A 57,671-nucleotide genomic window follows, 5' to 3' on the forward strand; every position below is an offset into this window, starting at 1 on the left:
AAAAAATTTGTTTACTTACAACAGGGGGAACGATTGCTTCAGCAGAGGGAGACGCGGGTCTCATTCCGCAAATGGATGGCGCTAGAATGCTTCGTTTAATACCAGCATTAACAGGCGTATGCCAGATTGATTGTCAGGAGTTAATGAATATTGACAGCAGTAATCTTCAGCCGGAGCATTGGGGGGTTATCGCCCAGAAAATTGTGAACAATTGCGACTTATATGATGGCTTTGTTATAAGTCATGGTACAGATACAATGGCTTATTCTGCAGCTGCACTTACTTACATGTTGAAAAATCTTGCAAAGCCGGTTGTTTTTACGGGTTCGCAGAGACCAATTGGTCAAGCCGATACGGATGGTAAAGCAAATCTTTTAGCGGCTTTTCGTGTAGCAGCAGAAGATCATTTTGGCGTGTATCTTGTTTTTGCTAATACCGTTATACATGGACTTCATGCAAAGAAACTGTATACGAAGCATCTGAATGCTTTTGGCAGCATCAATGCGCCAATCATGGCGCATGTTGCCGGAAGTCAGCTTATCTGGCAGGTACCTGTTTCGCAAAAACCAGCAGAGCTTTTAGCGCTGAGAGATAAAATGGACCAACGAGTTTTTGTCTTAACATTGACTCCAGGAATTCAACCACAATTAATTGATATGGCTGTTTTGGCTGGATATAGAGGTATCATTATAGAAGGCTTTGGTGCTGGTGGTGTGCCAAATCAAAACTGTGAACGCAATTTGCTGCCAGCCATAGAGCGAGCACTCAAGGCGGGAGTCGTTGTAGCCTGTGTAAGTCAGTGTATCTATGACGGTACGTATATGGATTGTTATGAAGTGGGAATAGTAGCAGAGCGTATGGGTGTCATATCTGCGGGCAATATGACGCTGGAGGCACTTTTAGCTAAATTTATGCTGGCCTTGGGTGAGTGTAGTGATCCCAGTGAAATTCGGAGGCTTCTCCGCGATAATACATATGGTGAAGTTATATAATACAAAAAAGACCTTCTCAATTTTTACTGCGGTGCAGTATTGAGAAGGTCTTTTTTTTGAGTTTTTTCGGTTAAATCGATGAATTTTCTTCGGCTTTTAAATAAGAAAAGTCATGAGCTTTTTTTACTGTATGATACTCTGTATGCAATAATGTATGAGATTTTTCACTGAGTGGTTCACCAAGAAAATCCTTGTAAATGTGAATAATATCTGGATTTTCGTGTGATTTACGCAGTGGATTTTTTTTATCAATGTCATATAATGCATCCATACGAAGATGTTTAACATCCGTTGTTGATTTTATTGGCTGACCACCTCCACCGATGCAGCCACCCGGGCAAGCCATGATTTCAATAAAAGTATAATCACAAGTTCCCGCTTTAATCTTTTCCATGATGATTTTTGCGCTGGCAATCGTATGAGCAATCGCAACTTTAATTTTTGTGTTGCCTAAATCGATGATCGCTTCGCGGATTCCTTCTATGCCACGAACTTCTTGAAATTCTACCGATGTTAGTTCTTTACCGGTATATTTTTCATATACGGTTCTAAGTGCTGCTTCCATGACACCGCCAGTATTTCCAAAAATAATAGCTGCTCCAGTACCAGAACCAAGTGGGCTGTCAAATTGACCTTCAGGAAGACTTTCAAAATTTAATCCGACATATTTAATGAGTTTAGTAAGTTCTCGTGTTGTAAGGACGATGTCTACATCTTGATGACCATCTCGTCCGTGTTCTGGGCGTGCTGCTTCGAATTTTTTTGCTGTACAAGGCATGATAGAGACGGTTACAATATCATTCACATCAATGCCAGATTGTTCTGGATAATATGTTTTGGAAACAGCACCAAAAATTTGTTGTGGTGATTTTGTTGAGGATAGATGTCCAAGATAGTCGCCATAGTTTTTTTCCATATAATTAACCCAGCCGGAACTGCATGACGTAATCATTGGCAACGTACCGTTGTTTTTAATGCGACTCAGCAGCTCACTGCCTTCTTCCATAATGGTGAGATCTGCTCCAAAACTTGTGTCAAAAACTCGATCAAAACCAAGCATTTTAAGAGCTGTTACCATTTGTCCAGTGACAATGGTACCTTTTGGCAGACCAAAAGCATCACCAAGCGCAACGCGGACCGATGGCGCAACTTGTACGATGACATGTTTCTTTGGATTTTGCAATACATCAAGGACTTTTTGTGTATCATCTTTTTCGACGATTGCACCAGTTGGACAGACAACACTGCATTGTCCGCATAAGATACAGTCTGTTTCTTCCATTGGTTTGTTATAGGCTGTTGTAACAGTAATTTTATCACTGCGTCCAGCATAGGTGAGTGCGCTGATTCCCTGAACTTCTTTACAAGCTTTGATGCAGCGACCGCATTTAACACATTTGGCTGGATCCCGGATAATACTTGGATTTGTATTATGGATCGGCAGATGTTCCGTTACATCCGGCAGATTTGAATTTAAAACATTGAACCGGCTGCAAAGTTTTTGCAGATCACAGTTCTGGTTTCTTGAGCAGGTTAGGCAATTTTGTTCGTGGGTAGCAAGAATTAGTTCAAGAATTCCCACTTGTGTATCACGTACGAGTTTCGTATCCGTGTGGATTTCCATACCTTCCCATACTTCGGTTGAACAGGCAGCTAAAAGTTTGCGGCTGCCAACAACTTCTACCGTGCAAATTCTGCAATGAGCTTTGATGCTCTGATCGGGATGGTAACAAAGGTGAGGAATATCAATATTAATTTTTTTGGCAGCTTCGAGAATTTTTGTTCCTTTTTCTACGTTTAAGGGAATATTATTAATTTTTACATTTACCATTTCCATTAGCCTTGCACCTCGCTAGATTTGACGTGAAACACATCTTCAAATTGATTCATTGCCGAAACAAGAGCACTTTGTGCTGTTTCCCCTAAACCACATAAGGAAGACATGGCCATAAGTTTGGCGATTTTTTTCATACTGGTGATGTCTTTTTCTGTATGGGTGCCATCTGCAAGTTTTTGCAGGAAAAGTTTCATATGACGGTTGCCTTCCCGACATGGTGTACATTGTCCACAACTTTCGTGAGAAAAAAATTCTTGCGTAGATTGTAAAAATTCAATAAGGCTGGTACGGTCGTCAATAACAAGTATGGCACCGGAACCCACGGTTACACCGGATCTTTTTAAATCTTCATATGTATAAGGCGTATCAAGAATTTTTGAAGACGCGATTTTTCCAGAAGCACCGCCAAATTGAAGCAACCGAATTGGACGGTCTCCATCAATTCCACCAGCGAGATCATAGACGATTTCACGTACTGTAGTGCCAAATGGAATTTCGAAAACACCAGGGTTTTTTACATTTCCGGCAACACTGATGAGTTTCGTTCCGATGGAGTCTCCCATACCATAGGTTTGGTATTCTTTGTCGTCATCAAGCAGAATATGAGAAAGCAGTGATAGGCTTTCAACATTGTTGACACATGTTGGGCGATTATATAAGCCGCATTGTTTGATAAATGGTGGTTTCATGCGAGGACGTCCAGCTTTGCCTTCAATAGATTCAATTAGAGCTGTACCTTCGCCGCAGACATAAGCACCTGCACCAGAATAAAGATGAATTTCAAAATTAAACCCTTTACCTAAAATATTAGTACCTAAAAACCCGTAAGTCTTCGCTTGCCGGATTGCGTTTAGAAGCAGTGGCCGCAGATGACAATATTCTTCACGTAAATATATATACCCATCTTCAGCGTCTACTGTATAGCCAGTGATAATCATGCTTTCAATTAGGTTAAATGGGTCATTTTCGAGTAACATGCGATCTTTAAATGTACAGGGTTCACCTTCATCCGCATTGCAGATAACAACTTTTTTTTCCGCAATAACGGATTTTGCCTGAGCGAGTTTTCGCCCCATATCATAAGCAGCGCCACCACGTCCTTTAATTTTTGCTGCGGCGACTATGGTGGCAATTTCTTCACCCGATAATGTGATTGCTTTTTTTAAGGCATCAAATCCTCCGCATTCCATATAAGAACCGATGGAGGATACATCATATTTTCCAAAGTTTTTTGTGATAAAACTTACTGTTTTGCTCATTGTATTCGTTGCCTCCCTGAAATTAGATCAATTCAGTTAATAGATTTTCGATTTTTGCCCTACTCGTTAGATACCCATAGACTTTACCGTTGATGCGGACAGCTGGAGCCATGTCACAAGCGCCAAAACAAGTGACACTTTCCAGTGTGAATCGTCCATCATAGGTCACTTCATTGAGGTCAATTCCCAGAAGCTCTTTCAATGTAGTGAAAATAGTATCATTTTGATTGACTTTGCAAACGATACTATTACAGATCTGAATGGGATATTTAGCCCGTGGTGTTGTCGATAGACTGCTATAAAAAGTAATACAGTCATAAATGTTGGTGATTTTGACATCCAATTTTTCAGCAAGATAATACGCGATTTCTTCTGGAATATAATGATTTGGTATAAGTTCTTGAATATCGAGCAATATACCAACCAGTTGAGAACCGTCATTTTCATGTGCAGCGAGGATGAGATCAATTTTTGTTGCTAGTTCTTTCGTTAAAACATAGTTTTTTATAAGAGATAGTGACATGTAACAATACCCTCCTTGAATAAAATATACACAGATTATTTCTGATAAATGAAAATTTATACGCACTATATTTTATTATATACAAAAAAAATCTATTTGCCTATAGATTTTTTAAAATGCAAAATATTCAAAATACACTATTTATTAAACCTGTAGTAAGAGAAAAAAATCACGTATAAATCAGGTAAATAAAGAGTTATTTCTATTATGACATGGTCTGTTTTTTTGATGAAATATTAAATTTTTCTCTTTATTTATATAAATAATTCAATATAGCAATAAATATCAGTATGAATAATTATTCTTATTATTGTATAAAAATACATAATGAAAAAGTTATAAATAATGAAGTAAAGCTGAATATTCAGCTTTTTTTATAAAATGAGAGCAATAAAAGTTATTTTTTTTTGTCTGTTCATACATTTTTTATAAACTATCCATTTGAAGCTGGTTATGCTATAACGAATTTGAGAACGTTACACTTTATAAAAAGGGCGAAAGTTGCTGATTTTTCAGGTGTTTTTCTAGATTAAAAAGCATGGAACATTTTGCGTGAAATTTTAATATACAAAGTTACATTAAAATGATATAATATAGGTGTCACCACACATGAAATGTAAATGGATCTCACACAATAGTGATGGGGGGATATTTATTATGGCAATAAGAAGCGTTGCAATGGACCGTAGGGATAGCGCAAACTATCGGAATCTTTTAAAACGAGGAGGATTCATTTCGGCAAGCTACTTATCAATAAGTGGTTTTGACGCCGGTAGGCTTAAAAAACTTGCTCAACAAGGAAAACTTGATGCAATTCGTTGTGCTATTGGTAAATCCGTTAGATGGTATTATTGTGAGAAACAGGCTGAAATGGCTCATTTACGTGGTGAAGTTTAGTTTACAGATAAAAATAAAATTTAAATTTAGAACATATAGAATCGATGTAAATCGATTCTCTTTTTTTGAAAAAATTTTTCTAACAATATAGACGTATTAAAGAAATTACAGCCTATCAGTCTGCCCTAAAGGGTATATGGCATCGCTTGCTTCATCCGTAATTACCCCTATACTTGACGATTGCCATATAAGAATATTTAATGCAACTATTATATATGTTATAATAAGAGACATATATAATAGTTAGAAAATTTGTTCTAGGGGTTGGATGTTTCTATGAAAGGACCCATTTTTATGTTTTTTGTGATTTTATTTCTCGTGTTAGTTGGTGTAGCAGCACTTTCTATTATTTTAATGAGACAGTTGTTTCCCCTATATAAGAAACCGCAAATTATGCGTGTATTTTATGTGCTGACTAGTGTGTCTATTTTTGCCTTGTTTTTTGGTAGAGGCTGGCTTGACCAATTGCCGTTTGCTGGTGATTTGATGCTTTTAATCGTCATCTGGTTTGTTTCATTGACTTTTTTAATCACGTTTAGTCCAGCTGTTTTTGTTGTTAAAAAAGTTATAGAAAAAATAGGTTTGGATGATGGTGTACGAGATTTATCCAGACGTCAATTTCTAAAAACAGCAGGTGTTGCAATGCCAATATTGGCAGCAACCTGCAGCTCGTATGGGACTTTTTATAGTAGTCGTACGATTGTGGATGTAAAACATGAAATTTTTTTAGCCGATTTAGATCAAACTTTTTCGGGATTTACGATTGCACAATTAAGTGATGTACATTTAGGTTGGTTCTTTTCTATTGATAAACTCAAACAGACCTTAGATCATATTGTTGCACAAAAGCCGGATGTTTTAGCTGTTACGGGAGATTTGTTTGATGATGTTGACACGATTGTTTTAGCAGCACAAACTTTAGAGTTGTATGTGGAGCAGTTTCCGCAAGGTATTTATTTTATTTGGGGCAATCATGAATATATGAGGGGAATTTCAAAAATAAAGGCGGCTCTAGCAAATACGCGTGTTAAAGTTCTTCGCAATGAAAATGATCTACTGGTTAAAGCGGCAAGTCCGCTCTATTTTATTGGTGTTGATTATCCTATGGAACGCGATACGGCTAAGCAAGCGGCTGAGTGTCAGGGGATGATGGAAACGGCTTTAAAAGGGGTACCAGCGAAATCAACAAAAATTTTACTCAGTCATCATTCGATTTTGATTGATAATGCATTTGATAATAAAATTGATTTGACGATGACAGGTCACACCCATGGCGGACAGATTGTCGTGTTAGGAATGCCAATTTTTCAAGGCTTTAAGTATATGCGTGGCATGTATAAAAAAGGAACTTTGTATGGCTATGTGAATTCAGGTGCGGGAAGCTGGTTCCCGTTTCGATTTGGCTGCCCACCAGAAATTACTTTTTTTACATTAAAAAAAGAAGTATAAATAGAAATTGCTATCTAGATCATATGAAAAATTCTAGATAGCAAGCTAATAAACAGAGCGGTATTTAATTTTCTATGTATTTACTGGACGTTTGTTCCTAATAAAATCAAACGAAGGCCAAGTGCAAAAAGAGCGCACGATAACAAAACCAAAATAATTTTTGGCTTGGTTTTTTTTGAAATTTGCGCGCCAATTTGTGCGCCGATTATGGCACCGGTGCCAATACTGATTGCTGGCATCCAGATGATATGCTGCAGTATAGCATGTGATATTACACCGCTAAAAGAAGATACGGCAAGGACAAAATGCGAGGTAGCTGTTGCGACATGGGTTGGAAAATGAAGCAGGTAGATCATTAGGGGAACATGAATTATACCGCCGCCTATACCAAAGATGCTGGATAGAAAACCAACGCCCATACTGCTAACCAGTCCGATCGTTTTATGATAGGTAAAGGTATGTGGATCAAAGTTGGGTTCTGTTCTTTTTTTGCGTGAAGAATTCCAATACATAATGCCAGACATTAATATAAGGAAAGAACCAAAAGATAAATTAAGTGTTTGCCCATTAAAAGAATCGGCAATGTAGGAGCCGAAAAAAGCTCCTGGTAAGGTTGCTAAGGCAAAGGGAATAGCGGCATTAAAAAAAACTCTTTTTTGTTTGATATAAGCCAGGGTGCCAGAGACGGCATTTAAAAAAACAACAAAAAGTGAAGTGCCGACAATTTGTGGGGCTGAAGCAAATGTTGAAGGTGTCATAAACATGATGAAAATCGGTAATAGGATGAGGCCACCCCCTATGCCAACCAGGGTACCGAAGATACCAACGCTAAGACCTAAAAGGCTTAGTAAAATGAATTCCATAAAAAAACCACCTTTGAAATTTAAATTGAAGGATACTTGTGTTTATTATAACGTAAACCTACGAAGAAAGAAAATCAAATAGGGTTCATAGATAAGTGGTTTGTTGTTAATCCTGAGTACGGTAAATTTAATGGTGATGTATATAGAACGCATTAAACATTCTATATGTCAATCGTCAAAAAGGGGTATAGAGTTGAGTGGCGTTACGGAGGAAGCAAACGATGTCCTATACCCCATTTTGGCAGACTAATAGATTGGATGTAATTTCCTTAATGCGTTCTATATAGTATAATATTTTAGGCTTTGTAAAATTCATGGAGGGCAGAAACAATGGAAAATGTATTACAGGCAATGCATAAATGGGTACAGGAATATATTCGAACTTTTTATAGTGAAGATATAGAGATTCAGCAAGCAATCGTTTTAAAGGAAGAACATACGCAGCAGGTTACTGTCATTAGTCGTGAGCTGGCTAAGCATTTAAAGCTCAGCGTACATGATCAGATTTTGGCTGAAATGATTGGACTTTTTCATGATATTGGCAGATTTAAACAGTTTACGCTATATCGAACATTTAATGATGCTTTATCAGAAAATCATGCACTTTTGGGATTAAAGGTCATAGCTGAACTTGACTTTTTTCAAGAATTAAGTGAGGCAGATCGAGAAATTTTGCATTTTGCAATTGCCAACCATAATGCCAAATTAATCACAGCTACAGATAACAGCAGACAGCTTTTATTTGCAAAAATCATTCGTGATGCTGATAAACTTGATATTTACCGTGTGCTAGAGCCTTTTTTACAGCCATCAGATGGAACTGGCTGCAATGAAATGTTTCTTCAATCTTTTATTCACGGGCGGCAGTGTGATTATGCACAAATTAAGACATATGATGATCGTAAATTAGTCAGGCTGATGTGGCTCTATAATATTTATTTTAGCTGGACCATGTTAAAAATTGTTGAACGAGGCTATGTTGATAAAATTATTGACTGTTTGCCAAAAACGCCGCTTATGGAGCAAGGCGTAAAGAATTTGAAGACATATATCAAGGCGAAACTTAAAGAATAATGCATCGCAGCAAGTAGGTTTCCGATAAATAAAGGAAAAAAGAATCTGGAAAAGCAGGAAATTTGACCTAAAGACCGAATATACAAGCATTAGGTTAAATGGAATAACGTTTCAATTAAAGGAGTATATTTATGGCAGAAAATATGATAATTGCTTCAAATTTCATTCAAAATGCAATTGATGAAGATTTGAAAAATGGGAAATACAGTGAAGGTATTCATACGCGGTTTCCGCCAGAACCGAATGGGTATTTACATATTGGTCATGCAAAGTCAATTTGCTTGAACTTTGGTTTGGCGAAAAAAAATAATGGTATGTGTAATTTGCGTTTTGATGATACAAATCCGACCAAAGAAGATGTCGAATATGTTGATTCAATTCAGGATGATGTTAAATGGCTCGGATTTACTTGGGATGATCGAATGTTTTATGCATCGAATTATTTTGACAAGCTTTTTGAATGTGCCATGGAACTTATAAAAGCCGGAAAAGCCTATGTTTGTGATTTAAATGCTGAGCAGATGCGCCAATATCGTGGTACGTTGACGGAACCGGGGCAAGATAGTCCTTATCGTAGCCGCAGCATTGAGGAAAATCTCGATTTATTTATGCGGATGCAAAAAGGTGAATTTGCCGATGGTGAAAGAGTTCTTCGGGCTAAAATAGATATGGCAGCACCTAACATTAATTTGCGGGATCCAATTCTGTATCGTATATCACATACAGCGCATCATCGGACAGGAACAACGTGGTGTATTTATCCGATGTATGATTTTGCTCATCCAATTTCAGATGTGGTTGAGGGAATTACACATTCGATTTGTACTTTGGAATTTGAAGATCACCGACCTCTGTATGACTGGCTCTTGGAATCACTCGGTTATGATGTCGCGAAACGACCGCGACAGATCGAATTTGCCCGCTTAAATATTACCGATACCGTAATGAGTAAACGAAAACTCAGACAATTGGTTGAAGGTGGGTATGTTACGGGCTGGGATGATCCTCGGATGCCAACGATTTCAGGTCTGCGAAGACGTGGCTATACACCAGAAGCAATTCGTGATTTTTGTGATCGAATTGGTGTGGCTAAGAGCAATAGTCTTGTCGATGTTGCTATGCTGGAACATTGTGTGCGTGAGGATCTCAATGAGCGTGCCGATCGTATTATGGCAGTTTTACAGCCGCTTAAAGTGGTCATCACCAATTATCCGGCTGATGAATGTGAATATATGATGGCTGAAAACCATCCACATAAAGGTGGACATCGTTTTGTTCCATTTACGCGGGAAATTTATATTGAACAGGAAGACTTTATGGAAGAAGCTCCTAAAAAATTTTTCCGCTTAAAACCAGGTGGAGAAGTTCGCTTGAAGCATGCTTTTATTATAAAATGTGAAGAAGTCATCAAAGATATGGCTGGACAGATTGTGGAACTTCATTGTACCTATGATGTGGACACGAAAAGCGGCAGTGCTAATAGTGGTCGTAAGGTTAAAGGAACATTACATTGGGTTTCAGCAAAATTTGCTGTGCCAGCAGAAATTCACCTTTATGATTATTTGTTGAAAACAGAAGAAAATAGTGTAGAAAGTACGAATTTTATTGATGAATTAAACCCTAACTCTTTGGAAATTATAAATACTTGTATGATTGAACCGAGTGTTGCCTGGACTGCTCCAGGGACTCGCTATCAGTTTTTACGACAAGGATATTTTTGCGTAGATAAGGATTCAACAAAAGAACATTTAGTCTTTAATCGTATTGTTGGATTGCGTGATTCTTGGGCAAAAGCAAAGAAGGTGTAATTATGGTGAAAATACCAAAAGACTTAGGCGATAAGGACATGTTTAAGGGGTATGCGGAAAAAGAAACATTTGAAACGATGTTTCTATCCGCAGAAGAAGAACCACGGACTGTCATTAAAAACAAAATAAAAGAAGATTTAAATACAGCTTACCTGACAAAAGATTTACAGGAAAAAATCGGGAAACTTTTACTGGATTTAAAAATGGATCTTTATAAAGATGGTATTATAGATTATGAAATAAAAGTTAAAAAAGTGGGTATGGATATTGTGCTTTCTGCTGCTGCAAATAAAAGCAAAGCGCGGACTTAATGGGGGATGGCTGACTGTAGATCTTTTATAGTCAGCCATGATTTTTGCAAATACGAGACGGATTATACTTGTAAAAGCCTATATTTTAGGAGGAAGTGACATCTTTGGGGAATAATGCATTATTGGCAGTGGCTGTTTTTATGGTTGCTTATGTGTTGATTGTATCTGAAAAAGTGCATCGCACGGTTGTTGGATTAGCTGGCGCAGTGATGATGATACTTCTGGGGGTTTTGAGTCAGGAAACAGCGATTCATCATATTGATTTCAATACCTTGGGTTTATTGATTGGCATGATGATTATTGTAAATATTACAAGTGAGACAGGTTTATTCAATTATTTAGCAATTTGGGCGGCTAAAAAAGTTAAGGCAGAACCAATTCAATTATTATTGGCATTGTCTACATTAACCGCAGTCTGCTCAGCATTTTTGGATAATGTAACAACTGTGCTTTTAACCGTACCTGTGACTTTTAGTATTACTTCGCAATTAAAAATATCGCCTCTGCCATTTTTAATTGCTCAGATTATGTCGGCAAACATTGGCGGAGCTGCGACTTTGATTGGTGATCCACCTAATATCATGATTGGAAGTGCTGTTAAAGAGCTTACTTTTATGGCATTTATTACAAATTTAACAGCGATCTGTGCTGTTGTTTTTCTCGTTACAATTGTCTTGCTTATTTTGGTTTATCGGAAAGACTTACATACTACAGCTGATTTGAAGGCAAAAGTTATGCGTTTGAATGAAAAAAGTCAAATCAGAAATATTGTCTTGCTGAGAAAATGTCTGGGTGCTTTAGCAGTTACGATTTTATTATTTGTTTTACATAGTACACTGCATATTGAAACCGCAACTGCAGCTTTAGCCGGGGCTTGTTTTTTAATGGTTCTTACGATTGGAACAGATGAAGTTTTATTGACGAAAGCTTTTAGCCGTATTGAATGGCTGGCTATTTTTTTCTTTGCTGGCTTGTTTGTTCTTGTTGGAGCCCTTGTAGAAACCGGTGTGATCAAAATGCTGGCCGCAGAAGCGGTGAAATTGACAAATGGAAATCTTACCGCTTCGGCAATGTTGATCTTGTGGATGAGCGCCATTGCTTCAGCTTTTATTGATAATATACCATTTGTGGCAACGATGATTCCGCTGATTAAGGATATGGGGACCATGGGGATAACAGATCTTACACCTTTATGGTGGGCGTTATCTTTGGGGGCTTGTTTGGGCGGAAATGGAACCCTTGTTGGTGCCAGTGCAAATGTTGTTGTTGCCAGCATGGCGGCACAGCGTGGCCATAAAATTTCTTTTCTGAAATTTATGGCAATTGCATTTCCGCTCATGCTTATATCCATTTTGATTTGTAGTGTATATATTTATTTTAAATATTTATAAGTTTCTATATAAGTTGCACGAAATATTCCATATGGCAATCGTCGGAAGAATGATAGGCTATCTGAAATTGTTTTATCAATATATATAGAAAAAAGTTGCATTTGGCCTTAGCCGAATGCAACTTTTTTAGTTTATGTGGATGTGTTCACGATAGACCCTGGTGTAATAGAATTTAGATTGAATTTCGTTACAGCAGGCAGTGCGGGAAATAAATTCAAAGAATTTGTTAAAGCATCATTGACTTTTATATAGGTTTTATTCGCCAAGCCGCTGATGAGTTTTTTCACCATTTCATTGTTCGCTGTTAGGGCTGTAACAAAAGGCTCTTTGTCAATTGAAAATAAGCCAGATTTTGTTATATGAATTCCAATAAAATAAAAAGCATTGTTTTGATATTTTTGTATGGAAAAAGAGATCAGTAAATTGGAAAGTGTTGGCGAGATTGTGCTTTTATCTTGTAAGAAAAGCAGCATATGGTTATATGTATTTAAAAAAGAAGCAACAGTCATTAATGTATCAAAAGAATCTTCTGTTTGGAAATCAGCATTTTTGACTTTTTTTGCGGAAAGTTTCAGTAGATTAGCCAACGTATAAAATTTTGTGTAAAAGTCATCTGAAGCAGAAAAATATTCTTTTATTTTTCGCAAAGCCTCATCTCGTTCTGCTTTTTTAGCGGGTGAGCTGTGGATTTCATATGTTTTAGAGGACACTATTTGCGACATTTTATTCAGTGGTGCTTTCATAAAAAATCCTCCTTAGACCAAACGAAAAGATGGTTCTTATTCTTTTATAAATAGTATAACATTTGTGCTTTTTATGTGCAAAGAATATAGGATAATTTTGTAAATTAATAAAATAGGGGCAGCATGCTTTTAGCAGCTACCCCTATTTTTAATTAAATCTTACTATGTTTTACAGTATCGTACATATCGGTAATTATTTTTGCTGGTTCGTTATCTAGTTTGCTTACAAGATAGATTGTGAGCAGCGACAAGAAAAAGCCAGGAACCATTTCATATAGACCAAGCCAAGCAAATTGTTTCCAGATTAAAACGGTTAGACCACCGACGAGAATACCCGCTAAAACACCATTTCGTGTTGTGCGGCGCCAAAAAAGTGATGTTAATAATGCTGGTCCAAAAGCAGCACCAAAGCCAGCCCAGGCATAAGCAACCATATCTAAAATCAAATTATCTGGATTAAGTCCTAGATAAATGGCAATGCCTGAAATAATGATAACGGATAATCTGCCGACCCAAATGAGTTCGGTTTCACTCGATTTTTTATGAAGCATAGCTTTATAAAAATCTTGCGCGAAAGCTGAGGCGGCAACCAGTAACTGAGAGGATGCAGTACTCATAATAGCGGCTAGGACCGCAGATAAAACAAGACCAGCAAAAAATGGCGAGAATAACATATCGGTCATTACGAGAAAAACTTTTTCTGAGTCACTACCGGTGAGTCCTGTGGTTAAAAATACTTTACCAACCATACCAACAAGAACCGCGGCTGCCAGAGAAAAAATCACCCAAGTCATAGCAATTCGTGTGGCTTGCTTAATTTCAGCCGAAGATTTAACGGCCATGAAGCGGACTAAGATATGCGGCTGCCCAAAATAACCCAGTCCCCAGCCAAGCAGTGAAATTAACTCAATAAAGGTAAATGGTGAACCGTCGGCATTATGAAATGGGTTAAAATATTCGGGGTTTATCATATAAAGAGCGGAAAAGGTTAAGGTAAATCCACCAACAGCATAGATTGCAGCCAGAGGAACAATAATAATTGCAAAAAACATCATTACCCCTTGAATGAAATCGGTCCAGCACACGGCCATGAAACCACCTACAAGGGTATAGAAGACAACAACGAATGCTCCGAGAAACATGGCATATGTGTAGGGAATTCCAAAAATCGTATTAAAAAGTTTTCCACCGGCAACAAAACCAGAGGAGGTGTAAATAATAAAGAAAATTAAAATAAAGATTGCTGGAATAATGCGAAGCAGATTCGTCTTATCATGAAAGCGATTTTGGAAAAAATCAGGAAGTGTTAAGGCGTTATCGGCGAGCTCTGTGTATTTACGCAGCCGTGCGGCAACAAATTGCCAATTTGCCCACGTGCCAAGGCCAAGCCCGAGTGCAATCCAGCCTGCACTTAGTCCAGCCATATAAGCATAGCCTGGCAGCCCCATGAGCATCCAGCCACTCATATCGGATGCTTCGGCACTGAGGGACGTTACCCAGGCACCAAGTTTGCGATTACCGAGTATATAATCGGACATATTTCGTGTCCGGCGATAAAAATAGATACCGATCATCATCATTAAGCCTAAATATAAGGCAAAGGCCAGGATGATGGGAATATTATTTGACATCATAGAAAAATCCTCCTTCATAAACATAGTTTATATTATAGCTAATATAAACTATATAAATCAAGAAGTTTCATTCTTTGTCTAGGATTTTACAGGATTGTTGAGGCAAATTATGGATACGGCTTGTATTATACGATATAATACAAAGTGGAATGTGAAAAGCTAAGGGGTTGATAAAATGAAGCAGCATTATGATGTAGCAATTATTGGAGCTGGTCCTGCGGGAAGCTTTGCCGCCTATGAATTGATTACAAAAAATTCAACACTAAAAGTGGTTGTCATGGAAACTGGTAAAGACATTTATCATCGTAAATGTCCTATTGCTGAAAAAAAAGTAGAAACTTGTATTAATTGTAAACCTTGTAGTATTATGCGTGGCTTTGGCGGCGCCGGTGCGTATTCTGATGGAAAATATAATTTTACGACGAAGTTTGGCGGGTGGCTCAATGACTATTTGCCGGATGAGAAAGTTTTGGAATTGATTGATTACGTTGATCAAATTAATTTGCGCCATGGTGCACCAACAAAAGTTTTTAGCACAAAAAATAGTTCTTTAGGGCAAAAAGCGCTTGCTTATGATTTACATCTGCTCGATGCGCAAGTTCGTCATCTGGGAACGGAAAACAATCTCAAAATGCTGGAGCAAACGTATGAATATTTAAAGGATAAAGTTAAATTCCTGTTTGAGTGCTCCGTTCATTCTTTTGAAAAAATGGATGGACAGTGTAAGGTAAAGCTTGAAACTGGTGACGTGATTGAAGCAACATATCTTATTGCGGCACCTGGACGCGCTGGATCAGAGTGGTTTACGGATGAATGCAAACGCTTAAAGCTTGAGCTTTTGAATAATCAAGTCGATGTAGGGGTGCGGGTTGAGGTACCGGCTGAAGTATTTAATCATATTACGGATGAGGTGTATGAAGCAAAGCTTGTTTATCGCACGAAACAATATGGCGATCTTGTGAGGACATTCTGTATGAATCCTAAAGGTCATGTGGTGATGGAAAATACAGATGGCATCATGACGGTTAACGGTCATTCCTATAGTGATCCGAAACTGCATAGTAAAAATACAAATTTTGCTTTATTGGTAAGCAATCGCTTTACCGAACCGTTTAATGAACCGCATCAATATGGAAAACGGATTGCATCCTTTTCAAATATGCTGGGCGGTGGTATTATTGTGCAGCGATTTGGTGATCTATTAAAAGGCCGACGGACGAATGAACATCGTTTGGGTAAAAGTTTTACGAAACCGACCTTAAAAGCAACGCCGGGTGATCTAAGTCTTGTTTTGCCAAAACGACATCTTGATAATATTATTGAAATGATTCAGGCATTGAATCATATTGCACCGGGAACGGCAAATGATGATACGCTTCTTTATGGTGTTGAAGTTAAATTTTATAGTTCAAGATTAAAGCTTTCACCAGAACTTGAAACGAAGCTTAAAAATATTTTTGCAATTGGTGATGGTGCAGGTGTGACGCGGGGCCTGTCACAGGCTGGAGCCAGCGGCATTTATGTTGCCAGAACTATTTTGAAGCGCTTGGAAAAAAGCAATATATAACTTTTTTATAGTATGTTTTTCTGTTGACAGCTATTACTATTCATACTGCACATAGATTCCCATTACTTTTAGGATTAGTGCGTATACATGTATACAATTTTTTCTGATATTGACATTAAACCTTGATATGTATATAATAACAACATCAACAAAATGTTTTAGGCAATGAAGCCTTCGCAGAGATTTACTTTGAGGAGGCTTTTTCTGTTTTTGATCATTTTGCTGACAAAGGAGGAACTGGAATTTTAAATTTTATATTGGTCCGTTATAAAGACAAAGGCGTCTTGTTTTGTTAGATAATCGAAAGATTATGTGATGAAATAAGGCGTTTTTTCTTTTATTATTTTTTCAAAAAAGAAAGGGTGGTTTTAAATGAAGAAGATATGGTCGACGATATTAGCGACATTAATGTTGGTAGTTCTTATAGCTCCTGTTGCTTTTGCGGCAGACGATGCAGCAGCTGCAACAATTGATACAGGGGATACAGCTTGGGTACTTATTAGTGCTGCATTAGTTTTTGTTATGACACCAGGATTAGCGTTTTTTTATGGTGGTATGGTTCGAAGTAAAAATGTATTAGGAACGATTATGCAGAGTTTCTTTATTGTTGCACTTATTTCAGTTGAATGGATATTAATTGGTTATACAATGGCTTTTGGTACAGATGTTAATGGATTCATTGGTAATCTTGACAAAATTGGTCTGGCTGGTGTTGGACTTAATGTTTTAACAAATGGGACAATTCCCGAATTGGCATTTGTTGCTTTCCAATGTATGTTTGCGGTCATTACGCCAGCACTGATAACGGGGGCCTTTGCTGAACGTATGAGATTCCCAGCATTTGTTATGTTTATTCTTCTTTGGGCTATCTTTATTTATAATCCAATGGCACATTGGGTATGGGGCGGCGGTTTTCTTGCATCGCTGGGGGCTCTTGATTTTGCTGGCGGACTGGTTATTCATATTCTTTCAGGGGTATCGGGACTTACGATTTGTTTGATGCTTGGAAAAAGACGTGGTTATGGTAAATCACCGATGCTGCCGCATCATTTACCAATGACAGTTCTTGGGGCTTCTCTGCTTTGGTTTGGCTGGTTTGGTTTTAATGCTGGCAGTGCGCTGGGAGCAAATGCACTGGCTGCCAATGCATTTGTTACAACACAAGCAGCAGCGGCTGCTGCAACGCTTTCCTGGGTAGTGGCTGAATGGTTTCATAATGGCAAACCGACGATTCTGGGCGCAGTCAGTGGCTGTATAGCTGGTTTGGTTGCCATTACACCGGCAGCTGGCTTTGTTGAACCGCTTCCAGCTGTTATTATTGGTTTAGTTGGCGGCGTTGTATGTTATTTTGCGGTTGCTATTGTCAAGGCAAAGCTTGGCTATGATGATTCATTAGATGCTTTTGGGGTTCATGGTATTGGTGGTACATGGGGCGCGATTGCTACTGGCCTTTGGGCGACTACTAAAGTGAATCCGGCTGGTGCTGATGGTTTATTTTACGGCAGTTCCGATCTTATCGTTGCACAGCTTATTTCGATTGTGGTTGCTTATGTACTTGCCATCGTTGGTTCTTTTGTGTTAATTAAGATTGTAGGTCTCTTTATGAAAGTTAGAGTAGATGAAGATGAAGAAGTTTCTGGTCTTGATTTATCCGAACATGGTGAAAGAGGGTATGCACAGTCTTTTGTTGCTGGTAGTTCTTTCTTTGATACGTCGGATGGTTCAGCTATGGCTATGCAGCAAAATTTGCATGCAGGAGAATCTGATATAAAATAAAGGATATAGATAAAGCTTTCGATCTTTTATATGGAGTGATCAATGGGAGGGGCATATCCCCTCCTTCTCTATATCTAAGTATTACTTAATTTTTAATTGGACTTCAATTCATAGTTTGCTATAATATAAAAAAGGGGTGGGGCAGATGCGGAAATTGACTAAAATTGATATTGTTACAAGACCTAATAAGTTAGAAGAATTGAAAGAAGCTTTAAATGAAATTGGGGTTCAAGGCATGACGGTCAGTCAGGTATATGGCTGTGGTTTGCAGAAAGGGCACAAGGAAGTATATCGGGGGCGTGAATATTCTATTAATCTTGTACCAAAAGTGAAAATTGAAACGGTGATTTGCGAAGTTCCGGTGAAAGATGTTTTAGAAGCAGCGCAAAGAGTTTTAAAAACAGGGGAACCGGGGGACGGAAAAATTTTCATTTACGATGTAGAAAATGCTGTTCGTATCCGTACTGGCGAAGAAGGTGATAAAGCTATTATGGATGAAAAGTAATAGCTTTATCACCGCGTGCAGATACGAAAGAGGCTTTTTCAAAATAGATCTTGTAGAATCTATTTTGAGAGAGCTTCTTTTTCGTCGTTATTATTTTATCGTTCAAGTCCTTTCGTTATGTTTTGCTTTCTACTGAAAAAGACTGTTTCGATGCAGGAGTTTTTTGTGTAATGTTTAATTTTACATGTAAGTAGAATAAGTAGGAATATAAGTAGAAGAAGGTGAGTTTTAGTGGAAAAAATTCGGGTTCTGGTAGTTGATGATTCGAAAGTCAGCCGAATTATGATGGCAAGTGTGTTGTCAAGAACAACGTTTCAAATTTGTGATTATGCCAAAAACAGTATGGAGGCTGTAGAGAAATATCGTTCGCTAAATCCCGATGTTGTCACTATGGATATGAATTTACCGGATGGGGATGGCATTGAGTGCAGTCGGAAAATTTTAGAAATCAATCCCAATGCTAAAATTGTGATGATTAGTGCAATGAAAGATGCAAGTTTGATGATGCGTGGTCGTAATGTGGGGATCAATTCTTTTTTACAAAAACCAATTAATGCGAATGAATTGATTGATACTTTACAGATGGTTTGCCAATCAACCGAAAATTCAATAGATGTACTCAGAGAATCCTATGTAAAGCCATTTATAAAAGTCTTGCAGAAAAATTTATTTAGTTTGGCGGGACTGCATAGTAAAGTTGATCTTGAGCTGGATAAAGATGATTTTCTCGATGTGAACGGTATTGCCGTCATTATTGGTTTGACTGGTGTTCCAATGGGGCGTGCTATCTTGCATATGGATACACAAACGATGAATCGATATTCGAAAATCATGCTGGGGATGGGTGAAGAAGAAGAGTTGTCGGAAGAGGAGGCGAGTGACAGCGTGGAGGAATCAGCGAATATCATTGTTGGGCGAAGTGTATCAATGATTAATGATATTTGCAAAGATAAAGAAATGCGAATTACTCCCCCGGGAACGATTTGTGGACATAGAATCCGTATTGTGAATCCTAAGCTTACTTCGTTTAATATTACAGCGAGTACACGCTTAGGTGATTTCAAAATGAATATTGGTTTTGCGGAGGGAGAATAGGAAAATGGATGCAAAATTTGTAAACCCGTTTATAGATGCTTTTATGACGGTGATGCCGCAAATCGGTTTTCAAGATATTACCAGAAAAAAGGTATCCGTGAAGGATAAATCAGCACAAAGTTTGGGTGTAACAGTATTAGTTGGTTTTACAAAACAGATTCGCGGTAATGTTGCTTATAATATGTCAGAAGAAACAGCAAAGTACATTGCCTCCACAATGATGATGGGAATGCCCGTCGATGAATTCAATGATATGGCACAAAGTGCTATATCAGAGCTGTCAAATATGCTTACGGCCAATGCAGCGACGAATCTGGCAACACTGGGGTATGATGTTGATATCTCTACACCGAGTTTATCAGTTGGTCATAATTTTGTGGTCAAAATCAGTAGTGAACAGTATTTAGCGATTGATATGGATTTAAGCGGACATCGGATCGAAATCAATATATCCTTGCAATAGATTCTGTTTTATAAAATTTACAGTGAAGGAAAATGAATTGTGAGGGCCAAAATGCAGTTTAAAAATGTTAGTACCAAATTTATTGTTGTTTTAATGCCGTTATTCATAGTAGGGTTTGTTCTATTATCAAGTATAAGTTATTATATTGCGAATCAATCATTACGTACTGATGCAGACGAAATTGCTCGTGGTATTGGCAGCCAGATTGCAGTCCAAATTGATAAAGAAATTAGTGGGAAAATGATTCGTCTCGATGATTTGTCATCGGTGCAGGCACTGTCACATGGAGATAATGCGGCGAAAGTGCAAATCTTAGCGGCAGCGAAACAACGAACAAGCGGGTTTGACATGGTTTGTTATACGGATTTGTCTGGTAAAACGATTAATGAAACTGGACAGATCATGGAGCGCGGGGATCGCGACTATATTAAAAAAGTGCGTGAAACAAAAAAACCATATATGTCAGGTCCTTCTATTTCTGGTACCACGGGTCAGTTGATTACTGTACTGGCAAGACCTGTCTTGGAAAATGGAGAACTGATCGGCTTCGTATTTGGGACGATTCGTCTGGACAATTTGTCGCAATTAGTCAGTGATGTTAAATTTAAAGAAACTGGGTACGCTTATATTGTCGATCAAGACGGAGTTGTGATAGGTTATGGCAAACATCCAGAATTTGTTGGAAAAATGGATTTGAGTAAAAAAACAGTTGATGGTCTGAATGGTGCACTTGATGACCGTTTAATGAGCAGCTTCAAAAATACGATGACTACTGGGAAACAAGAAGCACTTAGCTATAAGACGCTTGAAGGTATTGAATCGACGGCAGTGATAACACCAATTCATATGGATGGACATGATTGGGCGGTGATTGCCGCGGCGCCAACGAGTGAAGTTGAGGCGGCTGCGAATATGCTGTTTAAAATAATGAGTGTCATATCAAATGCGGCCATTGTGTTCGCAGCTATTGTTATATTTTTATTTTCAAAACGTATTTCGTTACCAATCAAAGCCATTCGCGATGAATGTCAGGTTCTAAATGATGGTGATCTTCGTCGGGATCAGCTGAGCGTGGATGCTCGCGATGAGATTGGGCAGTTAGCAAGAGGGTTTTCTATCATGCGGCGAACGCTACGTGATTTACTGCGTAATGTACAAGGTCAAGCTGAACAAGTTGCGGCAGCAAGTGAAGAACTCACAGCCGGTGCACAGCAATCAGCGGAAGCTTCAAATCAAGTTGCTGGTTCTATAACAGAAATTGCGCAAGGTGTCGAAAAACAATCCGCAGCAATTAATAAAATTCATGCAGTTACTGGTGCCATTGCAGCCAGTGCCGATGCGATAGCAGAAAAAACAGACCGTATCACGAGTGTTGTACAGCAAACGACAACGCAGGTTGTAACAGGTCGACAATCTATTTCTGATGTGGTGAAGCAGATGCAGCAAATTAATGCAGGATCACAGACCGTACAGTTGTCTATTGCCGAACTAGCTAAAGGGTCCAATGAAATCAGCAATATAGTGGAGCTTATTTCGAGTATTGCTGGGCAGACAAATCTTTTGGCACTAAATGCGGCAATTGAGGCTGCCCGGGCAGGAGAACAGGGGCGTGGTTTTGCTGTTGTGGCGGAAGAGGTGCGAAAACTTGCCGAAGAATCAGAACGTTCTTCAGCGCAGATTGCAGATCTTGTTAAAAAAAATAATTTGGATATGGAAAAAGCCGTTAGAGCTAGTGCAAGCGGGACGGAAAGTGTAGATGCGGGAATGATTTCCGTTAAATCAGCCGATGAAGTTTTTCAATCCATCGTAGGCTCTATTGATTCTTTATCACTGGAAATCAATACGATTTCGCAGGCCATCCAAGTAATGGCTGGTGACAGTCAAACGATGCTGACATCAATTCAATCGATTGAAAATGTGAGTCAATCAAATGCCGATGAAGCACAATCCGTATCGGCTGCAACACAAGAACAAGCAGCTTCGATGCATGAAATAGCAGAGGCCAGTCAAAAACTGGCGGCACTAGCAAACAGTTTACAAAGTGAGGTTGAAAAATTTAAAGTTTAAACGCGGTAAATAAGGAGCTGAACGAAAGAGCGTTCAGCTCCACTGCTGGTTTTTTGTAGATTATTTATCGATATACATGATTTTTAAGAAAGTTTTCAATCCGTACAAGTGCCTCGGAAATTTTGGGTACAGAGGTAGCATAAGAGCAGCGAATAAAACCTTCACCGCAATCCCCAAACGCATTGCCTGGAACAAGCGCTACGCGCTCAGATCGCAGCAGGCTTTCCGCAAATTCTTCAGAAGTCAAGCCAGTGTTTTTTATACAGGGGAAAATATAAAAGGCACCTTTTGGCTCAAAACATTCAAGTCCGATTTTTCGCATTCCATCTAAAATCAAAAGGCGGCGCTTATCATATTCTGAGACCATCTTTTTCATGTATTTTTCACCATGTCTCAGGGCTTCAATCGCAGCGATTTGTGCGGTGATCGGTGCACAAAGTATGGTGTATTGATGGATTTTTGTCATCGCTGAGATGATGACTGGATTGGCAAGAGCATAACCAATCCGCCAGCCAGTCATGGCATAAGCTTTCGAAAAACCATTGAGTAAGATTGTTCGATCTTTCATTTTATCGAGTGATGCAAAGCAGGTATGTTTTGTATTTGCGTAGATGAGATTGCAATAGATTTCATCGGAAATTACGATTAAATCATGTTTTTCAGCAAAATTAGCAATTTTTTCTAGTGTTTCATAATCCATAACAGCGCCCGTTGGATTATTTGGATAACCAATTAAAAGTACTTTTGTTTTTGGTGTAACATAGTCTGCGAGTTCTTCGGCTGTTATACGAAATTCATTTTCAATTTTTGTTGGTACACTGATCACTTTGCCTCCTGCAAGGGTGACACAGGCTTTATATGAAACATAACATGGTTCAGGAATCAGAACTTCATCGCCCGGGGCTAAAACAGCACGCATGGCAATGTCGAGTGCTTCACTTACTCCCACCGTCACAAGAACTTCTTTTTTGGGATCATAGGTTATTTGGTGTTCGCGTTCAATGAGACTCGTTATTTCCTGGCGTAGTTCAAGCAGACCACGATTTGATGTATAGGACGTATAACCTTGTTCAAGACCATAAACGCAGCTTTCACGGATTGACCAAGGGGTTACAAAATCGGGTTCACCAACACCAAGTGAAATGACATCTTCCATTTCAGCTGCAATATCAAAGAATTTACGTATGCCTGATGGTGCAATTGCATTGACGGCTGGCGATATGCGGTTTTCCCAGTTCATGGTGTGACCACCAGTCTGCGATCACATTCTTGATCATCAATAATGGAACCGTCTTTTTTATACGGTTTGAGCATGAAATGGCTGCGGGTGCTCGTGATACCTTCAATAGTAGCCAGTCGTGTAGAGACGAAATTGGAGATATCTTTAAGGGATTTGCCCTCAATAATTACCAGAAGATCGAAACTACCAGACATAAGATAGAGTGAGCGGACTTCATCAAAACGATAAATTCGTTCGGCAATGGCATCAAAACCGACTTCGCGCTGCGGTGTTACATTGACTTCAATGATTGAAGTGACCATATCGTCACCAAACTTTTCCCAGTTGATCAGAGTATTGTAGTTTAAGATTACGTTGTCTTTTTCTAGTTGTTTGATTTGTTGCTCAACTTCATATTCTGATCGATGCAGCATGGCCGCCAATTCATTCACTGGTCTTCGGGCATCATGTTCTAATAGTTCTAATAATTCTCGCATGTTTGTCACTCCTTGTATTTTATAAATAAATGAAAAAAGCCCTCATCCTATAAAAAGGACGAGGACTGTTGTTCCCGTGGTACCACCTTAGTTAGCTATAAAGCTCACTTAACAGCCGTTAACGCCGGCATACGGTAAGGCCTACTTAAGAGTTGTTCAGCCCACCACTCCTGGACAGCTTTCCAAATTTAATCTTGACGATTCACACCAACTATCGTCTCTCTGAAAAAGAATTTAAATTTGTACTTCTCCAATCATTGCGTATATTTGTATATTTGTATAAAATAATACCATAGGCGGAAATACTATTCAACAATATTTTAAAAATATTATAGCTATATAAATTGCATTGAATATTTTATATGGCAGCCTAATAGGCTGGATATCATTTATTTAATACATTATATATAATAAAAAAGGGGTTGTTTTCATGATCATTGGACACATTGAAAATTTTGAAGAAGAACTGTACCCATATCCAGAAGCGATAAAAAAAGCCATGAGATTCTTAAAAGGAAATGATTGTGCGGCGATGGAACCGGGAACTTATGAAATTGATGGAAAACGAATTTATGCGATGGTGCAAAAGTATCAAACTCGTGCTGTCAAAGATTGTCGCGCCGAGACGCATGCGAAATATATTGATATTCAATATGTTGCCAAGGGACAAGAATATATGGGTTGGTGTCCACTCACGTCACTTATTACGGTTGAAGAAGATTGTCTAGCGGAAAAAGATGCAATTTTTTATAAGAATTTAATTCCGGAAAGTGATCTGCTTTTAGAAGAAGGGGTATATGCAATTTTGTATCCGCAGGATGTCCATCGACCTTGCTCTTGCGTAGAAAAACCTGAATCTGTAATAAAAGTAGTAATTAAAATTGCAGTTGACGTATTATAGAATTATAATAGAGAAATAAAAGTTTATGAAATAAATAGTAAGGTGGAGTAAATGGAAAGCACAAACAGACTAAAACTTTATGGCTTTAATAATTTAACAAAAACATTGAGCTTTAATATGTATGATATTTGTTATGCAAAAACGGCAGAACATAAGCAAGAATATATCGAGTATATCGATGAAGAGTACAATGCCGAGCGCTTAACGAACATTTTGACAGAGGTTGCTAATATTATTGGTGCCAATATCTTAAATATCGCCAAACAGGATTATGACCCCCAGGGAGCGAGCGTGACAATGCTGATTTCTGAAGGTCCAGTCGAAACAGGCGATGTGGTCTGCCATCTTGATAAAAGCCATATTACAGTGCATACGTATCCGGAAAGTCATCCGGATCAGGGGATAACGACTTTTCGAGCCGATATTGATGTTTCGACATGTGGCGAAATATCACCACTTAAGGCATTAAATTATTTGTTGAAATCATTTTGTTCTGATATTGTTATGGCAGATTATCGTGTACGAGGTTTTACGCGTGATGTGAATGGGAAAAAATATTTTATTGACCATAAAATTAATTCGATTCAGAACTTTATTGAGCCGAATACCCGTAATCAATATCAGATGATAGATGTTAATGTATATCAGGAACATATTTTCCACACAAAGATGTTACTTAGGGAGTTTGATCTTGATAATTATCTTTTTGGTACACCAAAACAGGAGTTATTAAATGGCGAAAAGAAAAAAATCAAGCAGCGTTTAAAAAAAGAAATGGCAGAAATATTTTATGGCCGTAACATGCCGAAGGTTAAAGGAACCATATAAAAAAGGATTTTACTGCAAGCGAAGAGTTGGAGGATTATGAATTAATGAGTGTAAAAAGAATTTATGTAGAAAAACGTCAAGGGTTTTTCGATATACCGGCACAGGCATTGTGCGCTGATTTACAGGAAAGTTTTGGCCTTGACCGGTTAAAAGCAGTACGCATCATCCAACGTTACGATATTGAAGGTCTTAGCGATGATGAATACATGAAGGCCCGAAATCTTGTTTTTTCTGAACCAACGGTAGATGTCGTCTATGATGAAATATTACCTGAATTTACCAATTCACGCATGTTTGCGGTAGAATATTTACCAGGCCAATATGATCAACGGGCGGATTCGGCAGCACAATGTGTGCAGCTTATTACGCAAAAAGAGCGCCCTGTTATTACGACAGCAAAAGTAATCATACTTGTAGGATCAATTGATGATGAGGCTTTTGTAAAAATCAAAGACTATTGTATCAATGCAGTAGAAAGTCGCGAGGCCGTGCTGAGCAAACCAGAAACTTTGAATTTACAAGCGGATATTCCAGCTGATGTCGAAATTTTGACCGGCTTTATCAAAAAAACGGATCTGGATCTTCAAAAATTTATGGATGAACATGGATTTGCGATGAGTTTTGAAGATCTCAAGTTTTGTCAAATGTATTTTCGTAATACGGAAAAGCGTGATCCAAGCATAAGTGAAATTAAAGTTATTGATACGTATTGGTCTGATCATTGTCGTCATACGACTTTTATGACGAAAGTTGAGGCAGTCGATATTGAGGCAGGATATTTTGCTGAACCAATAAAAGCAGCCTATCAACAATATTTGGCAGATCGTGAGTCTGTATATGGTGCGAAAGAGCGTGACATCACACTTATGGATATTGCTGTAATCGGCATGAAACAGCTGCGTAAAATGGGGAAATTAGCAGATCTTGATGTCTCGGAAGAAATCAATGCCTGTAGTATTGTTGTCAATGCGGATATTGATGAAAAAAATGAAGAGTGGCTGGTTATGTTTAAAAATGAAACCCATAATCATCCAACTGAAATTGAACCATTTGGCGGAGCTGCAACTTGTCTGGGCGGTGCAATTCGTGATCCGCTTTCAGGGCGCTCCTATGTTTATCAGGCAATGCGTGTAACTGGGGCGGCTGATCCAAGAAAAGCTATTTCGGAAACAATGCCAGGTAAATTGCCGCAAAAGAAAATTACATTAGGTGCGGCCAATGGCTACAGTTCTTATGGCAATCAGATTGGACTCGCCACAGGGCAGGTCAGTGAAGTTTATCATGAGGGTTTTGTTGCTAAGCGTTTGGAAGTAGGGGCTGTTATTGCCGCTGCACCAAAATGTAATGTAATCCGTGAAGTTCCAAATCCTGGTGACGTGATTGTTTTGGTCGGCGGCAAGACTGGTCGTGATGGTTGCGGCGGAGCCACTGGTTCATCCAAAGAACATACCCAGGATTCACTCAAATCATGCGGCGCTGAAGTTCAAAAAGGGAATGCACCAACCGAACGTAAAATTCAACGGTTGTTTAGAAATCCTCAAGTAAGCACATTGATAAAACGCTGTAATGATTTTGGTGCGGGTGGTGTTGCAGTAGCAATTGGTGAATTAACGGACGGACTTGTCATTAATCTAGATCAAGTACAAAAAAAATATGATGGTCTTGATGGCACTGAATTGGCGATTTCAGAGTCACAGGAACGTATGGCCGTGGTGCTTAAAGCGGAAAATGTTAAAACGTTTATTGCTTATGCTGATGCGGAAAACCTGGAAGCTACGGTTGTAGCCAATGTAACCGACGATGCAAGACTTATGATGTTATGGCGTGGCAAAGCAATTGTGAATTTAAGCCGTGCTTTTTTAGATACGAATGGTGTAAAGCAACATATCAATATAAAAATTAATCTGCCGGATGAAACAAAAAATTATTTTAAACAAAGTTATGAATCCTTGCTTGATGGAAACGTTGATGTCGAAAAAATTTGGCTGGACAATTTAAAAGATCTTAACGTGTGCAGTCAAAAAGGGCTGGCTGAACGTTTTGATTCTACCATTGGTGCCAATACGGTTCTTATGTCATTTGGCGGGCAGTATCAATTGACCCCGGCTGAAGGTATGGTAGCAAAATTACCAGTTATGTCTGGAGAAACGACAACAGCGACGGCTATGACATATGGTTTTAATCCACATTTAATGGCGTGGAGCCCATTTCATGGTTCTGTTTATGCAGTGGTTGAAGCTGTAACAAAAATGGTTGCATTAGGCGGAAGTTATGATAAGATTCGTTTAACGCTGCAGGAATACTTTGAAAGTCTTGGTAAAGATAGTGCTAAATGGGGAAAACCATTCAGTGCATTATTAGGTGCTTTGCAAGTTCAGCATGCATTTGGTATTCCGGCTATCGGTGGGAAGGATTCAATGTCGGGTACATTTATGGATATCAGTGTACCACCTTCTTTGATTGCTTTTGCAGTTGATATTCTAAAGGCACAAGAAGCCGTTTCACCAGAATTTAAAAACGTTGGCAGCAAGATTTATATTGTGCCAGCAGTGCGGGATGCTTATGATCTACCAGATTTTGCAGGATTGAAGCATAATTTTTCCTGCATTAGCGCCTTGAGCAAAAAAGGTAAAATTTTGTCAGCTCATAGTGTACGCAATGGCGGTGTCGCAGCAGCTATCAGTAAAATGACATTAGGAAATCGTATTGGTTTTGAATTCACACCGAAAGTAACGAATGATACTTTGTTTGCTTGTGACTATGGTACAGTAATTCTTGAACTTACACTGGATGCAAATCCGGAAAAATCGCTTGAAGGTACGGGTTATTATGAACTCGGGACGACGATTGAATTACCAAATATCATTTGTGGTGACAGTATTATTAGTATTGCAAAAGTAGAAAAGGCTTTTACGGGGACCTTGGAAAAAATATTCCCGACTAAAACGAAAGAAAATGCCAATGCAAAACGTATTAAGTCTGTATTTTATAAAGTTGGCAATAAGGTATCTCGTCAAGATTCTTATGCAAAACCGCGTATTTTTATTCCGGTATTCCCGGGGACGAATTGTGAATACGATACAGTAAAAGCTTTTGAAAAGGCCGGCGGTCAAGCTGAAACACTTGTTATTCGCAATTTGACGGCAACTGCGGTAGAGGAATCTGTTGAAGCTATCGTTAGAGGTATCAAGCAGTCGCAGATTGTTATGCTGCCAGGTGGTTTTAGCGGAGGGGATGAACCAGATGGTTCCGGTAAATTTATTGCAGCAATGTTCCGTAATCCGCGCATAGCAGAAGCAGTTATGAATTTATTAAAAAGAAGAGATGGACTTATGCTGGGGATTTGCAATGGGTTTCAGGCTCTAATTAAATTAGGGCTCGTTCCATATGGCGAAATCACGGATTTAACGATTGATACACCGACCCTTACCCATAATCAGATTGGGCGCCATATTTCGTGTATGGTCAATACAAAAGTTGTATCGAACCTTTCTCCTTGGTTCAATAATGTTCAAGTGGAAGATGTACACACGATTGCCGTATCTCATGGTGAAGGCCGCTTTGTAGCATCACCGGATATTGTGGCAAAGCTTCGTGCCAACGGACAGATTGCTACGCAATACGTTGATTTTACAGGAAATCCAGCCCTGACGATACCTTTTAATCCGAACGGATCAACCGAAGCTATTGAAGGAATTACAAGCCCAGACGGACGTATTCTAGGTAAGATGGGGCATTCTGAGCGAATCGGTAATGGTGTCTGTATGAATATTCCGGGTCAAAAAGACCAAAAACTTTTTGAAGCTGGGGTAAAATATTATAAATAAGTTATAATCTGTATATTCTTTTATACAGCCAGCCTAACTTGGTTTCGATTTTTTTTAAGAAACAGGTAGTTATGATATTGGGGAATATTGTGACTACCTGTTTTTCTATTGACTTTAATTGTAAAATATGATTTATTTAGGTGGATAAAGATTTCTGGATTGTATCACTACCGAGTTTCTAAGCGAAAGGGCAGATTATAAAATTGGAAAAAAAAGTACTTATTAAGATGGATCACATTAGTAAATCATTTGAAAATAATAAAATATTAAATGATATTACTCTGCATGTCAGAAAAAATGAATTTTTAACATTGTTGGGACCTAGTGGCTGTGGCAAGACGACCATGCTCCGCATTTTGGCCGGATTTGAGCAAGCCGAACAAGGCAGTGTGTTTTTTGCTGATACAGATATAAGTTTATGGCCGCCTTATAAACGAAAAATCAATACCGTATTTCAGAAATATGCGCTGTTTCCACACATGAATGTCTTTGAAAATATAGCTTTTGGTCTTAAAATTCAAAAAGTTCATCAAAAAGAGATCACAAATCGTGTAATGGATATGTTGGCGTTGGTTAATCTATCAGGCTTTGAACATCGTAGTATTGACTCTTTAAGTGGCGGACAACAGCAGCGTATTGCAATTGCACGGGCGTTGATCAATGAGCCTGAAGTTTTGTTGCTGGATGAACCATTAGGTGCACTTGATTTGAAATTACGGCGTGAGATGCAAAGCGAACTTAAAAAAATTCAGATGCGTTTAGGGATCACTTTTATTTATGTAACACATGATCAAGAAGAGGCATTGACGATGAGCGACACAATTGTTGTCATGAATAATGGTACAATACAACAGATTGGCCGACCGGAAGATATTTATAATGAACCGAAAAATGCCTTTGTTGCAGATTTCATAGGTGATAGCAATATTCTGCCTGGACGAATGATCGCCGATTATCGAAGCTTTTTTGCTGGACATGAATTCCCCTGTGTTGACAGCGGTTTTTCGATAAATGAAATGGTAGATATTGTTGTGCGTCCGGAAGACATACAGGTTGTAAGCACAGTACAGGGGATGTTTACAGCTGTTGTACAGACTGTTACCTTTAAAGGAGTATATTATGAGATGGCAGCCACGATGGACGATGGTTACAGCTGGTTGATTCATAGTACCAAAATGGCAATGCCTCAAAGTGAAATTGGACTTTGCATTGGTCCGGATGAGATCCATGTAATGAAGCAGGTGCAGAGCTGATGGGGAAAAAATGGCTTACATATCCATATCATATCTGGATGGCTCTTTTTACGGTTATCCCTTTAGCTTTGATTGTTTTTTTCGCGTTTACTTCGCCAACAGGAGAATTTACACTTACTGCAATGCAGCGTGTAGTTGATCCAATTTATCTGGGGGTTTTTTGGCATTCAATTTATTTGGCAGGACTCAGTACAATCCTTTGTTTTCTGATTGGCTATCCGATGGCAATGATTCTTGCGGGTACGAAACTAAAATATCGTTCCATGTTGGTCTTAATGATTGTAATTCCCATGTGGATGAATTTTCTTTTGCGCACCTACGCTTGGATGACATTACTCGAGCGGAAAGGTCTTATTAATATCATACTTACTTCGCTGCATTTACCTGCCGTTAATATTTTATATACAGATTATGCGGTGGTGCTGGGTATGGTATATAATTTCTTGCCTTTTATGATTTTGCCAATTTATTCTGTTTTGATGAAAATGGATAAAAATCTCATTGAAGCGGCTGAGGATCTAGGGGCTTCGCGTTGGCAGGCTTTTATAAAAATTACGTTTCCTTTGAGTTTGCCTGGGGTTTATGCGGGAATTCTCATGGTTTTCATGCCGGCCGTTACGACATTTGTTATTTCAAGGCTTTTGGGTGGAGGGCAATATACACTGATTGGAAATTTAATTGAGGAACAATTTTTAGCAGTAGGAGATTGGAACTTTGGTTCAGCTCTTTCTGTATTTATGCTTGTTCTAATTTTATTAAGCTTGGGCTTTATGTCGCGGTATGAAAAAGAAAATGAAGGGGGGATGTTTTTTTGATGAACCTTATCAAAAAACTTTATGCGGGCAGTATATATCTTTTCCTTTATGCACCGATTGTAGTTTTAATTGTTTTCTCGTTCAATGATTCAAAATCGCGAGGAAGCTGGGATGGTTTTACGTTACGCTGGTACGCGGAACTTTTCCATAATAGTGAAATTTTAAATGCATTGTATTATACAATATCGATTGCTGTACTTGCTTCACTACTAGCCACAATCATCGGGACTGTGGCAGCTTTGGCAATTTATTATCACATGAAGCCTTTTCAAAAAAATATTGTGATGAATCTTACCTATCTGCCAGTACTGAACCCCGATATCGTTACTGGTATTTCACTTATGCTCCTTTTTATTTTTGTGAAGTTTGAACTGGGCTTTTTCTCACTACTGTTAGCACATATCGTTTTTAATGTTCCTTACGTTGTTTTAGCGGTTTTGCCAAAATTAAAGCAATTTAACCATAGCCTTTACGAAGCGGCCCTTGATCTTGGCGCAACACCGCGCGTGGCATTTCGTAAAATCGTTTTTCCAGAGATCATGCCAGGTATTATAACTGGTTTGTTATTTGCATTCACTTTATCAATTGATGATTTTGTTATTAGTTTTTTCACAACAGGATCGGGTGTTAATAATCTTTCAATCTTGATTTATTCGATGGCACGAAGGGGTATTCATCCAACGATTAACGCTTTATCGACGTTGTTGTTTGGTGCCGTTTTATTGTTATTGCTTATCGTTAATAAAAGAATTACCAAAACAGAAATGAATTAAGGAGGCTATAAATTTGAAAAAAATCGTAAAATTTTTAATAATAGCGGCGTTGTGCTTGGTGATAGGAGTTATACTTGCTGGCTGCGGCGGAGAAAAAACAGCCCAGCGGGAATTGAAAGTTTATAATTGGGGAGACTATATTGATCCGGTTGTTTTAGAGGATTTCGAAAAAGAAACCGGGATACATGTTGTCTATGATACCTTTGCAACGAATGAAGATATGTATGTAAAAGTCAAATCGGGCGGCAGTGATTATGATGTTGTCATTCCATCGGATTATATGATTAAACGTATGATTCATGAAGGACTTTTGGAGAAAATTGATTTTTCGAATGTGCCGAATTATAAAAATGTTGATGCTAAATTTAAAGATTTACCCTTTGATAGCCAAAATGAATATTCCGTGCCTTATATGTGGGGGACTGTAGGAATTGTTTATAATAAAAAAATGGTCACAGATCCTGTTGACAGCTGGAATATATTATGGAATAAAAAATATAAAAAACAGATATTAATGCTTGATAGTCCACGCGATTCAATTGGCATTACACTTAAACTGCTAGGTTATTCCTTAAATACAAGCGAGCCTGAGCAGCTAGAACAAGCAAAAAAGAAACTCATTGAGCAAAAGCCGCTTGTATTGGCTTATGTGGTCGATGAAGTCAAAGACAAAATGATTGCGGGCGAAGCTGCTATGGCTGTCGTTTGGTCAGGGGATGCCATGTTTATTAAGGATAAAAATCCTGATATTGAATATGCTATTCCGCAAGAAGGTACGAATTTATGGTTTGATTCGATTGTGATTCCGAAAGGCGCAAAACACAAAGCTGAAGCGGAAGAATTTATCAATTATTTGGCAAGACCAGAAGTATCCCAGAAAAATGCTGAATATATTGGCTATGCAACACCACTGCCGGAAGCGAAAACACAGCTAGCGGAATCGATACAAACGGATTTAGCAGCATATCCATCAGATGAGATACTGAAAAATACCGAAGTGTTTGATGATTTAGCAAAAAATATCGCCGCATATGATCGTGTCTGGACGGAAATTAAAGCAGCAAGATAAAAGAAGCATCTTTTTAAAAATATATTTCTATTTCTTACAAATCCGATAAAAATAATAAGAATTAATTGCTCTTATGGAGAATTATTGTTATAATTAATAACTGATAGTCGATTTTGTTTATTAGTTTCCAAAGGAGTGATTAAAATTAATTTTCAAGCATTAGAAAAAGAAGACAAACAGGCAGTAGATGCTTTCTTTAAAGATAGATATTATGAGAATTCTCATTTTAATTTTACCAATCTTTTTATGTGGCGCAGTGCTTATAACATTATGTGGACCATTCAGGATGATGTTTTGTATATGAAAGCAGAATGGGATGGTAAAGAATTTGCTTTGCAGCCTTTTGGCCCAGCTGACAAGATGCAGCTGGCAATTAAAAACTGGCTTGATTATTTTGCTCGTACAGGGGGGGATTTCTCCATGTATGGTATTGAAAAAAAGATGGCCGATGAATTCATCGCTTATGATGAGGCTGCATTTAATATTGAAGCAGATCGTGATAATTTTGATTATGTGTATAGTAGTGAGGATCTCATTACTTTAGCTGGTCGCAAATATCATTCGAAAAAAAATCATTTAAATAGTTTTCGTAAAACATATCCCAATGCGGAATATATGCCCATTACAGAAGATATTATGCTGGAATGTAAACTCAATATCAATAGTTGGTACAAAAAACATAGCCAGGAAAATCCGGATGATCCATTTATTGCGGCAGAACGTAATGCAATCATTGAAGTGCTCAATAATTTTGTTGAATTTGGTCTTAAGGGCGGGGCTATTATGCTGGATAAACGTGTGGTAGCGTTTACGTTTGGTGAACAACTAAATGAAGATACCGCTGTTATCCATGTTGAAAAAGCAGATCCTGAAATACGGGGTGCTTATCCAGCCATCAATCAAAGTTTTATTCAAAATGCCTGGGCTGATATGAAATATATCAATCGAGAAGAAGACATGGGATTAGAGGGTTTACGTAAAGCAAAAGAAAGTTATAAACCAGTTAAACTCATTGAAAAATTCAACGTTCAATTAAAATAGACAAGAAGAGAAAAGTATAAGATAAAATATACAGATTATTTTATCTTATACTTTTTGTATTTTCTTTATAAATTGTCTGTTTTTCTTTGAATTTTTGGCCAGTTTGTTATAAAATAGTAGGAGTATGTTTTTTTATAAGAAAAACTTGGTTAGTTGTTGGCAATCCTCAGTTGGTAAGATATAATATTCTATAGTGTATTTTTAAGGAGTAATTGAGTGGATGAATAAAGTAGTTGTTACTGTGGTTGGGTCACAGAAAGATGCAACTGGTACGGAAAGTCGAATTGAACTGATATCGGAAGGCAAACATTATTATAAAAACGGCATCAATTATGTCTTATACAGTGACAGTGAACTCAGTGGTGTGCAGGGAACATCAACGCTTTTGAAAATTGGTGATGACCATATGACATTGATACGTAAAGGTGATGTCATGCAGGAACAATATTTTGCCAGGGCCTATGAAAGTACGGGGATTTATAAAACCCCTTATGGTAATTTGAGTTTGTCTGTTAAAACAAACGATATAAACATTAAGTATGGATCCGTGTCAGGAACCGTTATTATTGATTATGCATTGTCGATGGAAGGTCAATGGCAGAGTGATAACCTTTTGCATATTGAAATTTGCGCCGATAAAAAAGAAAAGAACCAATTGAATTAGACAAATGCAGGGGAGGATTTTTTTGTTTTGGATATTAAAAGTTTATTGATGCAGTCAATTGCAAATGCAGCACAGAAAGCAATGACAGAGGGTGTTTTTCAGATAGAAACATTGCCTGACATCATTTTAGAAGTACCACCCAAAAAAGAATTTGGTGATTTTGCGACGAATTTTGCCATGCAGTCAGCAAAAACTGCAAAAATGAATCCAAGAAAAATTGCCGAAGCAATTATAGAAAGAATGAGCGAACCTTGGCTGGAAAAAACAGAAATTGCGGGTCCAGGGTTTATTAATTTTTATTTGAAAGCCAATATTATTTATGATCAATTGGCTGGAATAATTGCCGCGGGCCGAAATTATGGAAATTTACCGAAAAAGGATGCAGCCAAAATACAGGTTGAATATGTGAGTGCTAACCCGACAGGACCGTTACATGTCGGTCATGGACGTGGCGCTGCTGCTGGCAGTGCACTGGTCAATCTGCTGCGGGCAGCGGGATATGAAGTTTCCAGCGAATATTATATCAATGATGCGGGAAATCAAATTGACAATTTAGCGGCTTCAGTGAATGCTCGTTATTTAGAATTATTTGATCAAACGGTAGAATTTCCTGAAAATGGATATCATGGACAGGATATTATTGATACGGCAAAACGCATTATCAAAAAAGATGGCGATTTATATTTAAAAATGCCGGAACAAGAACGTCTGACAATTTTTAAAGAACTTGCTTTAAAAGAAAAACTTGCAGCCCTTAAAGAGGATTTAGCAGCATTTAATGTAAATTTTGATGTGTGGTTTAGCGAACGTTCGCTTCATCCGGACGATGTGAAAACAGCTTGTCAGGTTTTGCAGGAAAATGGAAATATCTATGAAAAAGATGGAGCGTTATGGCTCAAATCTACCGCGTACGGTGATGATAAAGATCGTGTTGTAATTCGTGATAATGGCATTCCAACCTATTTGGCAGCTGATATTGCTTATCATCGCAATAAATTTGAACGCGGTTTTGATACTTTGATCAATATTTGGGGTGCGGATCATCATGGTTATATTTGTCGGGTGAAAGCCGCTATTGAAGCTATGGGCTATAAGCCTGACCATTTGGAAGTACTGCTTTTGCAAATGGTTAGTCTGTACCGCGATGGCGAACTTGTCAAGATGTCTAAACGTACTGGGCAGAGCGTAACACTTGCCGAACTCATTGAAGAAGTCGGCACGGATGCAGCACGGTTCTTTTTTATTATGCGTTCCTTAGACAGCCAGCTTGATTTTGATCTCGATTTGGCAAAATCAAAATCAAGCGAAAATCCGGTTTATTATATTCAGTATGCACATGCACGTATCCGCAGTATCTTCCGTCAAGCGCAAGAAGCTGGAATTGCCAAGGCCAATCAGCCTAAACTTTCACTGCTTACCGATGAATCGGAATTAGCTCTCATAAAAAAAATGGCAGCTTATGGAGAAGAAATTGAATACGCTGCCCAAGAAAGAGCACCACATCGTATTGCTCGTTATGTGCATGAACTCGCAAGCGAGTTTCACAGCTTTTATAATAGATGTCGAATCATGGGTGTGGATCAGGATCTGGCGCAGGCCAGACTAGCTCTTGTGGGTGCAGTAGCAAATGTTATTTGTCATGCGCTGGCAATGCTGGGTGTAAGTGCACCAGAAAAAATGTAAGTTATAGAGAAAGTCTTTGCAGCTTTAGTTTGTTTTTAATTTGAGAGGGGTTATTAGTTTTGGATTTTTTAACTAGTTCAGAAGTTGATGTAGCATATTTTACATTAACACAAGCCGGGGAACCTATGTACTATAAAGATTTAGTGATGGATGTAATCGAAAAAAAACATAAGCCAATTCAGTCCTTATCCGGTGCTATCTCAGAAGTTTATACACTGATTAATATGGATAGTCGTTTCCATTATGCGGGTAAAAGCATGTGGGGCCTTACCGAATGGAATCCTCCAGAAGTGAAGCGTACTCATTCGACTACCTCAGCTGGGACAAAACCAAAACCACCAAGTAAACGTCGCGAAAAATTGCTTGAAGGTATTCAGGCAGATAATGAATAAACAAAATTGATCTGAATCATGCTTGACTATAAATGGTAAAGAGGATACAATAGTGGACATGTGTTTTCAAGAAACGTAAGCAAATTTTGCAGATATTTTCGAGAGAAATAACGCAGGGACAGTTAATAGGAGGATTTTCGCATGGCAAAATATATTTTTGTTACTGGTGGGGTTGTGTCTTCACTCGGTAAAGGGATCACTGCAGCTTCTTTGGGCCGATTATTGAAAAGTCGTGGTATTAAGGTAACCATTCAGAAGTTTGATCCATATATCAATATTGATCCGGGGACCATGAGCCCATATCAGCATGGAGAAGTTTTTGTTACAGATGATGGAGCTGAAACGGATTTAGACTTAGGGCATTATGAACGGTTTATTGATATTAATTTGACAAAAGGTTCTAATATTACAGCAGGAAAAGTATATTGGTCGGTACTTACGAAAGAACGTAAAGGCGACTATCTGGGCAGTACCGTGCAAGTCATTCCTCATATTACAAATGAAATAAAACAGCGTGTTTATGATGTTGCAGCAGCAGATGGCGCGGATGTTGTTATTACTGAAATCGGTGGGACTGTCGGTGATATTGAAAGTCTGCCGTTTATGGAAGCCATTCGTCAAGTGAAAAAAGAAGTTGGCAAAAATGATGTTTTGTATATCCATGTTACATTGGTACCTTATATTGCAGCAGCGGGAGAACTTAAAACAAAACCAACGCAGCACAGTGTTAAGGAATTACGTGCTATAGGGATTCAGCCAGATATCTTGGTTTGTCGTACGGAAAAAGAAATTTCGACAGATATGAAAGAAAAATTAGCACTGTTTTGTGATGTGGATGTTAACGCAGTCATTCAAAATAAAACCGCTGCGACGATTTATGAAGTTCCTTTGATGATGCAAAAAGAAGGTTTGGATAAAATCGTTTTGGAAAAGCTCAATATGGATTACAGCCCAGCTAATATGGTTGAATGGGAAAAAATGGTTTATAAAATCAATAATCCTGCAAAAAAAATCAAAGTGGCTGTAGTTGGTAAATATGTTGAGCTACCAGATGCTTATATATCTGTTACGGAAGCACTGCATCATGCTGGTATTACGAATGATACAGAAGTAAAAATCCACTGGGTCAATGCTGAACAGATTGAAGCTGAAGATATCGACTTGGATGAAGTTTTTGCGGGATGTCGCGGTATCCTAGTGCCAGGGGGATTTGGGGATCGGGGTGTGGAAGGCAAGATTTTGGCCATCCAGTATGCACGTGAACACAAAATTCCATTTTTAGGTCTTTGTTTAGGTATGCAGTGTGCCGTTATTGAATTTGCCCGTCACGTCTGTGGGATGAGAGAGGCACATAGCACAGAATTCAATCGGGAAACCAAATATCCTGTGATTGACTTGATGTCATCACAGCAAAATGTTGAAAAAAAAGGTGGAACGATGCGTTTAGGAGCATATCCTTGTAAGGTATTGAAAGATACGCATACCTATACTGCATATGAATCCGAACTTATTCATGAACGGCATCGTCATCGTTTTGAATTTAATAATGTATATCGTAAACAACTTTCTGAAGCTGGTCTTATCGTGGCAGGAACGTTGCCGGATGATAGCCTTGTTGAAATTGTTGAAGTCAAGGGTCATCCTTGGTTTGTGGCATCACAGTTTCATCCAGAGCTAAAATCCCGTCCGAATAATCCACATCCATTATTTAGAGAATTTGTTAAAGCAGCTTTAATTAATTCCGAAATACGATAAAAATAAAAAAACTGTTGGCTTTGTCCAACAGTTTTTTTATAAAATTAATTTTAGGTGGTGTTTTTATGAGCAAGAAAAAAATTATGATCATTTTTATCGGGATTGTATGTGTGTCATTTTTGGCGTTGATTTTTATATCAACCCATAAAAAATCAACCCAGAACAATTTTTCGAGTGCTGATAAAATTGCTGTCATTCATGTCGATGGCGTTATCACGAGCAGTCATACGACGAGTTCTATTTTGTCTGAAGGAAACGGAGGTACCGATCAGCTGATTAAAGATTTGCATGCAGCAGCAGATGATACAAGTGTCAAAGCTATCGTAATGCGCATTAATAGTCCAGGAGGTGCCGTTACAGCGACAGAAGAAGTCGGCGAAGAAATGAATAAGATTCGAGACAATGGCAAACCGATTGTTGTTTCAATGGGGGATACAGCAGCATCCGGTGCTTACTGGTTGTCAGCTTGTGCTGATAAAGTGTATGCAAATCCGACAACGGTAACGGGTAGTATAGGTGTATATATGCCATATTCAAATTGGGAAGAATTGTACCAAAAAATTGGTATTCGTCAGGATAAAATAAAAAGTGGCATTCACAAAGATATTTTGTCGAGTGATCGTCCCATGACGCCCGAGGAACATCAAATGCTGCAGGCAATTGTCGATGAACTTTATAATGGGTTTGTTGATGTTGTGGCAAAGGGCCGGCATATGGATCGTGAGCGCGTAAAACAATTGGCTGATGGTCGTATCTATACTGGTAAACAGGCCAAAGAATTGGGACTCGTTGATGAACTGGGTAATTATTATGACGCCTTAGATGGTACAGCAGCAATGGTTGGTATTTCTGGCAAACCACAAATTAAGGAATTTGGTAAAGATAATCCACTTTCATTATTATTTTCGGCCAATAGTAAGGAAAGTTTATTAAAAGAGCTATTTTCAGGCTTAACAGCTGATACAGCTTTGAAATCTATCGCACCGCAAGCAATGCCGGAGAAATGGTAGGTAATAATATGGGATCTTTATTAGAAACAATGTATGATTTGCTTTTAAAACCTCAAAAAGCCATGCCTGAGATTATGCAGACGAAATCTTTGAAACAGAGTTTGCTGGTAGTTTTGTTTTGCACAATGTTAACGACTTGGGGAGGACTTACTACAGGTCTTTTTAGTGGAACTTCACAAATAATAATTGTCTTTTTTGATATGATTGGCAGTCTGTTTATTTGGGGCGCAGCAGCTGCAATTTGGCACTTGTTTGCTGAACTTACGGGTGGATGTGGTCAAATTAAACAGTTGCTCAAGCTTTTAGGCTTTATTTATTTTATTGATGTTTTACTGATGCCGATTTATTTAGTGGCAGCGGTAACTTCATCAGCAGGAATTGTTGTTGTTGCAACGATATTGGTATGGATTTGGAAAGGGGTTCTTTCTATTTTTGTCCTTAAAGCAGTCTATGGTATGTCTAGTGCAAAAGCAGTATTGGTATTTTTCTTACCGTTTCTGATATTTGTAGGAGTTTTTTTGTGCTCGATGCTTTTAGCTGGATCATTAATGATGACAATGTTTAATGAACTCATGGTGAATCCACCGCAAATTTAATATTGTGAAAAACCGGGACATATTTTAGGTGTAAGGCTTAAAGTATGTCCTCTTATGTTTTTAGGATCAGCAGTCCTTTTCTATTTATACTTCATTCGGCAAGGGGTATTTTATGTAGGCAGGATTTTGCCTTGGTTTGGCGAAATATGACATAAGAACCTATACCTGAGGAATGAGGTGATTCTCAGTGATCGTGCAGACTGGTTTTTCAGTAGCTCTATATTGTCAGCGCTGTGGAAAAATTCATGTACATGATGTGCCTTATTTTATCGGCAGTGCTGATAAAATAATTTTTTATTGTAAATTCAAACATGAACAGGCGACTCTGATCCGGACAAAATCTCATTTTTTTCGATTGCGGATTCCTTGTGTAGTTTGTAATTCAGTTCATGAAGCCGTATTTTCATTGCATCAGCTTATGCGAATGAAAGTTGAAAAAATCTATTGTGCAAAAGATTTTTTTGAACTTGGATATATAGGTAAACGCCAGGAAATAAAAGAAATTTTAATGTTTAATCGTCAAGGATTTGAGATTTTAGAACATGAGAATCATGGCGAAAAGATTGAAAAACAGCAAATATTATTGGAGGCAATTAATCGAATTCATGATATTGCTGAAGCGGGTGGTATTATCTGTCCTTGTGGCAGTAAAGCAATTGAGGCGGATGTTTTAGGCAGTGCAGTCAGGCTGACATGTTGTCATTGTGGTAATTATGAATTGTTGGCTGCCGGACGTGAACGGGATTTAGATGAACTTGATAAACTTGTGGTTATAGACTTGTTACAGCGAAGCCTGCAAGTTAAAAATATTGATTTAGATTAATTTTACGTATTAAATTGAAGGGGGAAAAACAGGAGCTGGTTAAAGCTGGCTTCTGTTTTTTGATTTTGTTTCTTGACGAATCTTGCACTGAAAGACTATAATAATTTATGTATATGTTTTAGATATGAATAGAATAATCAGGGCTTTGGCGATGGCTAAAGCCCCTTTTGGCATGAAGTAGGTAGGTGGAATAATGAAACAGCTTTTTAAAGCAATGATGCAGGACAAAGCAATCGAAAAAATCGGTGTGTGTTTTGCCAAAGAATATGGGCAGAATTTAGTATATGGTTTAGCGGGATCACAAAAACATGCAATTATGGCGGCTAGTTATGATCGGTATCCCCGAACAACAATTATTATTACAAGTAATCAGGATGCGATTGGAAAATGGCAGGCTGATTTGGCAATGCTGTTGCCAAACGTTCCAACTTTAGAACTTCCAGCGGTCGACGTAGTAACTTTTTCCGTCGCGGCAAAAAGTATTGCTTTGGCGGCAAAACGTATGGAGGTTCTGGGTCGACTAATGAGGAAGGAACCTGTTATTGTTTTAGCCAGTACAGCAGCCGCTGTGCAAAAAGGATTGTCCAGACAAGATTTTGAACGTTCCAGTGTGCATTTGACGATTGGAGAGTCCATCGGACGCGACGAATTGCTCTTAAAATTGATCCAGTTAGGGTATGAACGTGTACAACAGGTGGAAAGCCTTGGCCAGTTTAGTGCGCGTGGTGGAATTGTTGATATATTTCCTATTAATTTACTGCATCCGATTCGCATGGAGTTTTTTGATGAAACGATCGATTCACTGCGTGAGTTTGCAATAGAGACACAACGTTCGCTGCAAAATATTAGCTCTGTTGCTATTTTGCCGTTAGAACAGCTCGATAATAACGGCAATCCGGCGATTTTTCTTTCTTATCTTGAAAAACAGGCAACGGTGATTTTTGATGAGCCAACAAGGATTCGTGAAGAAATTTCAATGCTTATTAAAGAAAGGCCAGAGTTAAAAAAGCAATTATTTAGTTGGAATGATATTACAACAGTTGCTAAGCAGCATAACGTGCTTTACATGGCTCTCATGCTGCAAAAAATCCATAATGCAGAGCTAGAGGAAATGGTTAGCGTCACGGTTAAAGCCATTGCACCATTTCATAAACACCTGGATTTTTTTGCCAGTGAAATCAATGGCTGGCTTTCTCATAAAGAGCAGGTTTTGGTTTTTGTAAGTGATGCTCAAAAAGGAGCATCACTTAAGGAGATGCTGGCCGAGTATAAAATAGGGACTGCTTATGAACCTAAACTGCAGCAGATTGTTGATGGTTTTGTTACAATTGCCAATGGAACGCTGGCCAATGGTTTCGAATTACCGCAGGCACGGCTTATTGTTGTGGCTGAAAAAGATATTTTTGGGCGACAAAAAAAGAAAACAGTGCCGAGAGCAGGTAAAGGTGAAAAAATAACGTATTTTCGTGATATTAATGTAGGGGATTATGTTGTTCATGTAAATCATGGGATTGGTAAATATTTAGGTGTTGAAACGTTAGACGTGGCTGGTATACATCGGGATTATTTGCATATTAAATATGGCGGCGATGACAAACTTTTTGTTCCAACAGATCAAGTTAATTTATTACAAAAATATATAGGCTCTGAAGGCGATGTGCCAAGACTTCATCGTATGGGGGGGAATGAATGGAACAAAGCCAAGGCTAAAGCCAGAGCTTCCGTAGAAGATATTGCGAAAGAACTCATCCAGATTTATGCTGTACGGCAGGTGGACAATGGGTATCCATTTTCGGTTGATACGACATGGCAGCAAGCGTTTGAAGAGGCATTTCCTTATGAGGAAACGCCAGATCAGCTTACGGCTGTTGAAGAGATTAAAAAAGATATGGAGAAGCCACGTCCGATGGATCGATTGCTCTGCGGTGATGTTGGCTTTGGTAAGACCGAAGTGGCAATTCGGGCTGCCTTTAAAGCAGTTATGGATGGAAAACAGGTAGCGGTGCTGGTGCCAACCACTGTATTAGCACAGCAGCATTATCAAACATTTAGTACACGGTTTGAAGGTTTTGGACCAGTGGTAGACGTGGTTTGCCGTTTTCGCAGCCAAAAAGAACAGAAAAGCACCTGTAACAGGGTGGCAACAGGACAAGTCGACATTTTGATTGGTACACATAGTATATTGAATGATAAACATGTTAAATTTAAAAATTTAGGGCTGCTGATTGTTGACGAAGAGCAACGGTTTGGTGTAACCCAAAAAGAAAAAATTAAAAAAATAAGTAAGAACATCGATGTCCTTACACTGAGTGCAACCCCTATTCCGCGTACGCTGCATATGTCACTGGTTGGGGCTCGAGATATGAGTATTATCGAAACACCGCCAGAAGAGCGTTTCCCGGTGCAGACTTATGTGGTGGAAAATAACGATGCCATCATTCGTGATGCCATCAAACGTGAAGTAAAACGTGGCGGTCAAGTGTATTTTGTTTATAATCGTGTTGAAACCATTGATAAAATGAGGGCTCATTTAGCGGATATGCTGCCGGATATCAAAATTCAAACTGCCCATGGGCAAATGCCGGAAGAAATATTGGAGCAAGTGATGCTTGATTTTTATGAAGGCGAATATGATATGCTGGTGGCGACGAGCATTATTGAAAATGGTCTGGATGTAGCCAATGCTAATACAATCATAATTTATGATGCCGATCGCTTTGGTTTATCACAGCTCTATCAGATGCGTGGACGTGTTGGCCGGTCCAATCAGCTAGCTTTTGCTTATTTTATTTATCAGGCCGATAAAGTTTTGACGGAAGTGGCCGAAAAAAGATTGCAGGCGATTAAGGAGTTTGCGGAACTGGGGGCGGGTTTTAAAATTGCGATGCGTGATTTGGAGATTCGTGGTGCCGGTAATCTTTTAGGCTCACAGCAGCATGGGCATATTGCGAGTGTTGGTTTTGAAATGTATTGCCGTCTACTAGAAGAGGCTGTTGAAGCATTAAAAACTGGTAAAACACCCGTAGAAAAAGTCGATCCGGTTCTTGAAATTAAAGTAGAAGCTTATATTGATGGTGATTATATTACGGATGCAATGCACAAAATTGAAATTTATCAGCGTATTGCTGCAATTCGTACGAATGAAGATATCAGGGCCTTGCTCGATGAATTAATTGACCGCTTTGGTGATCCGTTACCATCTGTTTTGAATTTGTTGTCGGTAGCACGTATCAAAAACTATGCGAGAAATTTAGGAGTCAAGTCGATTGTCGAAAAACCAATGTTTTTGGAAATCCTATTTAGTGAGCAGCCAAATTTGGAAATTGAAAATGTACTCCAGCTTAAAACGCTGCTGGGCGGACAAATTAAGTTTATTCCAGGACCGCCGGGAATCATTCGATTTCAGTTGACGCCGTTGAATCGGAAAAAAATACTGAATTACAGTACGCGTATTCTAATGACATTAGCTGGTGAGAAAATAAAAAATCAGACCAATTCATTTTAGCTAAAAGGGGGATTTTTTTTGGGGGAAATAACAATTGTCGGGTTAGGACCGGGTGAGTTTGGTTTTATAACCTTGGATACATGGGATAAAATAAAGCAGGCAGCGACGCTGCTTTTGCGAACGGCGAAACATCCAACGGTTGCTGAGATAAAAAAACGGGAGATTGTATTTGAGTCGTATGATACTGTTTATACTGAAAAGGAGACGTTTGAGGAAGTTTATCAATCAATTGCCGCGAATGTTGTTGAACGGGCGCAGAAGGGTGAGGATATCGTTTATGCCGTTCCTGGCAGCCCACTGGTGGCTGAAAGAACGGTGGTGCTCATTCGAGACTTAGCGGTTGAACGGCAGGTGAAGCTTACTATTTTACCTGGTATGAGCTTTGTTGAGGTGCTTTATGTAAAGCTTGGAGTTGATCCGATTGATGGTTTGACAATTATTGATAGTGTTGATTTAGAAACATTGCCACCGGATTTGGCGACAGCACTTGTTATAACACAAGTATACAATCAACAAGTTGCATCCGATACGAAACTGAGCTTAATGGAAACATATCCGGATGATTATGAAATCACTTTAGTGCGTAATTTGGGTTTGCCGGATGAAGTAATATATACACTGCCGCTTTATGAACTGGATCGTCAAGCTGGAATTGATCATTTGACGAGTGTGTATATTCCAGCGTGTGAAGCGAAACAAAAACGCTTTGAAATGAAGCCGCTTACAGATATCATGAAAATTTTACGCTCACCGGGTGGCTGTCCGTGGGATATCGAACAAAACCATCAATCTTTACGGCGTAATATTATTGAAGAAGTTTATGAAGTGATTGAAGCCATTGACTTGGAAAATCCAAAACTGCTTTGTGAAGAACTTGGTGATCTACTCTTGCAAATTGTGTTTCATGCCCGGATGGCTGAAGAGGCGGGGTCTTTTTCAATGCAGGACGTTATCGATGGTATAACGGAAAAACTAATTCGACGCCATCCGCATGTTTTTGGTGATATTACGGTCAAGGATGCGGGAGAAGTCGTTTTAAATTGGGATGCGATCAAAAAGATAGAAAAAGCAGCGGAAAGAAAATCAGTACTTGATGGCGTGCCGAAAGATTTACCGTCACTCATGCGAGCCTACAAACTTCAACATAAAGCCGCGAAAGTTGGTTTTGACTGGGCCGATATCGGACCAGTTTGGGATAAGGTGACGGAAGAGCTTGCTGAATTAAAAGAAGCTGTTTCAGAGAAAAATAAAAAACATATAGAAGAGGAATTGGGTGATCTTTTATTTTCAATCGTCAATGTATCCCGTTTTCTCAAGGTAGATGCAGAAGTTGCATTAACAGGAGCCAATTATAAGTTTTTAACCCGTTTTTTATATATTGAAGAGCAAGTAAAGGCAAAAAGCCTGAAATGGGAAAATGTAGACATAAATCGCTTAAATGTCCTCTGGAACGAGGCAAAAGCACTAAATTCATAAAATTTAACATTTTTTTTAAGAAAGTTATTGAAATAAAAAGGAATCACAGGATTTATCGCGAATTAAGCTAAACGTAATCATTTCAAAGGGGGCTATATTCGTGAATAAAACCGAATTAGTGGCTAGCGTTGCAGATAAAGCTGGCTTAACAAAAAAAGATGCAGAAAAAGCAGTCAATGCATTATTTGCCAGCGTTGAAGAAGCACTTGTTGCAAGTGACAAAGTCCAAGTGATTGGCTTTGGTACTTTCGAAGTGAAAGAACGTGATGCAAGAAAAGGCCGCAATCCACAAACGGGTGCGGAAATTACGATTCCTGCTTCTAAGAACCCTGTATTTAAAGCAGGTAAAGCATTAAAAGATTCTGTAAATAAGTAAAAAAACAGGAAACCGGGTTCACAATGAACCCGGTTTTTGTTTTTTATCTGTAGGAGAAGTAGAATGAATATAGAAGAAAAAGCAGTATTGATTACAGGTGGAACTTCGGGAATTGGTTTAGCTGCAGCAAAATTGTTTATCCAAAAGGGAGCTTACGTAATGCTTACCGGACGGTCTAATGAAAAAGCTCAGGCAGCTTTGCAAACTTTGGGCCATTCTAATATGGTTCGATTCATTCAAGGCAATGTTGCACGCCCCGATGAATGCAGACAAATTGTTGAAGCGACGTATCGGGAGTTTGGTCGGATCGATACGTTAATTAATTCAGCGGGAATTTATTTTGAAAAAGCTATTGAATCAATGAACGAAGTGGATTTTGACCAAATAATGGATATTAATATTAAAGGTACATATTTTATGTGTAAATATGCATCTAAGTATATAAAAAAAAGCCCATATGGTGCCATTATTAATGTTTCATCGGACGCTGGAATTAATGGAAATTATTTATGTTCGGCCTATTGTGCCTCGAAAGGGGCCGTTACAGTTTTTACAAAAGCATTGGCTTTAGAACTGGCACCTTATAATGTTCGCGTAAATTGCATTTGTCCGGGAGATATCGATACACCGCTTACACAAGGACAGTTTCAAAATGAATCTACCAAAGCGGAAGATATTAAAATCATGAGTGCACTTTATCCATTAGGGCGAATTGGCAGAGCCAGCGAGGCGGCTGAAGTGATTTACTTTTTGGCGTCGGAAAAAGCGAGTTTTGTTACAGGTGCAGCATGGCTCGTAGATGGTGGGATTACAGCTTGTTAAATAAGGCTTCCAGATGAAGTTCAGAAAAATGTTTTATGCTAAAATCAGAACACAGTGATGATTTGATTTTACAGCATCACAGGAATATGATAGAATGAATGATACATGTATTGCATAAATTGTGGTCAGAGAGAAAGAACGGGCTTGAGATAAATTGCTAAATCAACGTTCGTAAGCTCTATTATGTATTAGGCATGATACGTTGGAGGAACGAGGACACATGTACAAAAAAAAATTTCTTATTGTTACGGCTTCAATTGGTTCAGGACATAACAAAGCGGCAGAGGCCCTTGTCAATGAGATAAAAATAAAACATCCTGACGCTGAGATCCATATGGTAGATTTTATGTCAACGAAAACAGCTTATCTGAATGGTTTTCTCAAAGAAGCGTACTTGAAGATACTTGACTTTGTTCCGGATGTATATGATTTCTTTTATAATTTAACGGCAGGTAAATCAAAAGGAATTTCAGTGAAGAGTCTCTTGGCTCTTACGATGAAAAGTAATATGGAGGCATTAATAAAGCAATATCAAGCTGATGTTGTGATTTGTACACATCCTTTTCCGTGTGCGGCTGCAGCTTATTTAAAAAAAACAAAACAGGTTAATATTATACTCGTTGGCGTTATTACGGATTTTACGATCCACCAGCTTTGGGTATATAACGAAGTTGATTTGTATTTTGTCGCGAACCGAAAAATACGGGAAGCACTTGCGAAACGTGATGTAGCTTTAGACAAGATTCATGATACGGGGATACCAATTGATTTGTCGTTTGGGGTTCAGTATGATAAAGAAGAGCTTCTGCGAAAATTTAATCTGAAATCGGATCTTCCGGTGATTTTAATAATGGGTGGCGGATTAGGTTTGGGTGGTGTAAAATTTGCCTTGAATCATTTGGAAACATTAAAAAAATCAATTCAAATTCTGGTAGTAGCCGGAGTTAACTCCGATTTGTGGTCTGATTTAAAAGAAATAGCTAAAAATTCGAAACATATAGTTGAAGTTTGGGGATTTTCGAATAATGTGAAAGAACTTATGGCCGTTTCAACTTTTATTATTAGTAAACCGGGAGCACTTACGATTAGTGAAGCACTAGCGATGGAATTGCCGATGCTTTTGCATGAGCCAATTCCAGGGCAGGAAAAAGAAAATGCTGCCTATGTTGAGAGCATTGGTGCGGCAATTTGGATAAAAGATAATCAAAAATTGACTGAAATTGTTGAATCTGTCTTATATGATTCCGCGAAGCTTTTAAAGATGAAGGTCAAGGCCAGAGAGTATAAAAGACCTGATGCAGCAAGGGATATTGTACTTGTTCTTGATGAATACCTACGCATGTCTTTTGAACATACAGTGATTGGTCTTTAGTTAAGAAGAAGTACTTGTTAAAAGTACTTTCTTTTTTTTCAGAGTACAAGAAGTAGTCGTTTTATGATATGCTGAATGTAGTAGAAAATTTAAAGGAGAACTGGTGGTGCTGATGGAACCGACAAAATTGAATGTTGACAGGCAAGGTATTCCCCGCTGTCCACAATGTGATCATCCGCTGCAACTGATTGAAGGTGAGCCAATAAAAATTGTGGAAGGCAAAGTATATTTTGAAAATACGGAAGCACATTATGCGTGTGAAACTTGCCAATTGTTATATCGCCGGATTTTGAGTACAGAGTATTATGGACACTTTTTCATGTCGGAATCGCCGGCACAAGCAGTCCCTAAAAAAACGGTGGCAATTGGTGATTTGAAGCCAATGCAGCTAAAGCGAGATTTGAATGGGCTATGTAATTGTCCACGGTGTGGTGCTGTAATGCGTTTTATTGAAAGCCAGCCGGTCCGGATTGTTGATGGTAAATTAAATATGGATGATGTACTTGAACATTATGAATGTGATAGCTGCCATTCTGTCTATAGAAAAATAGTTAATACAACATATTATCAATGGAATGAAAAATAATGAAGCGATGCTTACGAAACAAGTTTGCTTAGGCAAATCAACACAGAACCTTGCATATTGCGCAAAATACTTGTATTATATAACTACAGCAAGGTTTGACTGTACTATAATTATGGTGCAGCGTTAAAGGTGGTGGCATTATGCAAAAACGAAAACTCAATTGGTTTTTTTTATTGATCCTACTAATCGTAGGGGGTTTTTCTTATTCTGCCATCCAACAGCAGATGCATGCCAATGAAATAGTCCAGGAGAAAAAAGCGGCTGAGGTACGCTTAATGACAGCACAGCAATTAAATAATGACCTTATGCAGGAAAAAGTGAATTTAGAACAGAGCACTTGTATTGAGAAGATTGCTCGTGAAGAGTTGGGCATGGTCAAACCTGGAGAAATGCCATATATTTCTTCGGCACAGAAGTAGGTAAATTTCTTGACACGCTTTAATGTACAAGGGTATAATAGCGATGTAATGTAAATTATAAGGAGGAAGTACAATTAGTATGTCCATCGAAATTGGCAGTGTAGTAGAAGGCGTTGTAACCGGAATCACGAATTTTGGTGCATTTGTAGAGTTATCTGGCGGTAAAGTCGGTCTTATTCATATTTCGGAAGTTGCAGATGTATACGTCCGTGATGTAAAGGATTTTCTTAAAGAACAAGATACAGTTAAAGTTAAAGTTTTAACAATTGACGAACGTGGTAAAATTGGCTTGTCAATTAAACAATTACAAGAAAAAAAGCCTATTGAACAATCGGTGAATGCACAGGTAAGTGCGCCATCAAGTTATAAGCCGGTGCCAAGAAGAGCTCCAGCGAATGATTTTAGAAGACCTAGTCGTTTTAATGCGCCTTCTTTTGAAGATAAGTTAACAAAATTTTTAAAAGACAGTGATGAAAGACTTACTGATTTACGGAAGAATACGGATTCAAAACGTGGCGGCCGTGGTGGCGGATCACGCAGATCTGAATAACTAATGTTCGAAAGCACTCTGTGAAGGAGTGCTTTTTTGTGCATTTCGCTTTGACAAAGAGATAGGATTGATGAGATGTGTTAGAAAAAGTAAAAAAATGGTGTGAAAGAGAAGAACTTTTTCAGACGGGCGATGCGATTTTAATTGCTTGTTCCGGGGGACCAGATTCCCTTGCTTTAGCCAATTTGTTTTTGGATCTTCGAAAAACATATGAATTAAGAATTAGTGTAGGACACGTAGACCATATGTTTCGAGGTGCAGAATCTAAAGCCGATGCTGATTTTGTTAGAACTTTCTGTAAACATAATGATTTGCCATTTTATTTGAAAACAGTGGATGTCCCAGCTTTTGCTAAAGAAAAAGCTTTGTCAGCGGAGGAAGCCGCACGAATGGTTCGATACGACTTTTTGCGAGATTTGGCTGTGAAACTTGGCGGAGCATTGATTGCGACAGCACATCATCGTGATGACCAGGCCGAAACGATACTGCTGCATTTATTCCGTGGTGCAGGAAGTCAAGGTATAGCTGGAATTCGTCCTAAGTCCTGTGGTATAATAAGACCATTCTTGTCTGTTACGCGGCAAGAAATTGAACGATATTGTAAAGAAGAAAATCTTACCCCGCGAATTGATGCAACAAATAGTGAAACAGAATATTTGCGTAATAAGATTCGCCTGGAACTTATGCCAGTGCTAAAAAAAACATATAATCCGGTTATGCCAGCGGCACTTTGCCGCAGTGCTGAACTGATTGGCGATGAACATGATTTTATTAATGAATCAGCAAAAATGCTCTGGAAAGATATCGTTCGTGAAACAGATGGAAAACTTGTTATCAATCGCAGTCGGTTACAGGGGCTGCATATTGCTTTGCAACGTGAATTATGCCGTTTAGCGGTTATGAAGGCAGCTGGCGATTTGGAAGGCTTGGGATTTTTGCATATTGAGCAGATGATAGCATTTGCCAAAGCAGGGAAAACAGGTACAATTCTTGAATTACCTAAGCAGTTTGTATTCGTCTGTGATTATGAAACCGTGAAGCTTTGTCATAGAAGTGCTTTGGAACAGCCACTTAAAAGAGAAGTCTTTCAAGTCCTGCGTGTTCCAGGTTTTACCCCGGTACCATTATTGCAGCTTACGGTGCAGGTCGAGCAAATCAATGAATATGTTAAACCAAATGGTTTTGATAATATTGTCTGTGATATGGATCGACTAAACGGCGAACTGTTTCTAAGGTTAAGACAACCTGGTGATCGATTTCAGCCTAGTGGAATGAATGGATTTAAGAAATTGAAAGATTTTTTTATTGATAATAAGGTTGCACGTGTAGAACGTGATCGAATACCATTATTTTGTGATCAAAATACAATTTTTTGGGTTGGCGGGTTACGTCAAAATCAAACAAGTCAAATTTCGGGGCAGACCAAACATTTTTTACGATTTACTATATTAAAAGATATATAATCAGCAAAGGAGTTACTTTTTATTATGATGAACGATATTGAAAAAATAGTATATACAAAGGAGGAATTGGCGGCATGTGTAAAACGGCTGGGTCAGCAGATCAGTAAGGATTATGCTGGTAAAGAAATTTTCGCTGTGGGAATTTTAAAAGGAGCGGTCATTTTCTTTGCGGATTTGGTTCGTGCAATTGATGTACCAGTTCAACTTGATTTTATGGCGGCGTCAAGTTATGGAGATAGTACGCAGACAAGTGGAACTGTTAAAATTTTAAAAGATTTAGATTTTAGTGTAGAAGGAAAACACGTCTTGATTATTGAAGACATTATTGATTCAGGTTTAACACTCAACTATCTGTTGAAAAATTTTAAAGAACGAAAACCTGCCAGCGTGAAACTTTGCGCACTGTTAGATAAACCGGAACGCCGTAAGGTAGAAGTCAAGATCGATTATTCTGGTTTTACTGTACCAGATGATTTTTTAGTTGGCTATGGTCTGGATTATGCAGAAAAATATCGCAATTTACCATGTATTGGGATTTTAAAAAAAGAAATCTATTCTTAAGCGAGAGTAGCTTTACAAAAAAAGAAGAATTTTGTAGAGCTGATCAGTTTGATTGTTAAATGCTTTAATTAATGATATAATAATTTTCTATGGAGCCCTGTTTGACTGTGTGCTCCGCCGAGAGGGAGGGCGACCGATTGAATAAGTTTTTACGAAATGTAGGCTTCTATTTATTGATTATTTTAATCGCAATATCGATTATTGATTATTTTTCAACGAGAAGCACTACAAAACAGGAAATAAACTATACAGAGTTTTTACATCAGGTCGATGCAAAAACAGTAGCCAAAGTAACGATCGTCGATAATGTAATTAAGGGAACATTAAGCGATGGAACCGAATTTACAACAATTACGCCGAATACGCCAAACAATGATCCAAATTTGGTGAAATATCTGCAAGATAGAGGCGTGGATATGAAAGCGGAAAAAACACCAGAACCACCTTGGTGGACAACCGTATTCTCTTCTATTTTACCAATGCTGCTTTTAATTGGTGTATGGTTTTTTATCATGCAGCAAACACAAGGCGGTGGCAATCGTGTGATGTCATTTGGTAAGAGCCGTGCTAAGATGAGCGGTGGCGATAAACTGAAAATAACCTTCAACGATGTTGCTGGTGCTGATGAAGCAAAACAGGAACTCGAAGAAGTCGTGGAATTTTTGAAACATCCTAAAAAGTTCAATGATTTGGGAGCTCGTATTCCAAAAGGCGTTCTTTTGTTTGGTCCTCCGGGGACTGGTAAAACTTTGCTTGCTAAAGCTGTTGCGGGTGAAGCGGGGGTACCTTTCTTTACAATCAGTGGATCGGATTTTGTGGAAATGTTTGTTGGTGTAGGAGCATCGCGTGTTCGTGATTTGTTTGAACAAGCAAAGAAAAATGCACCATGTATTGTTTTTATTGATGAAATTGATGCTGTAGGTCGCCAGCGTGGTGCTGGTGTTGGTGGTGGTCATGATGAACGTGAACAGACACTGAATCAGTTATTGGTTGAAATGGATGGGTTTGCTGCCAATGAAGGCATTATCATTATTGCTGCAACCAATCGTCCAGACATTTTAGATCCAGCATTATTGCGTCCAGGTCGTTTTGATCGTCAGATTGTTGTTGATAAACCAGACGTAAGAGGTCGTATGGCAATTTTGAAAGTTCACACGAAAGGTAAACCGGTTGATGCGGATGCGGATTTAGATGTGTTAGCACGTCGGACGCCAGGATTTACAGGGGCTGACTTAAGTAACCTTGTTAATGAAGCGGCACTGCTATCGGCTCGTCGTAATAAAAAAAGTATTGCAATGCCTGAACTAGAGGAATCCATTGAACGTGTTATGGCTGGTCCAGAGCGTAAATCAAGAGTTATGAGCGATCGTGAAAAACGTTTAACAGCCTATCATGAAGGCGGTCATACTTTAGTGGGGCTTTTATTGCCGAATTCAGATCCGGTCCATAAGGTAACGATTATTCCGCGTGGTCGTGCTGGTGGTTATACTTTGATGCTGCCAAAAGAAGATCGTTCTTATGCAACGCGTAGTGAGTTGATTGATCAACTTAAGACACTTCTTGGTGGTCGTGTGGCGGAAGAGGTCATACTGAAGGAAATTAGTACGGGTGCACAAAATGATATTCAAAGGGCATCACAACTTGTTAGAAGTATGATTACACAATATGGTATGAGTGATGCATTGGGTCCAATTGCTTTTGGTGAAAGCCAGGATCATCAAGTCTTTTTAGGCCGTGATTTCAACCATCAGAGAAATTATAGTGAAGAAGTTGCTTGTGATATTGATAAGGAAGTTCGCCGCTATATTGAAGATGCCTATGAAGAATGCCGCAAACTTCTGGTTGAGAATGTCGATAAGCTGCATTTGATTGCGGGAGCGCTTCTCGAACGAGAATCACTTAAGGCATCGGAACTTAAAGAGCTCATGACAAATGGAGTTATCGCGGATAAACCGAAGGTCAGCGAAGATGATTCTTCGAATACTCCAGCTCCGATTGTACCAGAGATTAAAGCCACTCCTGAAGAAAAAGAAGCTGCTGCGAAAGAAGAAACAGAACCTGAAATAGCAGATCCTGCAAAAGCGAAGCTTGATTTAAATATTACGACCAAAGAAAATGAAACACATTAAGTAAGTGATTTATTTTCGTTGAAAAAAAGAAAGTGCTGAAAAGCACTTTCTTTTTTTGTCGTTAAAGAGTTATACTATTTATATAAATTGTATTTTTATTTTAGGAAAAGAGAGATGAATACAAATGAGTGAAATTCTATTACATTATACGCGTGGCGGCAAGATTGAAGATATACATCGTGGTGATATTGTTGCCGTGGATATAAATGGGAACATTGTTGATTCGGTAGGGGATGCACAGCGAAATATGTTTTGGCGCAGTGCGGCAAAGCCATTTCAAGCTTTGCCTTTTGTACGTCAAGGTGGTTTGGAAAAGTTTGGTATTACACAGAAGGAACTGGCTATTTTAGTGTCATCGCATAGTGGTGAGCCGATGCATGTTGAATTGATTGAGTCAATCTTAGGAAAACTGAAACTTCCGTTGACGGCATTAGAATGTGGGCCAGCCCGGCCGATGAGCAGCAAGGCCGCCAAAGTATTGACGGAAAATCATCAAAAACCAGAACCCGTACACAATCCTTGTTCTGGCAAACATTCTAGTATGCTGGCGCTTTCCCGAATGATCGGGGTTTCTATTGAAGGGTATACAAAACCGGAGCATCCAGTGCAGCAGATTATGCATCAATCGGTAGCGAAAGCTGCAAAAATTCCTGAAGGTGAATTGGAAATTGGTATTGACGGTTGTGGTGTACCTGTTTTTTATTTACCAATTTATAATATGGCTTTAGCCTATGCTCGACTTGCTGTACCACAAAAAGGCCAATGGGGTGAGGATGAGGCGGCGATACGAAAGATACGTGATGCAATGATTGCTTATCCAGAAATCGTCGCAGGAACGGGACGTATAGATCTACTGGTATCCCAAATTACCAAGGGCCGTATCATTGCCAAGATTGGTGCCGATGCTGTGTATTGTTTGGCATCTGTTGAAGCAGGGATTGGTATTACCTTTAAAATTGAAGATGGCAGTTATCGGGCAATTAATCCAGCGGTGATTGGTATTTTAAAACGTTTAGATTTGATTACAAAGGCAGAACATGAACAATTGTTAGAACAATTCCCGCCAGTTTTGCGAAATCATCGTGGTGATCAAATTGGTGTTATTGAAACAGTTTTTTAAAGTATAAAAAACAGGGTATCCCCAGTTTGGAGATACCCTGTTTTTTGTGTTAAAATATTTGGCGTTATTCTGCTTCAGTCGGTGTAGTGTCTTCTTGCATCGCTGGAGCTGCTTCGTGGTTTCCCATACCGCGATGCATACCGGGGCTTTTTGGCATTTTGCTTTTTAAATCAGTCATGCATTGGTTAAAGGTTGCTTCATCAATGCCCAATGAGGTGGCGACATCTTTCCAAGTGTTATTGATCTTTTTCATGTTAAGAACAGTTGAAATGGTTTTTGAAGATTGTTTTGATAAAACAGAAGCCATCACGATATCATTTGGTTGGTATCCGTCTTTTAAAAGACCGTTAACTGTGCTTTCATCAATTTGCAGCATGGTTGACATTTGTTTGCTCATAAATCCTTGTGCAGCTTGTTGAAGTTGTTCATTTGTTATGGAAAATGAATCCATAACATCTTTCCAACTATTTGTTGCTGTTTTTGCATTCATGACCTCGGTGAAGGATTTGTTGCCAGCCGAAGCAATTAATGCGGCCTGATGAAAATCGCGCATTGTATAACCCTTGGCTTGATAATCAAGCAGGACTTTTTTATCTACATTAAAAGTTGTCGCAAACTGTTGCGCCATTTCATCCGTCATGACTTTTGGCGTTGCTTTATGCTCACGATGCATCTGTCCTTGATCTTGTTGCGTGGTATCAGCTGTTGCGGCAAATGCAGTTTGGTTTAAATAGGTTGTACCAATACCTGTAATGGCAAAAGCACCGGTGAGAGCAAGGATGAGAGTTTTCTTTTTATTGCTTTTTGATAGTAAATTCATAAAATAGCCTCCAAATTTGTTTTACTTCTCAAGGAAGAACTGTTCTTTAATATAGTATATACTTTTTAAATGACAAGATCATGACAAGAAATTAAAACGTTTTGGGGAATATTACTTTAAAAATGGTTTTTTCATTGGGAATACTGGAAACAGAAATGCTGCCATGCATTCCTTCGACGAGTTTTTTCGTAATCGCCAGTCCAAGACCGGTACCGCCTTTGTTGCGAGATCGAGCTTTATCGACACGATAAAAACGATCCCAAAGATAAGGCAGATCTTTTTGGGGGATACCTTCGCCTGAATCCGTAACGGATAGAATGAAGCTTGTTTTATCACGTTCAAATTGAATGAAAATTTTATTTCCGTCGGGGGAATGTCGCAATGCATTACTAATTAAGTTGCTGAGAATTTGTTCGATTCTCAGTGGATCTGTTTTTACAAATACAAGTTTTGGCGATACAGAAAAAATTAGCTGCTGATTTTTTTCGGCAGACATTGGCTGGAATTTCCCTTTTTGTTTTTCGATAAACTCGCCAAGGTTTAAATTTTGATATTGAAAATGCGTTTGGCCAGATTCAATTCTGGCCAGATTTAATAATTCACTGATTAAAGAATTCATCTGATGACATTCATCAAGTGTCGTTTTTAGATAACAGGCTTGTTTCGTTTTTTCTGTGACAACACCGTCTAAAAGACTTTCAGTTACAGCCTGAATGGTAGCGAGCGGTGTTTTTAATTCATGTGTAATATCGGAAAAAAATTCTTGCCGTTCTTGTTCAATGCGCTCTAGCGCAGCAGCCATTTCATTAAAGGTGAAACCAAGCCTGCCAATCTCGTCTTGTCCGATGGCAGTTGTACGACTTTTATAGTTTCCCGCTGTAAACTTTTCTGCAGCATGACTGATGTTACTAATTGGTTTTGTCAGATTGCGCGATAAGATGAAGGCAAAGATTCCCGCAAGCAGAATTGAACCTAAGATTGTATAGAGCAGAAGTTGTTCAATGGCCGCAGAAGTTTTTGCTATACCGGTGATGGGGGTATGGATCATGAGAACGATGGAAGGGTTTTGTGG

50 protein-coding genes and 1 other annotated feature (1 of these 51 running past the window's edge) are annotated in these 57,671 nt (G+C 38.6%); of the genes, 40 read left to right on the top strand and 10 right to left on the bottom strand.

Annotation, left to right across the window (positions count from 1 at the left end):
• On the top strand, positions 1–992 hold a 992-nt coding region (locus F606_RS21370), incomplete at its 5' end, for an asparaginase (RefSeq protein WP_019554878.1).
• 70 nt (positions 993–1,062) lie between these two features.
• Here the strand turns inward: F606_RS21370 and F606_RS0115885 are convergent.
• Genes F606_RS0115885 through F606_RS0115895 form a run of 3 tightly spaced genes read right to left on the bottom strand, consistent with a single transcriptional unit; the run spans position 1,063 to position 4,611 of the window.
• Entirely contained in the window at positions 1,063–2,829 is a 1,767-nt protein-coding gene (locus F606_RS0115885) for an NADH-dependent [FeFe] hydrogenase, group A6 (protein WP_019554879.1), read from the bottom strand.
• A complete protein-coding gene (locus F606_RS0115890) occupies positions 2,829–4,088 on the bottom strand; it encodes a complex I 51 kDa subunit family protein (RefSeq protein WP_019554880.1) in 1,260 nt (419 codons plus the stop codon). Before F606_RS0115890 ends, F606_RS0115885 begins: the two co-directional genes overlap by 1 nt.
• Positions 4,089–4,110: 22 nt before the next feature.
• On the bottom strand, positions 4,111–4,611 hold the full coding sequence (locus tag F606_RS0115895; RefSeq protein WP_019554881.1) for an NADH-quinone oxidoreductase subunit NuoE family protein: 501 nt from the start codon (positions 4,609–4,611) through the stop codon (positions 4,111–4,113).
• 657 nt (positions 4,612–5,268) lie between these two features.
• Here F606_RS0115895 and F606_RS0115900 point away from each other — a divergent pair.
• Positions 5,269–5,508 carry a hypothetical protein gene (locus tag F606_RS0115900; RefSeq protein WP_026329443.1) on the top strand — a complete coding sequence of 80 codons (240 nt, stop codon included), beginning with the start codon at positions 5,269–5,271 and terminating at the stop codon, positions 5,506–5,508.
• Between the two features lie 276 nt (positions 5,509–5,784).
• On the top strand, positions 5,785–6,957 hold the full coding sequence (locus F606_RS0115905; RefSeq protein WP_019554883.1) for a metallophosphoesterase: 1,173 nt from the start codon (positions 5,785–5,787) through the stop codon (positions 6,955–6,957).
• A gap of 80 nt (positions 6,958–7,037) precedes the next feature.
• On the opposite strand, the gene F606_RS0115910 is transcribed toward F606_RS0115905, so the two are convergent.
• On the bottom strand, positions 7,038–7,820 hold the full coding sequence (locus tag F606_RS0115910; protein WP_019554884.1) for a sulfite exporter TauE/SafE family protein: 783 nt from the start codon (positions 7,818–7,820) through the stop codon (positions 7,038–7,040).
• Positions 7,821–8,150: 330 nt separating this feature from the next.
• Here F606_RS0115910 and F606_RS0115915 point away from each other — a divergent pair, with 330 nt between their 5' ends.
• The 4 genes from F606_RS0115915 to F606_RS0115930 all read left to right on the top strand — a co-directional run bounded on the left by F606_RS0115915 (position 8,151) and on the right by F606_RS0115930 (position 12,404).
• A complete protein-coding gene (locus F606_RS0115915; RefSeq protein WP_019554885.1) occupies positions 8,151–8,894 on the top strand; it encodes an HD domain-containing protein in 744 nt (247 codons plus the stop codon).
• Between the two features lie 131 nt (positions 8,895–9,025).
• Positions 9,026–10,702 carry a glutamine--tRNA ligase/YqeY domain fusion protein gene (locus tag F606_RS0115920; protein ID WP_019554886.1) on the top strand — a complete coding sequence of 559 codons (1,677 nt, stop codon included), beginning with the start codon at positions 9,026–9,028 and terminating at the stop codon, positions 10,700–10,702.
• 2 nt (positions 10,703–10,704) lie between these two features.
• Complete coding sequence (locus F606_RS0115925) at positions 10,705–11,013, top strand: hypothetical protein (protein ID WP_019554887.1); 309 nt, start codon at positions 10,705–10,707, stop codon at positions 11,011–11,013.
• 104 nt (positions 11,014–11,117) lie between these two features.
• On the top strand, positions 11,118–12,404 hold the full coding sequence (locus F606_RS0115930; RefSeq protein ID WP_019554888.1) for an ArsB/NhaD family transporter: 1,287 nt from the start codon (positions 11,118–11,120) through the stop codon (positions 12,402–12,404).
• Positions 12,405–12,535: 131 nt separating this feature from the next.
• Here the strand turns inward: F606_RS0115930 and F606_RS0115935 are convergent, their stop codons facing one another.
• Positions 12,536–13,147: a hypothetical protein gene (locus tag F606_RS0115935; RefSeq protein WP_019554889.1), complete on the bottom strand. Its 612-nt coding sequence runs from the start codon at positions 13,145–13,147 to the stop codon at positions 12,536–12,538.
• A gap of 152 nt (positions 13,148–13,299) precedes the next feature.
• Positions 13,300–14,778, bottom strand: coding sequence for a sodium/proline symporter PutP (gene putP, locus F606_RS0115940; RefSeq protein WP_026329444.1), 1,479 nt, complete (start codon positions 14,776–14,778; stop codon positions 13,300–13,302).
• A 178-nt stretch (positions 14,779–14,956) separates the two neighbouring features.
• Here putP and F606_RS0115945 point away from each other — a divergent pair, with 178 nt between their 5' ends.
• The 6 genes from F606_RS0115945 to F606_RS0115970 all read left to right on the top strand — a co-directional run bounded on the left by F606_RS0115945 (position 14,957) and on the right by F606_RS0115970 (position 22,254).
• Positions 14,957–16,348, top strand: coding sequence for an NAD(P)/FAD-dependent oxidoreductase (locus F606_RS0115945; protein WP_019554891.1), 1,392 nt, complete (start codon positions 14,957–14,959; stop codon positions 16,346–16,348).
• A gap of 372 nt (positions 16,349–16,720) precedes the next feature.
• Positions 16,721–18,124 (top strand): ammonium transporter, encoded by a 1,404-nt coding sequence (locus F606_RS0115950; protein WP_019554892.1) that lies wholly within the window; start codon positions 16,721–16,723, stop codon positions 18,122–18,124.
• Between the two features lie 145 nt (positions 18,125–18,269).
• Positions 18,270–18,629 carry a P-II family nitrogen regulator gene (locus tag F606_RS0115955; protein WP_019554893.1) on the top strand — a complete coding sequence of 120 codons (360 nt, stop codon included), beginning with the start codon at positions 18,270–18,272 and terminating at the stop codon, positions 18,627–18,629.
• A gap of 231 nt (positions 18,630–18,860) precedes the next feature.
• Positions 18,861–19,724: a response regulator gene (locus F606_RS0115960; protein WP_019554894.1), complete on the top strand. Its 864-nt coding sequence runs from the start codon at positions 18,861–18,863 to the stop codon at positions 19,722–19,724.
• A 4-nt stretch (positions 19,725–19,728) separates the two neighbouring features.
• Positions 19,729–20,187 carry a chemotaxis protein CheX gene (locus F606_RS0115965; protein WP_019554895.1) on the top strand — a complete coding sequence of 153 codons (459 nt, stop codon included), beginning with the start codon at positions 19,729–19,731 and terminating at the stop codon, positions 20,185–20,187.
• A gap of 51 nt (positions 20,188–20,238) precedes the next feature.
• Positions 20,239–22,254, top strand: coding sequence for a methyl-accepting chemotaxis protein (locus tag F606_RS0115970; protein WP_019554896.1), 2,016 nt, complete (start codon positions 20,239–20,241; stop codon positions 22,252–22,254).
• Positions 22,255–22,318: 64 nt separating this feature from the next.
• On the opposite strand, the gene F606_RS0115975 is transcribed toward F606_RS0115970, so the two are convergent.
• Complete coding sequence (locus F606_RS0115975; RefSeq protein ID WP_019554897.1) at positions 22,319–23,494, bottom strand: aminotransferase class I/II-fold pyridoxal phosphate-dependent enzyme; 1,176 nt, start codon at positions 23,492–23,494, stop codon at positions 22,319–22,321.
• Positions 23,491–23,970: an Lrp/AsnC family transcriptional regulator gene (locus tag F606_RS0115980; protein ID WP_019554898.1), complete on the bottom strand. Its 480-nt coding sequence runs from the start codon at positions 23,968–23,970 to the stop codon at positions 23,491–23,493. The genes F606_RS0115975 and F606_RS0115980 overlap by 4 nt, the downstream gene beginning before the upstream one ends.
• A 51-nt stretch (positions 23,971–24,021) precedes the next feature.
• Positions 24,022–24,237: a binding site (T-box leader), on the bottom strand.
• A gap of 163 nt (positions 24,238–24,400) precedes the next feature.
• On the opposite strand from F606_RS0115980, the gene F606_RS0115985 reads away from it, so the two are divergent.
• The 27 genes from F606_RS0115985 to F606_RS0116115 all read left to right on the top strand — a co-directional run bounded on the left by F606_RS0115985 (position 24,401) and on the right by F606_RS0116115 (position 55,779).
• Complete coding sequence (locus tag F606_RS0115985; protein WP_019554899.1) at positions 24,401–24,871, top strand: NanQ anomerase/TabA/YiaL family protein; 471 nt, start codon at positions 24,401–24,403, stop codon at positions 24,869–24,871.
• A 51-nt stretch (positions 24,872–24,922) separates the two neighbouring features.
• Positions 24,923–25,699, top strand: coding sequence for an adenosylmethionine decarboxylase (speD, locus tag F606_RS0115990; protein WP_019554900.1), 777 nt, complete (start codon positions 24,923–24,925; stop codon positions 25,697–25,699).
• A gap of 44 nt (positions 25,700–25,743) precedes the next feature.
• Positions 25,744–29,526 carry a phosphoribosylformylglycinamidine synthase gene (locus tag F606_RS0115995; RefSeq protein ID WP_019554901.1) on the top strand — a complete coding sequence of 1,261 codons (3,783 nt, stop codon included), beginning with the start codon at positions 25,744–25,746 and terminating at the stop codon, positions 29,524–29,526.
• Positions 29,527–29,729: 203 nt separating this feature from the next.
• Complete coding sequence (locus F606_RS0116000) at positions 29,730–30,779, top strand: ABC transporter ATP-binding protein (RefSeq protein WP_019554902.1); 1,050 nt, start codon at positions 29,730–29,732, stop codon at positions 30,777–30,779.
• Positions 30,779–31,594, top strand: coding sequence for an ABC transporter permease (locus F606_RS0116005; RefSeq protein WP_019554903.1), 816 nt, complete (start codon positions 30,779–30,781; stop codon positions 31,592–31,594). The genes F606_RS0116000 and F606_RS0116005 overlap by 1 nt, the downstream gene beginning before the upstream one ends.
• Positions 31,594–32,367: an ABC transporter permease gene (locus tag F606_RS0116010; RefSeq protein WP_019554904.1), complete on the top strand. Its 774-nt coding sequence runs from the start codon at positions 31,594–31,596 to the stop codon at positions 32,365–32,367. The genes F606_RS0116005 and F606_RS0116010 overlap by 1 nt, the downstream gene beginning before the upstream one ends.
• 13 nt (positions 32,368–32,380) lie before the next feature.
• Positions 32,381–33,436 carry an ABC transporter substrate-binding protein gene (locus F606_RS0116015; RefSeq protein ID WP_019554905.1) on the top strand — a complete coding sequence of 352 codons (1,056 nt, stop codon included), beginning with the start codon at positions 32,381–32,383 and terminating at the stop codon, positions 33,434–33,436.
• A 135-nt stretch (positions 33,437–33,571) separates the two neighbouring features.
• Complete coding sequence (locus F606_RS0116020; RefSeq protein ID WP_019554906.1) at positions 33,572–34,477, top strand: DUF2156 domain-containing protein; 906 nt, start codon at positions 33,572–33,574, stop codon at positions 34,475–34,477.
• 220 nt (positions 34,478–34,697) lie between these two features.
• Positions 34,698–35,141: a YwiB family protein gene (locus F606_RS0116025; protein ID WP_019554907.1), complete on the top strand. Its 444-nt coding sequence runs from the start codon at positions 34,698–34,700 to the stop codon at positions 35,139–35,141.
• Between the two features lie 27 nt (positions 35,142–35,168).
• Positions 35,169–36,824, top strand: a complete 1,656-nt coding sequence (argS, locus tag F606_RS0116030; protein ID WP_019554908.1) for an arginine--tRNA ligase — start codon at positions 35,169–35,171, stop codon at positions 36,822–36,824.
• A gap of 59 nt (positions 36,825–36,883) precedes the next feature.
• Positions 36,884–37,216 carry a DNA-directed RNA polymerase subunit delta gene (rpoE, locus tag F606_RS0116035; protein ID WP_019554909.1) on the top strand — a complete coding sequence of 111 codons (333 nt, stop codon included), beginning with the start codon at positions 36,884–36,886 and terminating at the stop codon, positions 37,214–37,216.
• 141 nt (positions 37,217–37,357) lie between these two features.
• Positions 37,358–38,971 (top strand): CTP synthase, encoded by a 1,614-nt coding sequence (locus F606_RS0116040; RefSeq protein ID WP_019554910.1) that lies wholly within the window; start codon positions 37,358–37,360, stop codon positions 38,969–38,971.
• Positions 38,972–39,036: 65 nt separating this feature from the next.
• Complete coding sequence (gene sppA / locus F606_RS0116045; protein ID WP_019554911.1) at positions 39,037–39,981, top strand: signal peptide peptidase SppA; 945 nt, start codon at positions 39,037–39,039, stop codon at positions 39,979–39,981.
• Positions 39,975–40,577, top strand: a complete 603-nt coding sequence (locus tag F606_RS0116050) for a YIP1 family protein (protein ID WP_019554912.1) — start codon at positions 39,975–39,977, stop codon at positions 40,575–40,577. Before sppA ends, F606_RS0116050 begins: the two co-directional genes overlap by 7 nt.
• Positions 40,578–40,764: 187 nt before the next feature.
• The gene (locus F606_RS21375) at positions 40,765–41,400 is read left to right on the top strand and encodes a hypothetical protein (RefSeq protein WP_019554913.1); all 636 of its coding nucleotides are present in this window, start codon (positions 40,765–40,767) and stop codon (positions 41,398–41,400) included.
• Positions 41,401–41,593: 193 nt separating this feature from the next.
• The gene (gene mfd / locus F606_RS0116060; protein ID WP_019554914.1) at positions 41,594–44,905 is read left to right on the top strand and encodes a transcription-repair coupling factor; all 3,312 of its coding nucleotides are present in this window, start codon (positions 41,594–41,596) and stop codon (positions 44,903–44,905) included.
• An 18-nt stretch (positions 44,906–44,923) separates the two neighbouring features.
• Positions 44,924–46,381: a bifunctional methyltransferase/pyrophosphohydrolase YabN gene (yabN, locus tag F606_RS0116065; protein WP_019554915.1), complete on the top strand. Its 1,458-nt coding sequence runs from the start codon at positions 44,924–44,926 to the stop codon at positions 46,379–46,381.
• A gap of 100 nt (positions 46,382–46,481) precedes the next feature.
• On the top strand, positions 46,482–46,757 hold the full coding sequence (locus tag F606_RS0116070) for a non-specific DNA-binding protein Hbs (protein ID WP_019554916.1): 276 nt from the start codon (positions 46,482–46,484) through the stop codon (positions 46,755–46,757).
• Between the two features lie 63 nt (positions 46,758–46,820).
• Positions 46,821–47,579, top strand: a complete 759-nt coding sequence (locus F606_RS0116075; RefSeq protein ID WP_019554917.1) for an SDR family NAD(P)-dependent oxidoreductase — start codon at positions 46,821–46,823, stop codon at positions 47,577–47,579.
• A gap of 220 nt (positions 47,580–47,799) precedes the next feature.
• Entirely contained in the window at positions 47,800–48,951 is a 1,152-nt protein-coding gene (locus F606_RS0116080; RefSeq protein WP_019554918.1) for an MGDG synthase family glycosyltransferase, read from the top strand.
• A gap of 112 nt (positions 48,952–49,063) precedes the next feature.
• Positions 49,064–49,537, top strand: a complete 474-nt coding sequence (locus tag F606_RS0116085) for a hypothetical protein (RefSeq protein ID WP_026329446.1) — start codon at positions 49,064–49,066, stop codon at positions 49,535–49,537.
• A gap of 140 nt (positions 49,538–49,677) precedes the next feature.
• Positions 49,678–49,956: an FtsB family cell division protein gene (locus tag F606_RS0116090; protein ID WP_019554920.1), complete on the top strand. Its 279-nt coding sequence runs from the start codon at positions 49,678–49,680 to the stop codon at positions 49,954–49,956.
• A 79-nt stretch (positions 49,957–50,035) separates the two neighbouring features.
• Entirely contained in the window at positions 50,036–50,506 is a 471-nt protein-coding gene (locus tag F606_RS0116095) for a S1 RNA-binding domain-containing protein (RefSeq protein WP_019554921.1), read from the top strand.
• 77 nt (positions 50,507–50,583) lie between these two features.
• A complete protein-coding gene (gene tilS, locus F606_RS0116100; RefSeq protein WP_019554922.1) occupies positions 50,584–51,969 on the top strand; it encodes a tRNA lysidine(34) synthetase TilS in 1,386 nt (461 codons plus the stop codon).
• Between the two features lie 24 nt (positions 51,970–51,993).
• Positions 51,994–52,530 (top strand): hypoxanthine phosphoribosyltransferase, encoded by a 537-nt coding sequence (gene hpt, locus F606_RS0116105; RefSeq protein WP_019554923.1) that lies wholly within the window; start codon positions 51,994–51,996, stop codon positions 52,528–52,530.
• A 137-nt stretch (positions 52,531–52,667) separates the two neighbouring features.
• Positions 52,668–54,659, top strand: coding sequence for an ATP-dependent zinc metalloprotease FtsH (gene ftsH / locus F606_RS21380; protein WP_019554924.1), 1,992 nt, complete (start codon positions 52,668–52,670; stop codon positions 54,657–54,659).
• Positions 54,660–54,783: 124 nt separating this feature from the next.
• A complete protein-coding gene (locus tag F606_RS0116115) occupies positions 54,784–55,779 on the top strand; it encodes an asparaginase (protein WP_019554925.1) in 996 nt (331 codons plus the stop codon).
• Positions 55,780–55,843: 64 nt separating this feature from the next.
• On the opposite strand, the gene F606_RS0116120 is transcribed toward F606_RS0116115, so the two are convergent.
• On the bottom strand, positions 55,844–56,599 hold the full coding sequence (locus F606_RS0116120; RefSeq protein ID WP_019554926.1) for a hypothetical protein: 756 nt from the start codon (positions 56,597–56,599) through the stop codon (positions 55,844–55,846).
• Between the two features lie 91 nt (positions 56,600–56,690).
• A protein-coding gene (locus tag F606_RS21385; RefSeq protein WP_019554927.1) for a sensor histidine kinase crosses the window boundary here: on the bottom strand, positions 56,691–57,671 show its 3' portion. 414 nt of this gene lie beyond the right edge of the window; the window shows 981 of its 1,395 coding nt (coding positions 415–1,395); its start codon lies off the right edge, out of view; it ends in the stop codon at positions 56,691–56,693.

Source organism: Propionispira raffinosivorans DSM 20765 (genome assembly GCF_000381065.1).
GTDB lineage: Bacteria > Bacillota > Negativicutes > Selenomonadales > Selenomonadaceae > Propionispira > Propionispira raffinosivorans.

Bases quoted from the DNA above. Each gene is read 5' to 3' on its own strand.
- F606_RS0115885 (WP_019554879.1), bottom strand. From the start codon at position 2,829: ATGGAAATGGTAAATGTAAAAATTAATAATATTCCCTTAAACGTAGAA.
- F606_RS0115890 (WP_019554880.1), bottom strand. From the start codon at position 4,088: ATGAGCAAAACAGTAAGTTTTATCACAAAAAACTTTGGAAAATATGAT.
- F606_RS0115895 (WP_019554881.1), bottom strand. From the start codon at position 4,611: ATGTCACTATCTCTTATAAAAAACTATGTTTTAACGAAAGAACTAGCA.
- F606_RS0115900 (WP_026329443.1), top strand. From the start codon at position 5,269: ATGGCAATAAGAAGCGTTGCAATGGACCGTAGGGATAGCGCAAACTAT.
- F606_RS0115905 (WP_019554883.1), top strand. From the start codon at position 5,785: ATGAAAGGACCCATTTTTATGTTTTTTGTGATTTTATTTCTCGTGTTA.
- F606_RS0115910 (WP_019554884.1), bottom strand. From the start codon at position 7,820: ATGGAATTCATTTTACTAAGCCTTTTAGGTCTTAGCGTTGGTATCTTC.
- F606_RS0115915 (WP_019554885.1), top strand. From the start codon at position 8,151: ATGGAAAATGTATTACAGGCAATGCATAAATGGGTACAGGAATATATT.
- F606_RS0115920 (WP_019554886.1), top strand. From the start codon at position 9,026: ATGGCAGAAAATATGATAATTGCTTCAAATTTCATTCAAAATGCAATT.
- F606_RS0115925 (WP_019554887.1), top strand. From the start codon at position 10,705: ATGGTGAAAATACCAAAAGACTTAGGCGATAAGGACATGTTTAAGGGG.
- F606_RS0115935 (WP_019554889.1), bottom strand. From the start codon at position 13,147: ATGAAAGCACCACTGAATAAAATGTCGCAAATAGTGTCCTCTAAAACA.
- putP (WP_026329444.1), bottom strand. From the start codon at position 14,778: ATGTCAAATAATATTCCCATCATCCTGGCCTTTGCCTTATATTTAGGC.
- F606_RS0115945 (WP_019554891.1), top strand. From the start codon at position 14,957: ATGAAGCAGCATTATGATGTAGCAATTATTGGAGCTGGTCCTGCGGGA.
- F606_RS0115950 (WP_019554892.1), top strand. From the start codon at position 16,721: ATGAAGAAGATATGGTCGACGATATTAGCGACATTAATGTTGGTAGTT.
- F606_RS0115955 (WP_019554893.1), top strand. From the start codon at position 18,270: ATGCGGAAATTGACTAAAATTGATATTGTTACAAGACCTAATAAGTTA.
- F606_RS0115965 (WP_019554895.1), top strand. From the start codon at position 19,729: ATGGATGCAAAATTTGTAAACCCGTTTATAGATGCTTTTATGACGGTG.
- F606_RS0115970 (WP_019554896.1), top strand. From the start codon at position 20,239: ATGCAGTTTAAAAATGTTAGTACCAAATTTATTGTTGTTTTAATGCCG.
- F606_RS0115975 (WP_019554897.1), bottom strand. From the start codon at position 23,494: ATGAACTGGGAAAACCGCATATCGCCAGCCGTCAATGCAATTGCACCA.
- F606_RS0115980 (WP_019554898.1), bottom strand. From the start codon at position 23,970: ATGCGAGAATTATTAGAACTATTAGAACATGATGCCCGAAGACCAGTG.
- F606_RS0115985 (WP_019554899.1), top strand. From the start codon at position 24,401: ATGATCATTGGACACATTGAAAATTTTGAAGAAGAACTGTACCCATAT.
- speD (WP_019554900.1), top strand. From the start codon at position 24,923: ATGGAAAGCACAAACAGACTAAAACTTTATGGCTTTAATAATTTAACA.
- F606_RS0115995 (WP_019554901.1), top strand. From the start codon at position 25,744: ATGAGTGTAAAAAGAATTTATGTAGAAAAACGTCAAGGGTTTTTCGAT.
- F606_RS0116005 (WP_019554903.1), top strand. From the start codon at position 30,779: ATGGGGAAAAAATGGCTTACATATCCATATCATATCTGGATGGCTCTT.
- F606_RS0116010 (WP_019554904.1), top strand. From the start codon at position 31,594: ATGAACCTTATCAAAAAACTTTATGCGGGCAGTATATATCTTTTCCTT.
- F606_RS0116025 (WP_019554907.1), top strand. From the start codon at position 34,698: ATGAATAAAGTAGTTGTTACTGTGGTTGGGTCACAGAAAGATGCAACT.
- F606_RS0116040 (WP_019554910.1), top strand. From the start codon at position 37,358: ATGGCAAAATATATTTTTGTTACTGGTGGGGTTGTGTCTTCACTCGGT.
- sppA (WP_019554911.1), top strand. From the start codon at position 39,037: ATGAGCAAGAAAAAAATTATGATCATTTTTATCGGGATTGTATGTGTG.
- F606_RS0116050 (WP_019554912.1), top strand. From the start codon at position 39,975: ATGGTAGGTAATAATATGGGATCTTTATTAGAAACAATGTATGATTTG.
- mfd (WP_019554914.1), top strand. From the start codon at position 41,594: ATGAAACAGCTTTTTAAAGCAATGATGCAGGACAAAGCAATCGAAAAA.
- F606_RS0116075 (WP_019554917.1), top strand. From the start codon at position 46,821: ATGAATATAGAAGAAAAAGCAGTATTGATTACAGGTGGAACTTCGGGA.
- F606_RS0116080 (WP_019554918.1), top strand. From the start codon at position 47,800: ATGTACAAAAAAAAATTTCTTATTGTTACGGCTTCAATTGGTTCAGGA.
- F606_RS0116085 (WP_026329446.1), top strand. From the start codon at position 49,064: ATGGAACCGACAAAATTGAATGTTGACAGGCAAGGTATTCCCCGCTGT.
- F606_RS0116090 (WP_019554920.1), top strand. From the start codon at position 49,678: ATGCAAAAACGAAAACTCAATTGGTTTTTTTTATTGATCCTACTAATC.
- F606_RS0116095 (WP_019554921.1), top strand. From the start codon at position 50,036: ATGTCCATCGAAATTGGCAGTGTAGTAGAAGGCGTTGTAACCGGAATC.
- hpt (WP_019554923.1), top strand. From the start codon at position 51,994: ATGATGAACGATATTGAAAAAATAGTATATACAAAGGAGGAATTGGCG.
- F606_RS0116115 (WP_019554925.1), top strand. From the start codon at position 54,784: ATGAGTGAAATTCTATTACATTATACGCGTGGCGGCAAGATTGAAGAT.
- F606_RS0116120 (WP_019554926.1), bottom strand. From the start codon at position 56,599: ATGAATTTACTATCAAAAAGCAATAAAAAGAAAACTCTCATCCTTGCT.